The sequence below is a fragment of the Rhodococcus sp. NPDC059179 genome (assembly GCF_042754885.1).
GTDB lineage: Bacteria > Actinomycetota > Actinomycetes > Mycobacteriales > Mycobacteriaceae > Rhodococcus_G.
The window spans coordinates 55,119-111,114 of the sequence record NZ_JBHZBV010000013.1 but is presented as its reverse complement, the minus strand read 5'-3'; the positions used below and the strand labels follow the sequence as shown (position 1 = coordinate 111,114).

Sequence of the window (55,996 nt, the reverse complement as noted above, 5' to 3'; positions counted from 1 at the left end):
ACTTCTTGGAGACGTTGATCGGGATGTTGTTCTCTTCGGCGAACTTGATCGCCTTCTCGCGGGTCCACGCGTAGTCGCGGACCGGCGCGATGACCTCGAGGTCGGGTGCCAGGGCACCGAAGCCGACCTCGAAGCGGACCTGGTCGTTGCCCTTGCCGGTGCAGCCGTGCGAGACGACGGTGCCGCCGTGCGCGCGGGCCGCCTCGACGATGTGCTTGACGATCAGCGGCCGGCTGATCGCCGAGACGAGCGGGTAGCGATCCATGTACAGGGCGTTGGCCTGGATCGTGGGGAGGCAGTACTCGTCGGCGAACTCGTCGCGGGCGTCGACCACGACGGATTCGACGGCGCCGCAGTCGAGGGCGCGCTGACGCACGACCTCCATGTCCTCGCCACCCTGGCCGAGATCGATGGCGACGGCGACGACCTCCTTGCCCGTCTCCTTGCCGATCCAGCTGATGGCCACCGAGGTGTCCAGCCCGCCCGAGTAGGCGAGTACGACGCGTTCAGCCATGGTCTTTGTGCTCCTTCAAGTTGTAACTGTTCACAAGATCTTCAGTTGTCAGCCGACGGATCCGAGTCCGTCAGGCCAGTTTCTCGATCATCTCGGCCAGCTGCGCGCCGGTGAGCGGTTCGCGGGCGATCACAAGAATGGTGTCATCCCCGGCTATGGTTCCGACAACCTCGGGCAGCGAAGCCCGGTCGAGGGCGCTCGCGAGATAGTGCGCGGCGCCGGGCGGCGTCCGCAGCACCGCCAGGTTTCCGCTGGCATCGGTGGACACCAGCAGCTCGCCGAGCAACCGGGAGAGCCGATCCGTGCCGCCGGACACCCCGCGGACCGGGCTGCCGTCCTCGGGCACCACGTAGACGCCCGCTCCCCCGTCCGCGGCCCGCAGCTTCACGGCGCCGAGCTCCTCGAGGTCCCGCGACAGCGTGGCGTTGGAGACGTCGATGCCCTCGGCCGCGAGCAGCGCCGCGAGCTCCGGCTGACTGCGCACCTCGTGCACCGACAGCAAGGCGGTGATCCGGGCCTGCCGACCCGCACGGGTCGGCGCGACAGCGACCTTGGCCGAGGCGACGGCCAGCGGCTTGGCGGTGGTCACGGCCGGTTCCCCGGACCGCCGCGCTGCTCGAGCAGCCACACCAGCAGTGCCTTCTGCGCGTGCAGACGGTTCTCCGCCTCGTCCCACACCGCGCTCTGCGGCCCATCGATCACCTCGTCGGTGATCTCCTCGCCGCGGTGCGCGGGCAGGCAGTGCAGCACGGTCGCGTCGGGGGCCGCGTGCGCCAGCAACGCCGCGTTGATCTGGAACGGCCGGAACGGACCGACCCGGTCGAGGCCGTCGTTCTCCTGCCCCATCGACGTCCACGTGTCGGTGACCAGGGCGTCCGCTCCCGACACCGCCGCCACCGGGTCGTCGGTGAGGGTGATCCGCGCCCCGGTCTGCTGCGCGCGCGCCTCGGCCGCCTCGACGACATAGCCGAGCGGCGCGAAGCCGGCTGGCGCGGCGATCGTGACATCGATGCCCGCGGTGACGCCGCCGAGCAGCAGCGAGTGCGCCATGTTGTTGGCGCCGTCGCCGAGATAGGTCAGCTTGAGGCCCTTGAGCTCACCCTTGCGCTCCGCGAGGGTCTGCAGGTCCGCCAGCACCTGGCACGGATGGAACTCGTCGGAGAGCGCGTTGACGATCGGCACGGTCGCGCCAGCCGCCATCTGCTCGAGCCGCTTCTGCCCGAAGGTGCGCCAGACCACCGCGTCCACGTACCGCGAGAGCACGCGGCCGGTGTCCTGGAGCGTCTCCTCGCGGCCGAGCTGGGTGCTGCGGCCGTCGACGACGACCGCGTGCCCGCCGAGCTGCGCGATGCCCATCTCGAAGGAGAAGCGGGTCCGGGTGGAGTTCTTCTCGAAGATGACGCCGACGCCCCGCGGGCCCTCCAACGTCCGCTTCGCGAACGGGGACCGCTTCAGCTCCGCGGCGAGCGCGAGGACCTCGGCCTGCTGGGCCGGCGTGAGGTCGTCGTCCCGCAGGAAGTGTTTGAGAGTCGTGTTCATTGCTGTTCCTCCGCAACATCGAGGATCGCGGGTAGCGCCGCGACGAATCCGTTCGCCTGCTCCTCGGTGATGATCAGCGGCGGCGCCAGCCGGATCACGCCGGGCGCAGGCGCGTTGACCAGGAACCCGGCGTCGCGGGCCGCGGCCTCCACCGCGGGCGCCACATCACGGGTGAGCACCACGCCGAGCAGCAGTCCGGCCCCGCGGACGTGATCGATCAGCGGGTGACCCAGGTTCTCGATCCCATGGGTGATCGACTTGCCGAGAGCGTCGGCGTGGCTGATCAGGTCCTGATCGGCGACCGTCCGCAGCACCGCGAGCGCGGCGGCCGCACAGACCGGGTTACCGCCGAAGGTGGTGCCGTGCTTGCCCGGCCCGAACAGTTCGGCCGCGGCGCCGGTGGCGATGCAGGCGCCGATCGGCATGCCGCCGCCTAGCCCCTTCGCCAGCGTCATCACGTCCGGCACGATCCCGACCGCCTGGTGGGCGTAGAACCAGCCGGTGCGGCCGATCCCGGTCTGCACCTCGTCGAGGACCAGCAGCGCCCCGCGATCCGCGGTGATCTTCCGTGCCGCGGCCAGGTACCCGTCCGGCGGCACCACGACGCCGCTCTCCCCCATGATCGGTTCCAGGAACACGGCCGCGGTGTCGGCGTCGACCGCCCGGTCGAGGGCCTCGATGTCGCCGTGGGGCACGTGCGAGACGCCGGGCGGCATCGGCTCGAACGGCGCCCGCTTGGCGGGCTGTCCGGTGAGCGCGAGCGCCCCCATGGTGCGGCCGTGGAACGCGTTCTCGGCGGCGATGATGTTGGGCCTGCCGGTCGCCCTCGCCAGCTTGAACGCGGCCTCGTTGGCCTCGGTTCCCGAGTTGCACAGGAACACCCGGCCCGGTGCGCCGAGATGCGCGAGCAGCTGCTCGGCGAGCGCGATGCCCGGCTCGGTGGCGTACAGGTTGGAGGTGTGTCCGAGCGTGGACAGCTGCGCGGTGACCGCCTCGACGATCGCGGGGTGCGCGTGTCCGAGGATGTTGACCGCGATCCCGGCCAGCAGGTCGAGATACTGCTTGCCGTTGGCGTCGGTGACCACCGCGCCCTCGCCGCGGACCAGGGCGAGGCGAGGCACGCCGTAGGTGTCCATCAGCGCGTTCGACCAGCGCTGCTGAAGCGGCTCCGTCATGACTGCCCTCCCAATTCCGTTTCGGTGACTTGTGTTTCGGTGACTTTCGCGTGGGTGACCATGGTGCCGATGCCCTCGCCGGTGAGCAGTTCCAGGAGCACCGAATGCGCCACCCGGCCGTCGATCACGTGCGCGGACGACACCCCGCCGTGCACCGCCCGCAGGCAGGCCTCCATCTTCGGCACCATCCCGGCGTCGAGCGTCGGCAGCAGCAGTTCCAGTGCGGCCGAATCGATCTCGCTGGCCAGTGAGGAGCGGTCCGGCCAGTCGGTGTACAGGCCCTCGACGTCGGTCAGCATCACCAGCTTCTCCGCGCCGATCGCCTCGGCCAGCGCGGCGGCCGCAGTGTCGGCGTTGATGTTGTGCACGACCCCGTCCGCGTCCGGCGCGATGGTGGAGACCACCGGGATCCGGCCTGCCTCGATCAGGTCGAGCACCGCGTCGGCGTTGACCGTGGTGACGTCGCCGACGAGCCCGATGTCGGTGGCGACCCCGTCGACCTGGACCGTGCGCCTGGTCGCGGTGAACAGGTGCGCGTCCTCGCCGGAGATCCCGACCGCGTAGGGGCCGTGGCTGTTGATCAGGCCCACGAGCTCGCGCCCGACCTGACCGAACAGCACCATCCGGACCACGTCCATCACCTCGGGGGTGGTGACCCGGAACCCACCGCGGAACTCACCCTCCATGCCGAGGCGCGCCAGCATGGCGTTGATCTGCGGGCCGCCGCCGTGCACGACGACGGGATGGATCCCGACGGTGCGCAGGAAGGCCATGTCCGCGGCGAAGGCCCGCTTGAGGTCGTCGTCGACCATCGCGTTGCCGCCGTACTTGACCACGACGACCTTGCCGTGGAACCGCTCCAGCCAGGGCAGCGCCTCCGCGAGCACGTACGCCTTCTCGGTGGCGGTGATGTGCTCGATGCTGTCGATGTGCCCGGTCATGACGAGTACGCCGAATTCTCTTCCACGTACGCGTGCGAGAGGTCCGTGGTCCGGATCGAGACGACGGCGTCGCCGACACCGAGCTCGATGAGCAGTTCGATGTCGATCCCGGACAGGTCGACCTCCCTGGCGCCCGGCGCACCGACACCGTCGATGCACACCGGGTTCCCGTTGAAGGACACCGAGATCCGGTCGGGGTCGAGGCTGATCGGCGCGATGCCGATCGCGGCGAGCACGCGGCCCCAGTTCGGGTCGGACCCGAACAGCGCGGTCTTGACGAGGCTGTCCCGCGCGACGGTCCGCGCGCCGACGAGGGCGTCCTGCTCGGAAGCCGCCCCGCTGACGGTGACCCGGATCCGCTTGGTCGCGCCCTCCGCGTCGGCCATCAACTGGTCGGCCAGGTCGTCGCAGACCGCGAAGACGGCCGCGTTCAGCTCCTCCTGGCTGGGCGCGACCTCGCTGGCACCGGACGCCAGCAACAGCACGGTGTCGTTGGTGGAGGTGGCACCGTCGACGTCGAGCCGGTCGAAGGACCGCGCGGTCGCGGCCCGGAGCGCCTCGTCGAGCTGGGCAGGGGTCGCGATGGCGTCGGTGGTGACCACGCACAGCATGGTGGCCAGCGCGGGTGCGAGCATGCCCGCGCCCTTGGCCATCCCACCGACGTTCCACTTGTTCGCGTGATGCAGCGCGGCCTGCTTGGGCACGGTGTCGGTGGTCATGATCGCGTAGGCAGCGTCGGTGCCCCCGGAGATGCCGCCCGCGAGCTCGTGCACGATCTCGGTGACGCCCGCGAGGAGCTTGTCCATCGGCAGCCGGTCGCCGATCAGTCCGGTCGAGCACACGGCGACCTCGATCGCACCTGTCTCGGTTCCCCAGTCGCTCAGGGTCGCGGCGACGTGCTCGGCGGTCTGGTGGGTGTCCTGGAATCCGGGCGCACCTGTGCAGGCGTTGGCGCCGCCGGAGTTCAGCACGACCGCGCGCAACCGGCCGGTGCCGAGCACCTGCTGCGACCACAGCACCGGTGCGGCCTTCACCTTGTTCGTGGTGAACACGCCCGCGGCCGCGGTGTCCGGGCCCTCGTTGAAGACGAGCGCGAGGTCCGGGTTGCCGCTCGCCTTGATGCCCGCGGCGATGCCTGCGCCGCGGAAGCCTGCGGGCGCGGTGACGCCCTGGGTGCGCACGAGCTTGCCGCCCGCGACGGCGACCGAATCGGGAATGACGGGGGTGGTGTTCACGGGGCAACTCCCACTGTCGAGAGACCATCGGTCTCGGGCAGGCCAAGGGCAAGGTTCATCGACTGCACGGCGCCGCCCGCGGTCCCCTTGGTGAGGTTGTCGATGGCGGCGATGACGACGAGCAGGCCGGCGGCCTCGTCGACGGTGACGCCGATCTGCGCCGCGTTCGACCCGATCACCGCGCCGGTCTGCGGGAAGACGTGCTCGGGCAGCACGTGCACGAAAGGCTCGTCGGCGTAGGCCTTCTCGTACACCGCGCGTGCCTCGTCCTCGGTCACCGAGGTCGGTGCGGTGCAGGTGGCCAGGATGCCGCGCGGCATCGGCGCGAGCACCGGGGTGAAGGACACGGTGACCTCGGTGCCCGCGAGCGCCGAGAGGTTCTGGATGATCTCGGGGGTGTGCCGGTGCACTCCGCCGACCCCGTACGCCCGCGCCGAGCCCATCACCTCGGAGCCGAGCAGGTCGGCCTTGGGTGCGCGCCCGGCACCGGAGGTGCCGCTGACCGCGACGACGGTGACACGGGGCTCGACGATGCCCGCCGCGACGGCGGGCGCGAGGGCCAGGCTCGCCGCGGTCGGATAGCAGCCGGGGACCGCGATCCGGGTTGCGCCGGAGAGCTTTTCCCGGTGCCCGGGCAGCTCGGGCAGGCCGTAGGGCCACGTTCCGGCGTGCTCGCTCTTGTAGTACTTCTCCCAGTCGGCTGCGCTGGCCAGCCGGAAGTCGGCGCCACAGTCGATGATGACGGTGCTCTCCGGCAGCTGCTTGGCGATCTCCGCCGAATTTCCGTGCGGCAGACCGAGGAACACCACGTCGTGGCCGGCGAGCTGCTCGATGGTCGTCGGCTCGAGGACACGACCGGCCAGCGGCAGCAGGTGCGGGTGGTGCTCACCGAGGGTGCTGCCCGCGTTGCTTCCCGCGGTGAGCGCGCCGATGGTCAGCGACCCGTCGAGGTAGGCGGGGTGACCCAGCAGCAGGCGGAGGATCTCACCGCCCGCGTAGCCGCTCGCACCGGCGATGGCGACCCGGATCGGCGCGGACGCCGGGCCTGAGGAAGCTGCAGAAGTGACCATACGATTGATTATGCATCATCATGCAAGCTCATTCATAGCCGGAGTGCCCCGCCAACCACATCTACCCGGCGACTACAGCACCGAGTCCCGCAGCACGTGCTTGGTCAGCTTGCCCGACGGATTCCGCGGCAGCTCGTCGACCAGCACCAACTCCCGCGGGATCTTGTAGCGGGCCAGCTTGTCGGACAGGTAGGAGCGCAGCTCGTCGAGTTCGAGGTGCGCTCCCGGGGCGGTGGTGACCACCGCGACGACCGTCTCGCCCCACTCCGCGTGCGGCCGACCGATCACCGCGACGTCGAGCACGTCCGCGCGCGGCCGGATCGCCTCCTCGACCTCCTGCGAGTAGACATTCTCGCCGCCGGTGATGATGACGTCCTTGGTGCGATCGACGATGTAGATGTAGCCGTCCTCGTCGAGCCGCGCCACGTCGCCGCTGCGGTACCAGCGCCCCTCGAAGACCTCATCCGTCGCCTCGTCGTTGTCGAGGTAGCCGAGCATCCGGGTGTCACCGGCGAGCCAGATCTCGCCGGTCTCCCCCGGCTGCGCGTCGGCGCCGTTCGGACGCACGACCCGCAGGTCCACGCCCGGCATGCCGCCGCGCCCGATCGACCCCGCCTTGGCGATCTGTTCGTGCGGATACAGCGCGGTACCGGTCGGGCCCATCTCGCTCATGCCGTACACCTGATAGAAGTCCTCGGACCGGTACGCCTGCTGCAGCTGCCGGGCGACCTCGGCACCGATCGGGGCGCCGCCGTAGGTCCAGCGCCGCATCGTCGAGAAGTCGTAGGCGGCCAGGTCGATGCCTGCGGCCCGCGCCGCCTGCAGCGGCGCCAGGTAGGCGATCGGTGCACCAAAGAACGCGGTGACCTTCTCCGCTCCGATCATCTCGAGGAAGGGCAGCGGCGCGTACTCGCGCATCAGCACGACCGTCCCACCGAGGAACATCGTGGTGACGAACCAGACGTTGAGTGGGGCCGCGTGCCAGATCGGCATGGCGATCAGCACACGCTCGTCGCGGTCGAGCCCGAGCGTGGTCGCGATGTACGGCGCAACCGTCGAGATCGACCGATGGGTGTGCAGGCAGCCCTTCGGCGCACTTGTGGTACCGGACGTGTAGAGCACCTGGGCGATCTCGGAGTCATCGACGTCGATACCGTCCCACTCGTCGGCGACGTCGACGAGTGCGTCGAAGTCCCGATCGGCCTGCCCCGCAGCATCGGCACCCAGCTCCGTGAGCAGCCAGTCCACCTGTGGCGCACCGGCTTCCGCAGTCGACCAAAGATCCGCGGACACCACACCGACGGTCGCACCACAGTGCCCGAGCGTGTACCCGACCTCCGGCGGCGCCAGCTTGTGATTGACCGGCACCAGCGCGGCACCGGCCCGCCAGGCACCGAAGGCGGCGATCGCGAATCCGGGACTGTTGTAGGTCATCACGGCAACCCGGTCGCCGCGCCCGACCCCCCGACTGCGCAGCACCTCGGCGGCGCGCTTCGAAGCGGCGAGGAGTTCGGCGTAGGTGATCCGCTGATCCCCGTAGACCAGAGCGTCCTTGTCGGGAAACTTGCGCGCCGTGCTCTCGAGCATCGTGGTCAGGTTCATGGATGTGGCTCCTCGGATGGGGCGTTGCCGCCGCCCGTGATTCGTTCTACAGTTACCAAGGATTGAATCATGATTCATAGTTTCCTGAAAGGGTGCCTCTGTGATGGCGTACCGACCGACGGAGAAGACGCGTGCCGCGCAGGCCCAGCGCCGGGCCGCTCTGCTCCACGAGGCCACCGCGCTCGTCGCGAAGGGCGGGTTCGCCGCGGCGACGGTCAAAGCGATCGCGGAAAGGTGCGAGGTCAGCGTCGGTTCGGTGTACTCGCACTTCGACGGCAGCGGCGAGCTGCTCGCGGCCGTGTTCCGCATCGGTGCCGACCAGGAGCTTGCGGCGGTGCGCGACGCCGTCGACGCGGCTGCCGGGCCGGTGGACCGGCTGCGCGCGCTGGTCGAGACGTTCGCGGTGCGCGCCATCAAGGGCCGACAGCTCGCCTGGTCGCTGCTGTTCGAGCCGGTCGACCCGCGCATCGACGCCGAACGCCTCGACTACCGCGCGGCCTACCACGCCCTGACCACCGAGATCCTGCGCGAGGGCATGTCCACCGGTGTCTTCCCGCTGCAACACCTCGAGGTCACCGCGGCCGCGCTGATCGGCGCCATCAGCGAGTCGCTGACCGGCCGACTGTCCCCCGCCCATGCAGTCGCGCCGTCCGACTCGGACGACGCCCGCGCCGTCACGGTGTCCGACTCGGACGACGCCCGCACGGTCGAGGCCATCCTCCGTTTCTGTCTGCACGGCGTCGGCTACGAGCCGACCGCCCCCGACCGCCCCACTACCGAAGCACCACCGATCGAAGGAACGCGCCAATGACGACCACCGCCCCGTCCGGATTCCGTACCCACGAGGTGTTCAACCAGGCACCGCCTCGCGTGGACGTCAACGAGTACACCTCGAACGTTCCCCTCGTCGAGGGCGTGGCGCGATACGACGCCGACTGGGCGCAGCATGAGCTGACCGAGGTCGGCGCGCTGGTCGGCACCGAGTCGTTCCAGCACGACGCCGAACTGGCGAACACGATCACGCCGGAGTTCCACTCGCACGACAAGTGGGGCAACCGGATCGACGAGGTGGAGTTCCACCCCGCGTACCACCGGATCATCGGCGCCGCCGTCGAGCACGGCGCGCACACCTCCGCGTGGGCCGACCCGAAGCCCGGCGCGAACGTCGCCCGCGCGGCGTCGTTCATGATGTTCGCCCAGATCGAGCCAGGCCACTCCTGCCCGATCTCGATGACCCACTCCGTCGTGCCCGCGCTCGCGGAGTTCTCCCCCGAACTCTCCGAGCTGTGGTTGCCGCGGCTGTACGGCCGCGGCTACGACGGCCGGCTGATCGCGCCCGGCGACAAGCCCGGCGTGCTGTTCGGCATGGCGATGACCGAGAAGCAGGGCGGATCCGACGTGCGCGCGAACACCACCCGCGCCGCCCAGAACTCCGACGGCACCTGGTCGCTGACCGGGCACAAGTGGTTCTGCTCGGCGCCGATGTCGGACGGGTTCCTGATCCTGGCTCAGTCACCCGAGGGTATGTCCTGCTTCCTGGTCCCGCGGGTGCTCGAGGACGGCACCCGCAACGTCTTCCGCATCCAGCGCCTCAAGGACAAGCTCGGCAACAAGTCGAATGCGTCCTCCGAGATCGAACTCGACGGCACGATCGGCCACCTCGTCGGCGAGCCGGGCAGGGGCGTCCGCACCATCATCGAGATGGTCTCGCGCACCCGCCTGGACTGCGTATACGGCTCGACGGCGGGGATGCGGCAGTCGGTCGCCGAAGCCCTGTGGCACGTGCGCAACCGGGCGGCGTTCGGCGCGACCCTGATCGATCAGCCCGCGATGACTGCTGTCGCCGCGGACCTCGCGCTCGAATCGGAGGCCGCGACCGCGACCGCGCTTCGCCTGGCCCGCGCCCACGACGAGGACGCCGACGACAGCGAGAAGGCGTTCCGGCGGCTCGCCACCGCGGTCAGCAAGTACTGGATCTGCAAGCGCGGTCCGCACCACGCCTACGAGGCCCTCGAATGCCTCGGCGGCAACGGCTACACCGAGGCCTTCCCGCTGGCTCGCCGCTACCGCGAGCAGCCGGTGATGGCGGTGTGGGAGGGGTCCGGGAACGTGATCGCCCTCGACGTGCTGCGGGCGATGACCCGGGAACCGGAGTCCGTCGCGTCCTTCGACGCCGAGCTCGCGCTGGCGGCAGGCGCGTCGCGTTTGTTCGACGCGCACCTCGATCGGACGCGCGGTGCGCTGGCGGAGCTGGCGACCCTCGACCCCGCGCAGGCCCAGCTGCGCGCGCGTCCCGTCGCGGCGGCGATGGCACTGGGTCTGCAGGGTTCACTGCTGCTGCGCACCGCACCGACCGCGGTCGCCGAGGCGTTCCTGGCTGCGCGGCTCGGACCCGATCGCGACCTCGAGTACGGAACGCTCCCTGCGGGTACCGATTTCGCGGCGATCCTGGACCGCCAGTAGTCGGCATCCGGCCGGCTCGCAGGCGGTGTTGGACCGCACCGAGCCGGCCGTTCGCGGTCATTCCAGGCGAAGTGCTGCCGACCGGTGCCGACCGTCACCGGGCTCGTCGGGGAAACCGCGCGGCTTGCGCTGCCCGAAGTTCTCCCAGATCGACACGATGAAGAGCATCGCGACGCCGATGAGGACGACGGCGACCGTGATGATGACAACGGCGTAGCCGAACGCGACCCCGATTTCCGACCAGACCATGGCACTACCTCCACGTCGTGGTTATGAAGTTGCACAGTGGGACGGCTACACCGTACGCCGAGGGTTCTACGTGTCCATGGACTTTCGGATCTCGTCCAGCTTGCTCTTCGCCGCCTTCTGCCGCTCTTCCCACTGCTCCGCGACCGTGCGCCCCGCCGGAGACTCGGCATCGAGCTCGGTGGCGCCTTCCGCGGTCCCTGCCCTGGTCTCGATCTTCTCACGCACCGAGTCGAACGTCGGCACACCGGATTCGGTGTAGTCGGGTACGGGAACCGCAGTCGGCAGACCGGGTCCCGCCGTCGGCACCGCGGCGCCGGTCGTCACCGTCGGGTCAGGCGCACCGGGCAGGTCAGCCGGGAAGGGCACGTCGGCCGGGGGCGGCACATCCGGCGCGGCAGGCACGTCGCCGCGAATCGCGTTCACGGCGGCGGACACCGACGCGAGCGCCGGACGGCCCGCGGTCGCGACGGCGATCGCGCGCAACAGCTCCTGGTCGGTGAGCCGGCCCAGCCCGTCGGCAACACTCTGGGAATCGGTCATGACACCTCATTCCGTCGACTTGCCGCAAGGCTACGGCAGCCCGCGCCGAGAGTGCACCTGCCGGAGCATCGGCCGAGTCGGCCGAACGTTAGGTGCACTCTCGACGGACGGGGTCAGGCGCGCAGCTGGGCGCCCACGGCGGCGGTCGCGGCCGCGACCGCGGAATCGCGCGCCGCGGAGGCCTCGTCCTCGGTGAGCGTCCGGTCCCCGGCCCGGAATCGCAGCGCGAACGCCAGGGACTTGCGGCCCTCGCCGACCTGCGCGCCCTCGAACACGTCGAACAGCCGGATCTCCTCCAGCAGCTCGCCCGCTCCCGAGCGCAGCGCGGACTCGACGGACGCGGCGGGCACGGTGGTCTCGACCACCACCGCGACATCCTGGAGAACCGCCGGGAACGGCGAGACCCGCGGGGCCGGAAGCGATTCGGCGATCGGCAGCGCGGTCAGGTCGATCTCCACCGCGCAGGTGCGAGGCGGCAGCCCGCCGCGCTCGAGCACCGCTGGGTGCAGCTCGCCCGCGTGCCCGACCACGACCCCGTCGACCAGCAGCTCGGCGCCGCGGCCCGGATGCCAGGGCAGGTACTGGGCGGCCCGCGACTCGAGGGTCACCCCTGCCGCCCGCGCGATCGTCTGCGCGGCGGCGAAGGCGTCGGAGGCCTCGACAACCCGGCCCGCGCCCCACGGACCGCTCGGCTCCCGGAGCCCGGTCAGCACGGCGGCGACATGCGTCGGCTGGGCGGGCAGCGACTTCAGCAGATCGGCGATCTGGTCGTCGGTCGGTCGGCCGTCCACCGACAGGGCCTGCACCGGCTTGGTGTCGGGTCCGGGCTTGACCACCTGCGCGATTCCGAACAACGCCAGGTCGCGCTGGCCACGAGAGGTGTTGCGGGACAGGATCTCCAACAGGCCTGGCAGCAGGGTGGTGGCCAGCTCGGGACGATCCGACTCGAGCGGGTTGAGCACCTTCGAGGTGTTGCGGCGCGGATCGTCGGAGTCGAGACCCCAGGTGTCGAACACCCCGGTGGGCAGGAACACCGTCGGCAGCACCTCGACGTATCCGTCGAACGCGAGCGCCCGACCGACCGCGCGGCGGCGACGCTGCTGCAGGGTGAGCCCGCGGCCCGCGGGCGCGGCGGGGAGCACCGACGGAATCTGCTCGAGGCCCTCGAGCCTCAGCACCTCCTCCACGAGATCCGCCGGCTGTTCCAGGTCCGGGCGCCAGGTCGGCGGTGTGACCACCAGCTGGCCGTGACCGGCGTCGCTGACGCCCACGTCCACGCCGCAGCCGACCTGGGTCAGCCGCCGGGCCGCGGTCCCGTTCGGGTACGCGACGCCCGCCACCCGGTCGGGCAGGTCGATGTCCATGCGGATCGGCGCGGGCTCGTCGACGCCGCCGACGTCGGTGAGGACCGGCTCGATCCGGCCGCCAGCGATCTCCACCAGGAGCCCGGCCGCGCGGTCGAGCGCGGCGACGGGCAGCGCCTGGTCCACCACGCGCTCGTAGCGCTTGCTGGCCTCGCTGATCAGCTTGTGCCTGCGGGAGGTCCGGAACACCGCGAGCGGGTTCCAGATCGCGGCCTCCAGCAGCACGTCGGTGGTGCCGGTGCCGACCTCGGTGCTGGCGCCGCCCATGACACCGGCGAGGGAGACCGCGCCGGTGTCGTCGGCGATCACCACGTCCTCCGCGTCGAGGGTCCGCTCGACCCCGTCGAGGGTGGTCAGCTTCTCGTCCGCGGCGGCCCGGCGCACGACCAGACCACCGGTGAGCTTGTTCGCGTCGAACGCGTGCAGCGGCTGGCCCAGCTCGAGCAGCACGTAGTTGGTGACGTCGACCGCAGGGGAGATCGGACGCACCCCGGAGAGCAGCAGTCGACGCTGCATCCACCACGGGGTGACCGCGGCGGGGTCGATCCCGGTGACCCGACGCAGCGCGAAGCGAGGAGAACCGGACTCGGGCTGCACCGTCAGCGGCCAGGCCTCACCCTCGGAGCCGTGCGTGGGCAGCGAAGCCGGGTCGGCGAACTCGAGGTCGAACCCGCAGGCCAGTTCCCTGGTCAGACCGCGGACCGAGAAGCAGTATCCGCGGTCGGGCGTGATGTTCAGCTCGATGATCGTGTCGCCGAGGCCGAGCAGTTCGTTGGCGTCCACACCTGGCTCTGCCGTGCCGGGCTCGAGCACGAGGATGCCCGAATGATCCTTGCCGATGCCGAGTTCGGCGACCGAGCAGATCATTCCGTCCGACACCTGGCCGTAGGTCTTGCGCGCGGCGATCTTGAAGTCGCCTGGCAGCACGGCGCCGGGCAGGGCCGCGACGATCAGGTCGCCCTCGACGAAGTTCCGGGCGCCGCACACGATTCCGCGTGGCTCGGCCTCTCCGACGTCGACCTGGCACATCCGGATCGGCTTCTTGAACTCGGTGAGTTCGGTGATCGAGACGACCCGGCCGACCACCAGCGGCCCCGGCACCTTGTGCAGGACGTCGACCTCCTCGACCTCGAGGCCGACGCGGACGAAACCGGCGTCCAACTCCTCGGCGCTCACCTCCCAGCCGGGGGTCGCCCGCTGCAGGATCTCGGTCAGCCACGATTGCGCTACTCGCACGTTAACTCAGCTCTTTCGCTCTGTGTTCTGTCTCTGACCTAGGCCTGGACACCGAAGGGCAGCGTGAACCGCACGTCGCCCTCGACGATGTCGCGCATGTCCGGGATGCCGTTGCGGAACTGAAGGGTCCGCTCCAGCCCCATGCCGAACGCGAATCCGGAGTACTCGTCGGGGTCGATTCCGCTTGCCCGCAGCACCTTCGGGTTGACCATGCCGCAGCCGCCCCACTCGACCCAGCCCGCGCCGCCCTTCTTGCCGGGGAACCAGACGTCCACCTCGGCGGACGGCTCGGTGAACGGGAAGTAGTTGGGGCGCATCCGGGTCCGGGTGTCGGGGCCGAACAGCGCGCGCGCGAAGGCGTCGAGGGTGCCCCGCAGGTGTGCCATCGTCAGGCCCTTGTCCACCGCCAGACCCTCGATCTGGGAGAACACCGGGGTGTGGGTGGAGTCGAGTTCGTCGGTGCGGAAGGTGCGCCCCGGGCACACCACGTAGATCGGCACCTCCCGCGAGAGCATCGTCCGCACCTGCACCGGGGAGGTGTGCGTGCGCAGCACCTGCCGCGAACCCTCCGGCGCGATGTGGAAGGTGTCCTGCATCGTCCGCGCGGGATGGTCGGGCAGGAAGTTCAGCGCATCGAAGTTGAAGTGTTCGGTCTCGACCTCTGGCCCCTCGGCCACCTCCCAGCCCATCGCGACGAACACGTCGCTGACCTGCTCGGAGATGATGGTGATCGGGTGACGGGCGCCGACCGGACGTCGCTGGGCTGGCAGCGTCACGTCGATCGCCTCCGCGACGAGCACCGCGGCGTCGCGCTCGGCCAGCAACACCTCGCGTCGGGCATCGAACGCCGTGGTGGCCCTGGTGCGCGCGGCGTTGACCCGCTTGCCCGCGTCGGCCTTCTCCTTGCCGGGCAGCGCGCCGAGGGCACGCCGGACGAGGGACAGCGGCGCCTTGTCGCCCAGGTGGTCGACCTTGGCCTTGGCCAACGCGTCGAGGTCACCTGCGGCGGCGAACGCCGACTCGGCCTGCTCGGCCGCGGCACCGAGCGCGTCTTCGGTCAGCGCGTCGGTGTCGATCGGTCCTGAACTCTCGGCCTCGTTCTTTGCCACGGCTGGTCAAACTCCTCGTCGATGGTCGTCGCGCCGCGCGCACCCGGCGCACGGCAGAACAATCCTAGGTTGTCGGTCGGTCCTGCCGATGCTGCACCCGCGCGCTCGCGTACAGGCAGATGGCGGCGGCGGTCGCCAGGTTCAGGCTCTCCGCGCGGCCGTGGATGGGAATCCGCACCCGATGGTCGGCCCTGGCGGCGATCGCCGGGTCCAGCCCGTGTGCCTCGTTGCCGAACAGCCATGCGGTCGGCCTGGCCAGCAACTCGTCCGCGTCGTCGAGGTCGACCTCGCCGTCGGCTGCGGTCGCCAGGATCTGCACGCCCGCGGCGGTGATCTGCTCGAGCACGAGGGCCACATCCCGCTCCCGCGCGATCGGCAGGTGGAACACGCTGCCTGCGGAGGACCGGACGCACTTGCCGTTGTGCGGGTCGACGCTGTCGCCTGCCAGGATCGCCGCGTCGGCACCGACCGCGTCCGCCACCCTGATCACGGTGCCCGCGTTTCCGGGTTCGGACACCGAGACCGGGACGGCGAGCAGCCTGGGGCCCGGCGCGGAGCCAGCGGAGCGCCCCTGACGGGGTCCGGCCAACGCCTCGCCCAGCGGGACGTCCAGCAGTCCGCACACGGCGACCAGCCCCGGCGGGGTCACCGTGTCGCTGAGCGACTTGGCGGCCCGCTCGGTGATCGGCGAGACCCGCACCCCCGCGGCGGCCGCGCCTGCGATGAGCTCGTCGTGCCTGGAGCCCGCCTCCTCGGTGAAGAAGAGCTCCTCCACCCAGCCGGTGGCGAGGGCGGCGGTCACCGAGTTCGCACCCTCGGCAAGGAAGCGACCCGCCTTCTTGCGCTCGGCGCCGCGCAGCAGCTTGACAGCAGAAACGACCCGTGGAGTCCGCTCGGTGAACGGGTCCACGGGTCGCTCCTGGTTCAGCTTGCTCAGGCTGCTTCCCCGGCGGGGGCGTTCACGTCGGCAGGCAGTGCGGCCTTCGCGATGGCCACCAGGCCGGCAAACGCCTCGGCGTCGGAGACGGCCAGCTCGGCGAGGATCTTGCGGTCGACCTCGACACCCGCGGCGTTCAGGCCCTGGATGAAGCGGTTGTAGGTCATGTCGTTCGCGCGCGCGGCGGCGTTGATACGCGTGATCCACAGCTTGCGGAAGTCACCCTTGCGCGCGCGGCGGTCGCGGTACGCGTAGGTGAGCGAGTGGAGCTGCTGCTCCTTGGCCTTGGTGTACAGGCGCGAGCGCTGTCCACGGTAGCCCTTGGAGGCCTCAAGAATTGAACGACGCTTCTTCTGGGCGTTGACCGCCCTCTTTACGCGTGCCACTGGGAAATCCTGTCAATCTCGGGGCGCGACGCGCGCCCCTGGTTGGTCAAAAAGTGCTGGTCTTCGATCAGATGCCGAGCAGGCGCTTGATGCGCGGGGTGTCAGCCTTGCTGACAACGGCCTTGCCATCGAGGCGACGGGTCACCTTGGTGGGCTTGTGCTCGAGCAGGTGGCGACGGCCGGCCTTCTGGCGCAGGATCTTCCCGCTGCCGGACACCTTGAATCGCTTCGAGGTGCCGCTGTGGCTCTTCATCTTGGGCATGGAGTCCTCAGTTCTCTGTTTCTTCGGTACTGCATTTCGGTGGTGCTGGTCTGGCTAGCTGGTCGGCGCCTCGGGCGCGGCACCATCGGCCGGAGCCGGAGTGGCCGGCGCGGCGGGTGCCTCCGGTGCGGGCGCCGAGGCGGGCCTCGGGACCACGGGCACCGGCGCCTGCGCGCTCTCCTGTGCCTTGACGCGGGTCTTCGCACCCTTGTGCGGGGCGAGCACCATGGTCATGTTGCGGCCGTCCTGCTTTGCCGAGGTCTCGACGAAGCCGAGGTCGGCGACGTCGGCACCGAGGCGCTGCAGCAACCGGAAGCCCAGTTCGGGACGGGACTGCTCGCGACCGCGGAACATGATGGTCACCTTGACCTTGGACCCGGCTTCGAGGAAGCGGACAACGTTTCGCTTCTTGGTCTCGTAGTCGTGATCGTCGATCTTCGGGCGGAGCTTCTGCTCCTTGATCACGGTCAGCGTCTGGTTCTTGCGCGATTCGCGCGCCTTCTGCGCGGCCTCGTACTTGAACTTGCCGTAGTCCATGATCTTGCACACCGGCGGACGGGCGTCGGGCGCCACCTCGACCAGGTCGAGATCGGCCTCGAGGGCCAAGCGGAGTGCATCTTCAACACGCACGATCCCGACCTGCTCACCGCCAGGTCCGACGAGTCGAACCTCGGGTACGCGGATGCGATCGTTGATGCGGGTCTCAGTGCTGATGGGGCCTCCTAGGTTGAGCGGCGTGGTCGTCCTGACCGCCGGCAGCCCGCAGCCCGCTCTCTCCCAACAAAAGGACCCCGCTGGATTTTCACCATGCGGGGCCCGATGTCGACCGGTTCGATGTCCGCCGCGAACACACCGCAACGCACATCCCCTCAACGGAGAGGGAACCCGTCCCTGGCAGGATCTGCACACGGAAAACCGTGGCAAAACCAGCCCTCGGGGCGGGCGACCGGACCGCTGACCAGCGTGTTTGATGCGCCAGATAGCGGTGGGAGTCGGACTCCACTTGCTGCCCCCAACATCGTCGGGGGCGGTCGTGTATGGAAGTCTAGCAGGCATGACAGAGCAAACTCACACGGGCGATGTCCGCGAGCTGGCCGAGGTGCCCGCAGTGGAGGTCATCAGCCGCGCCGCAGTGATGCTGATGAGCTCGGCCGCCGAGAAGCTCGGGCTCTCCTCACCCGACCCCGACGAAAGCGATCACCTCGACCTGGACGAGGCCCGCCGGGTGATCACCGCCCTCGCCGGCCTGGTCACCGCGTCGGCGGAGTACCTCGGCCCACACGCAGGCCCCATCCGCGAGGGCCTGCAGGCACTTCAGCGCGCCTTCCGCGAGGCTTCGGCACACCCCGACGAGCCCGGCAACGGCCCGGGCGAGAAGTACACCGGCCCCGTCCACTGACCGCCCTCACCCACCGCCGTCGAGTGGCCCGTTCCCTCGATGGCGGTGGCCCCGAGCGGGGATACTGACGCCATGGCGAACAAGACCCAGCCGACCGGCGACAGCGTCGAGGAATTCCTCGGCGCGCTGACCGACGAGGTCACGCGAGCCGACTGCGGGCGCCTGGTCGACCTGATGCAGGCGGCCACCGGCGAGCCGGCCGCCCTGTGGGGTTCGGGCATCATCGGGTTCGGCAACCGCACCTACCGCTACGCCAGCGGACACCACGGGAACACCGCACTGATCGGTTTCGCCCCCAGGTCGACCGCGCTCACCCTCTATCTGAGCCTGAACCTGGACGACCACCGCGAGGCCCTGCAGCGCCTCGGCCGACACAGGAACGGCAAGGGCTGCCTCTACATCAAGCGCCTCGCCGACGTCGACGAGTCCGAGCTCCGCTCATTGATCGAGGCCTCGGTGAGCGCCGCCCGCGCGATGTCCATAGACTCCTGAGCGGGCCTAATCAGCGCGCTGAGCAGCACAGTTCTGGCGCCCGCGAACCTACCCAACCGGCTGTGACGGACGTCACAATCGTTCGCGGAAAGCGGCCCTCAGATTCCGTACGCACGTCCAGTCCGGTTCGTGTACAAAGATTCCGGATGCAGCGAGGACACCCACCCGGACAGCTCACGACGACTCGGCGAGTCGATCGATTCGGGCCGGTCTCGCTGCAATCGGGGGATCACATTCGTTCTGCCCGTCGCCATCCTTCACGTGGGGAGGCGGCACCAGCTCGATTCGTCTCCAGCCAACGAGAACGCTGGCTTTCAGCGCCTCGGTAATGAACACCGCACATCGCAATGAAGGAGCTCACATGCCCAACCCCGGTGACATCGACGGCCTGTTCGGATCGCTTGCCAACATCGTCAACTCCATGCTCGCGGGCGCGGGCGGCTCGGCCGGTGCCGGCACCGGTACCGGCACCACCCCGCCGGCCACCACCGTCTAGTTCGTCTGCACCGCACGTCCGGCAGGGCCGGGACCGATCAACCGGTCCCGGCCCTGCCGTCGTTCACACCTGCGCGGCGACCTTGCGCGGTGCACGCTTACGCTTCGGCGGCGCGGCCGGCGCGACGGGCGCGCTGTCGAGCACCTCCCGCAGGAACCTGCCGGTGTAGCTCTCCTGGACCGCCGCGATCGCTTCCGGCGTGCCCTCGGCGACGACGGTCCCGCCGCCCGAGCCGCCCTCGGGGCCCATGTCGACCACCCAGTCCGACGTCTTGATCACATCGAGGTTGTGCTCGATCACGATCACCGTGTTGCCCTTCTCCACCAGCCCGTTGACGACGCCCAGCAACTTGCGGATGTCCTCGAAGTGCAGGCCGGTGGTGGGCTCGTCGAGCACGTACACCGTTCGACCGGTGGAACGCTTCTGCAGTTCGGCGGCCAGCTTGACGCGCTGCGCCTCGCCGCCGGACAGGGTCGGTGCGGGCTGGCCCAACCGCACATAGCCGAGCCCGACCTCGACCAGCGTCTTGAGGTAGCGGTGGATCGAGGTGATCGCCTCGAAGAAGTCCGCTGCCTCCTCGATCGACATGTCGAGTACCTCGGCGATGGTCTTGCCCTTGTAGTGCACCTCCAGGGTCTCCCGGTTGTAACGGGCCCCGTGGCACACCTCACAGGGCACGTACACGTCCGGCAGGAAATTCATCTCGATCTTGAGGGTGCCGTCACCCGAGCACGCCTCGCACCGGCCGCCCTTGACGTTGAAGGAGAACCGTCCCGGCTGATAGCCGCGCACCTTCGCCTCCGTCGTGGCGGCGAACAGGGTGCGGATCTTGTCGAACACGCCGGTGTAGGTGGCCGCGTTCGAGCGCGGCGTCCGCCCGATCGGCGACTGGTCCACCTGCACCAGCTTGTCGAGCTGATCGAGCCCGTTGATCCGGGTGTGCCTGCCGGGAACCTGGCGCGCACCGTTGAGCTTGTTCGCCATCACCGTCGCGAGGATGTCGTTGACGAGGGTCGACTTGCCCGAGCCGGACACGCCCGTCACCGAGGTGAGGACGCCGAGCGGGAAGCTGACGTCGATGCCCTTGAGGTTGTGCTCCTTCGCGCCGATCACGGCGACCTGCCGCTTCTTGTCGACGGGCCTGCGGATCGCGGGCACGTCAATCCTCGACCGCCCGGAAAGGTATGCGCCGGTGAGGGATTCCTCGCAGGTCAGCAGTTCCTCGTAGGTACCGCTGTGCACGACCCTGCCGCCGTGCTCCCCCGCAAGCGGTCCGATGTCGACGACCCAGTCGGAGGTGCGGATGGTGTCCTCGTCGTGTTCGACCACGATCAGCGTGTTGCCGAGGTCCCGGAGCCGGGTCAGCGTCTCGATCAGCCGTCGGTTGTCGCGCTGGTGCAGGCCGATGGACGGCTCGTCGAGCACGTACAGCACGCCGACCAGGCCCGAACCGATCTGGGTTGCCAGCCGGATCCGCTGGGCCTCACCGCCGGAGAGGGTGCCGGCGGCACGGGAGAGCGACAGGTACTCGAGTCCGACGTCGAGCAGGAACCCGAGCCGTGCCTGCACCTCCTTGAGGACCTGCCCGGCGATCGCTTCCTCACGCGAGCCGAGGGTAAGACTGTTCAGGAAGTCAGCGCAGTCCGAGATCGACAGCTCGGCGACGTCGGCGATGGACTTCTTGCCGTGCTTGCCCGCCGAGATCGTGACCGAGAGGATCTCCGGCCGCAGCCGGGCTCCGGCACACGCCGGACACGGCACGTCGCGCATGTACCCGTCGTAGCGTTCCTTCATCTGCTCGGACTCGGTCTGCTCGAGCCGACGGTGCAGGAAGGGCATCACGCCCTCGAACTCGGCGTAATAGGACCGCGTCCGCCCGTACCTGTTCTTGTATTTGACGTGCACCTGGTCCGCGCTGCCCTCGAGCACGGCCTTGCGGGCCTTGGCAGGCAACTCGTTCCAGGGGGTCGACATCTCAAAGCCCATGATGTCGGCCAGCCCGGACAGCAGTCGGCCGAAGTACTCCGACGTCTGGCCCATCGACCACGGGGCGATCGCGCCGTCCTCGAGGCTCAGCTCGGGGTCCGGTACCACCAGCTCGGGGTCGACCTCCTTGCGGATGCCGAGGCCGGTGCACTCCGGGCAGGCGCCATAGGGCGAGTTGAACGAGAACGATCGCGGCTCGAGGTCGTCGATCGAGAGCGCGTGCCCGTTCGGGCAGGCGAGCGATTCGGAGAAGCGGCGCTCACGGTCGGCGGCGTCCTCGTCCCGGTCGACGAAGTCGAGCACGACGATGCCGTCGGCCAGGCGCAGCGCGGTCTCGACCGAGTCCGTGAGCCGCTGCTTCGAGCTCGCCTTCACCGTCAGGCGGTCGATGACCACCTCGATGTCGTGCTTCTCCTGCTTCTTCAGCTTCGGCGGGTCGGTCAGCTGGTGCACGACGCCGTCGACCCGCACGCGGGCGTAGCCCTGAGTGTTGAGCTGGTCGAAGAGGTCGACGAACTCGCCCTTGCGGGTGCGCACCACCGGCGCGAGCACCTGGAACCGGATGCCCTCCTCCATTGCGAGCACCTGATCGACGATCTGCTGTGGGCTCTGCTTGGAGATCTGCTCGCCGCAGGCCGGGCAGTGCGGGGTGCCCGCGCGGGCGTAGAGAAGACGCAGGTAGTCGTACACCTCGGTGATCGTGCCGACGGTGGAGCGCGGGTTGCGGTTTGTCGACTTCTGGTCGATCGACACCGCGGGCGAGAGCCCCTCGATGAAATCGACGTCGGGCTTGTCCATCTGACCGAGGAACTGCCGGGCATAGGCCGACAGCGACTCGACGTAGCGGCGCTGGCCCTCCGCGAAGATGGTGTCGAACGCGAGGGACGACTTTCCGGAGCCGGACAACCCGGTGAAGACGATGAGACTGTCCCGGGGCAGGTCGATATCGATGCCTCGCAGGTTGTGCTCACGCGCTCCTCGCACGATCAGGCGGTCCGCCACTCGATGTCCCTTCTCGTCGGCGCCGAGGCGATAGTCCTCACGCGCTGCACATGGTAGGCCGGGGCACCGACAAGTTCGGTGGACCGCCAACCAGACGGCCCCGTGGTCCGCCGCGGTCGATCGCGCGCCGCGGCCGACGCCCGCACCCATTCGACGGTAGCGTCCCCACCATGGACGGGCAGCAGATGACAATTGACGACCACTACACCGGAGAACTCACCGCCGGTGCCGACCCGCAGCGGCGTACCTTCGCGGGCGCCAGCATCACCAAGATCTCCGTCGGCCCCATGGACAACAACGCCTATCTCGTGGTCTGTTCCGAGACCGGCGAGGCCCTGCTCATCGACGCCGCGAACGACGCGGACCGGCTCGTGAGCCTGCTCGCGGCCGCGGCGCCGACACTGTCCTCGATCGTCACCACCCACCAGCACCCGGACCACTGGCTCGCGCTCGCGGAGGTGGTCGGCAAAACCGGCGTCCCCACCATCGCGCACGCCCTCGACGCCGACCCGCTCCCGGTGACACCGGCCCGCACCGTCACCGACGGCGACCTCGTGGAGGTGGGCAGGCTCGCACTCGAGGTCATCCACCTCGCCGGTCACACCCCGGGCTCGATCGCGCTGGCGCTGACGGATCCGGCGTCCGGCCAGGTGCACCTGTTCTCCGGTGACTCCCTGTTCCCCGGCGGCGTCGGCAAGACCGCCGACGAGGAAAAGTTCACCTCTCTCTACCGGGACGTGACCACCAAGCTCTTCGAGCGCTTCCCGGACGACACCGTCGTCTACCCCGGGCACGGCAAGGACACCACGATCGGTGCCGAGCGCCCGTTCCTCGCGGAGTGGCAGGAACGCGGTTGGTGACGCCCGTCCGTGGCTAATGTGGAGGGCACCCGATCACGAGGGAGGCCACTCCATGTTGGTCCGTCGAATCGCCCGCCCCCTGCTCGCTACGGTGTTCATCACCGGCGGCATCGATGCGCTCCGACATCCCGCCGGTAAGGCCGCGGTCGCCCAGCCGTTCATCGCGCGGGCCCACGGCGCCCTCCCCGATGGCGTCGCCGGGCTGGTTCCCACACGCCCCGAGAATCTGGTCCGGCTGAACGGGGCGATCCAGGTCGGCGCGGGCGCCCTGCTCGCCACCAGCACGGTGCCGCGCGTCGCGTCGCTGGTGTTGGCGGGCAGCCTGTTGCCGACGACGCTTGCCGGGCACGCTTTCTGGGCGGAGAGCGACCCCGCGCAGCGGGCCGCGCACCGGACCCAGTTCTTCAAGAACATGAGCCTGCTCGGTGGTCTGCTGATCGCGGGCGTCGACACCGAGGGCAGGCCGTCCCTCGGCTGGCGGGGTCGCCGGGCGGCCCGCCAGGCATCCGACGCTGTGCTGGCCGCGCTGCCCGCAGCACCCGACGGCGAGGTGCACGCGGCCGTCGGTGACCGACTGCAGTCCGCCTCCGAACGGGTGCGCGAGCTCGCGGCCGAGGCAGCCGAACGCGGGTCGGCGCTCGCGGAGGCGGCGCAGGAACGCGCCCCCGAACTCCTCGCATTGGCGCGCGAACACGGCGCCGAGTGGACCGACGCGGCGGCCGAGCGCGGCGTGCACCTGAGCCACACGGTGGGCGTCAGCACCGAACGTGCCGTGCGGCGGGCCAGGCGCGCCGTCGCCGATCTGGGCTCGTGAGTCCCGCGACCGACACTCGGATCGCCCGCGAGATCGAGGATCACCACGCGGTACTCGAACGATGGCTGGGGACGGTCGCCGACCCCGCGCTGCTGACCGAGTTCGTCGCCGCGCACGCCCCGGATTTCTCGCTCGTCACCACCGAGGGCCGCGTCGTGTCCGGCGAGGAACTGGCCAACTCCCTGCGCGGCGCCGCCAACGCCGATCCGGGCCTGCAGATCGCGATCACCGCGGTCGAGGTGCTGCTCGCGACCGCCGAGGTGTCCGTCGCCCGGTTCCACGAGACACACCACACCGGGGACGGGTCCGCCGTGCGGGTCGTCACCGCCGTCCTGGTCCCAGAAACCGGCGCCCGCAACGGGTTGCGGTGGCGCTCGGTGCACGAGACCCTCCTGACCGGCTGAGAACTGCGACGAGAGGACCCGCGAGATGACGGCAAACGACCCGGCGGCCGAACTCGACAGCCGCTACAGCGACCCCGACGCGAAGCCTGCGGAGTGGGTACGGGCCCGCACGGTGCTGATGGAGGCCCCGACGTACTGGCTGTCCACGGTGCGTCCCGACGCCCGCCCCCATGTGACGCCGCTGCTGGCGGTCTGGATGGACGACGCCCTGCACTTCTGCACCGGCCCCGACGAGCGGAAGGCACGGAACCTCGAGGTGAACACCGCCTGCGTGCTCACCACCGGATGCAACGGCTACGCCGAGGGGTTCGACGTGATCGTCGAGGGCGCTGCGGTCGCGGTCCTGGACTCCCCTACGCTGCGCCGCCTCGCCGACGCGTACGAAGTGAAGTACGGCAGCGATTGGCGGTTCGAGGTCGTGGAGAGTGGTTTTCGCCACGACGCCGGCACGGCGTTGGTGTTCCGGGTCGAACCGAGCACGGTGTTCGCTTTCGGCAAGGGCACCTTCAGCCAGACCCGCTGGCGGTTCTGAAGTTCCACAAGCTGACCAGGCACTTCTGCGTCCGTCTCGCCCGCCCACTAGACTCGCTTGGCACTTTTCACTCCCCTTTCGGTCCAAGGAGATCACTTGCCAGACGAGGCGCTGCAGCACGACGAACGTGAGCGCGAGCAGCAGTACGTGTCGATGCTGTACGACCGTCTGGACGCGCTGCGTGACTACGCCGCGACCCGCCTGCGCAAGGTGCTCCTGGAGACCGGCGGCACCCCGCAGGCCCGTAGCGAACGCGAGTCGTTCAGCCTGATGTACACCGAGGACATCGCCAAGTACGACGCCGCCGAGAACGGCCTGTGCTTCGGTCGCATCGACCTCGATGGACAGGAACCGGACGCCGAACGCGCCGACGACGACGGTCGCCGCTACATCGGCCGCGTGGGCATCCTCGATGACGACAACGACTACGAGACCCTGCTGCTGGACTGGCGGGCACCGATGGCCCGACCGTTCTACCTGGCCACCCCGGCCGCCCCCGAAGGCGTGACCCGGCGTAGGCACATCCGGACCCGTAGCCGAAAGGTCACCGGTCTCGGCGACGAATACCTGGACCTCGAGACCGCGCAGCGGGCAGGCGCCCTGGACGGCGCGGACGGCGTCGCGGGCGAGAGCGCCCTGCTCACCGCCCTGAACGCGGCCAGGACCGGCCACATGAACGACATCGTCGAGACCATTCAGTCCGAACAGGACGCGATCATCCGGTCCGAACACAAGTCGGTGATGGTGGTGCAGGGCGGACCGGGCACCGGTAAGACCGCGGTGGCGCTGCACCGTGCCGCATATCTGCTCTACACCTACCGCCAGCAGCTCGCGAAGAGCGGCGTGCTGATCGTCGGACCCAACGACACCTTCCTGGATTACATCGGCCAGGTGCTGCCGTCGCTGGGTGAGACCGGCGTACTGCTCTCCACCATCGGCGACCTCTATCCGGGAGTGCGTGCCACCCACCAGGATTCGCTCGAGTGCGGCGAGGTCAAGGGTTCACTCGCGATGGTGGAGGTGCTCAAGCAGGCCGTCCGGGACCGGCAGGAGACCCCGTCGGAACCGATCCGGCTGAGGTTCGACTCCTACCCCATCACCCTCGATCGCAAGGTCGTGGCCCGGGCGCGGGGGCGGGCCCGCTCGTCGCGGCGCCCGCACAACCTCGCCCGGCCGATCTTCGTCTCGGCGGTGATCGAGGCCCTCGCCGATCAGCATGCGGCCCGGATCGGGTCAAACGTGCTCGGCGGGGCGAATCTGCTCAGCCGCGACGACGTCGCCGATATCAGGGACGAGATGCGCGGCGACCAGGACGTGATGGCCGCGATCGACGGGCTGTGGCCGCAGCTGACGCCGCAGCGGGTGCTCGCCGACCTACTCAGTTCGCGGCAGCGCCTGGCGACGGCCGCGCGCCAACTCACCTCGGAGCAGCGTGAGTTGCTGCACCGCACCGGCGTCGCGGGGTTCAGCGCCGCCGACTCTCCCCTGCTCGACGAGCTCGCCGAACTGCTCGGCGTGGACGATGCGGCTGAACGCGAACGCGCGAACCGCGAGTGGCGGGCGCAGATCGCCGACGCTCAGGGTGCGCTGGACATCCTCACCGGTTCGGCCCCCCAGGATCTCGAGGACGACCTGGATCCCGAGATCCTGATGGCGTACGACCTGATCGACGCCAGCCAGCTCGCGCAACGCCAGGATCTACGCCAGTCGCAGACCGCCGCCGAGCGCGCCGCCGCCGACCGCACCTGGACCTACGGGCACGTCATCGTGGACGAGGCGCAGGAACTCTCGGAGATGGCCTGGCGAATGTTGATGCGGCGCATCCCCAATCGGTGGATGACCCTGGTCGGTGACACCGCTCAGACCGGCGACCCGGCCGGTAGCTCGTCCTGGCAGACGGTGCTCGAGCCGTACGTCGCCCGGCGCTGGAAGCTCACCGAGCTGACCGTGAACTACCGCACGCCGTCCGAGATCATGGAAGTGGCGCAGGACGTGCTCGCCCTGATCGACCCCGGTCAGACGGTTCCGCGTTCGGTGCGAGACTCGGGGACCCGGCCGTGGGCCAGCCGGGTGCCGCAAGGCGCGGTCGCCGAGCGGGTCCGGCGCCTGGTCGCGGCGGAGTCGGGTCCCGGCCTCACCGCGGTGCTGACCAGTGAGTCCGGCGTCGACGAGTTCCTCGACCTGGTCTCGGATTCGGTCAGCGTGCTCTCGGTCCGGCAGGCGAAGGGGCTCGAGTTCGACTCGGTCCTCATCGTGGAGCCCGGCCGGATCGTGGACGAGTCGCCGCGCGGCATGAACGACCTCTACGTCGCGCTCACCCGCGCCACGCAACGGCTCGGTGTGGTGCACGCGCACCCGTTGCCCGACGGACTGTCCAAACTGTCCGTGCTCGAATAGGTTTCAGGGCACAACGCAATCCGCCCCCGTCGGCGACACCGGCGGGGGCGGACAGTGCGTTGGCGCGACTAGCGGACCGTGTGCACGATCAGCACGTCGGACGTCGACTTGCGTGCAGCGTCCGAGGGGACCGATCCGAGCAGGCGTCCGGTCAGGGTGTTGAGGCCACGGTTTCCGATCACCAGCAGGTCGGCCTTCACCTCGTCGATGAGGGCGAGCAGTGAATCAACGGGGGCACCGACGACGGCGCGTTCGACGATGTTCTCCGCCCCAGCCGCGTGTGCCCGCTCACGGGCGGTCCGCAGGATCTCGAAGGTCGGCGCGGAACCGGTGATCTGGTACGCGTCCTCGCGGAGGGTGTCCTGCGCGGCCTCGATGTCCTTCGGGTCCGCCGGGTAGTAGGCGCAGGCGATGACCAGTGTCGCGCCGGCATCGGAAGCCAGCGACGCGGCCTTGTCCACTGCCTTCAGGGACGAATCCGAGCCATCGGTTCCGACGACGATGGTGCGGTAGGCGCTCATTCATTCCTCCAAAGGTGCTCAGGTCTCACCGGAGCGCCGCAGAATCACGGACAGCCCGGCCGCTGCGAATGACCCTAGCCGGATCACGATCGGGTTAGGGGGAATTGCGGCACAACGCACATCGGCGTCGCCTCGCTACATTAGATCTCATGCGAATCCCTCGGCCGCGCGGAATCAGGACCCGGATCGCCGTGGTCGCTGCCCTCGTCGCCGTCAGCGTCGGCGGCGTCGCCGTGACCAGGTCGATCACCGAGCCCGCGGCACCGGTCACTGAAGATGTCGCCGTGACGGTTCCCTCAGGCCCCGCGGAGTCGGATCAGGTCAAAATCGATGCCCGCCTGTATCTTCCACAGCACACCCCGGCCCCCGCAGTGCTCCTCGCGCACGGATTCGGCGGCAGCAAGGACTCCGTCGCCGGCCAGGCGCGTGCGCTCGCGGAGGACGGGTTCGTGGTGCTGGCGTACAGCGCCAGGGGATTTGGGCAGAGCACCGGGCTGATCTCACTGAACGACCCGGATCGCGAAGTGGCCGACGCGCGCGGCCTGGTCGACTGGCTCGCCGCGCGCGGCGACGTGCAACTGGACGGCCCCGGAGACCCGCGGATCGGGGTGGCGGGCGGATCGTACGGCGGCGCCCTGGCCTTGATGCTCGGCGGGCTCGACGGGCGGATCGATGCGATCGCGTCGGCGATCACATGGAATGACCTGGGCCACGCCCTGTTTCCGAATTTCGGTACGGCCGAGCCGTTGGCGCCGTCGACCCCCTCGGCCGCCGGGTACGGGGGTCCCGGTGTACTCAAGCGCGGCTGGGCGGGGATCTTCTTCGGCGCGGGCTCGTCCCCGACCGGCACCCGCACCGACGCCAACGAGGCCGATCCTGCGCCGCAACAGGATCCGTGTGGACGGTTCGCGGCCACCTTCTGCCGGGAGTACGCGGCGGCCGCGGTGACCGGCAAGCCGAGCCAGGAATTGCTCGCCCTGCTCCGCGCGCACTCCCCCGCCGCCGTCGCGGCCGACATCACCGCGCCGACGCTGCTGATCCAGGGCGAGCAGGACACGCTCTTCGGTCTGGACCAGTCCGATGCGACCGCCAGGCAGATCGCGGCGGCGGGCACACCGGTCCAGGTGCGGTGGTTTCCCGGAGGACACGACGCAGGCGGCGAGGGCACCCGTTTCAGCGAGTCCGCGACGGCGCGGTTCCTCTCCGCCCGACTGCGCGGGTCCACCGAGGTCTCTGACGAGTTCGTGTTCTCGCTGCCCGGCACGCCGACCGATCAGGGCCGACCCTCCTACCGGCGGATGACCGCGGCGGACTACCCCGGCCTGATCCCGGGTTCGCCGCCGACGCCGACGATCGACCTCCCGCTCGCCGGTCCGACGTCGCAGACCATCCTGCGCCCGCCCGGCGCCTCTCCTGCCGCGCTCTCCGCGGTCCCCGGACTCGGTGCGGCGCTGTCGAATCTCGCCACGGCGGGCGGACCGGCGGTGGAACTGGCGGCCGACCCGCCCGGCCAGTCCGCCTCGTTCGCCACCGCCCCTCTCGATCAACCGCTCACGATCACCGGCGCCGCCACGGTGCGGCTCACGATCACCGCCGCCTCCGCGCCGGGGGACGCCGTGCTGTTCGCCAAGTTGTACGACGTGAGCCCCGACGGCAGGCGGACCCTGCCCGGCGGCGCGGTCTCCGCGATCAGGCTGCCCGACGGGCAGTCGGGGCCGCTCCCGGTCTCCGTCACCCTCCCCGGTGTCGCGTTCCAGGTGCCGCAGGGGCACCACATCGAGGTGGTCGTCTCCACCACGGACCAGGCGTACGCGAACCCGCTGACCCCGGCCCAGTTCTCGGTCGCCCTCGCCGCCGACGCCGGCCTCCGCGTGCCGAGCGTCCCCGCGGCGACCTCGAGCCGTTCGCTGCCGCTCGCACCGCTGATCGGCATCGCCTGCATCCTCGGCGGGGCCGCGCTGCTCGCGGCGATCGGCGTGATCCGGCGTCGGCGCCGGGTGGCGGCAGAGGTCGACCCGACACTCGTCGACACTCCCCTGGTCATCACCGATCTCCGCAAGACCTACGACAACGGGTTCCGCGCGGTCGACGGCGTGAGCTTCACCGTCCGCCGGGGCCAGGTCCTCGGCCTGCTCGGCCCGAACGGTGCGGGCAAGACCACCACGCTGCGCATGCTGATGGGCCTGATCACGCCGAGTGAGGGCGAGATCCGCGTCTTCGGGCACAAGGTCACCCCCGGCGCGCCCGTGCTGTCCCGGCTCGGCTCCTTCGTCGAGGGATCCGGCCTGCTGCCGCACCTGAGCGGCATCGACAACCTGCGGCTCTACTGGGAGGCCACCGGGCGTCCGGCCGGGGAGGCCCGGATGGACGAGGCCCTGGAGATCGCGGATCTCGGCGACGCGATCGAACGGAAGGTCCGGTCCTACAGTCAGGGGATGCGGCAACGACTCGCGATTGCCCAGGCGATGCTGGGGCTGCCGGACCTGATGGTGCTCGACGAACCCACCAACGGTCTGGATCCGCCGCAGATCCGCACCATGCGGGAGGTGCTGATCAACTACGCGCGCACCGGCCGCACCGTCCTCGTCTCCAGCCACCTGCTGGCGGAGGTCGAGCAGACCTGCACCGACGTGGTGGTGATGAACCACGGCCGGGTGATCAGCTCCGGCACCGTCGAGGAACTCACCTCCACCGAGGGAGCGACCGAGCTGCGCGTCGACGACCCGACCCGGGCGGTGGCCGTTCTCGAGTCGGTCGACGGGCTCGGGCCGGTGCGCCTGATCGAGGGCGAGCACCCCCGGCTACGGGTCGATCTCGGCCGGACCGACCCGGCCGCGCTGGTGCGCACCCTGGTCGGTGCGGGCGTCGGCGTCCGGGGACTGTCGAAGACGACACGGCTCGAGGACGTCTTCCTCCGCCTGGTGGACGTCTCCGACCATCGCGAGCACCACCGGGAGGACACATGACCAGCACGTCCCACGCCGACGGCGGCGCCGTCACGTCCCACGCCGACGGCGGCGCCGTCACGTCCCATGCCGACGGCCGGGCCGCCGGTTACCGGGCGACGCACACCCTTCCGCTGCGCACCGAGCTCACGCGTCAGTTCAAGCGCAGGCGGACCCATCTGGCGCTCGGGTTCCTCGCGCTGCTCCCGGTGATCCTGGCGGTCGCCTTCGCCATCGGCGGGTCGAACTCCGAATCCGGCGCCGTCGACCTCATCGAGCTCGGCACCAGGGGCGGGGTGAACTTCACCGTGTTCTGCCTGTTCATGTCGGTCGGCTTCCTGCTGATCGTGGTGGTGGCGCTGTTCTTCGGCGATTCCGTCGCGAGCGAGGCGTCCTGGTCCTCGCTGCGGTACCTGCTGGCGATCCCGGTCCCCCGCGGCCGGCTGCTGCAGCAGAAGGCGATCGTGTCCGCGGCGCTGTCGGGGCTGGCGATCCTGATCCTGTTCGGGGTGGCCCTCGCGCTCGGCACCACCCTGTACGGGACGGGCCCGCTGGTGACCCCGTTCGGCGACTCGCTCGGGTACGGCGAGGCGGTCGGGCGGCTACTCCTCGCGCTCGCGTACATCGCGGTGAACCTGACCTGGGTGGCCGGCCTGGCGCTGCTGCTCTCGGTGCTCACCGACGCCCCGCTCGGCGCGGTGGGCGGCACCGTGATGGTGTCCATTCTCGTGCAGATCCTCGACCAGATCACCGCGCTCGGTCAGTGGCGGGACTACCTGCCGGGGCACTTCTCGTTCGCCTGGACCCGGCTGCTGGCCCCGACGGTGGACTGGCATGACATCGTCGTCGGGTCGTTCTCCGCGCTGGCCTACGCGGCGGTGTTCGGGCTGCTGGCCTGGCAGCGGTTCGCGGTCAAGGACATCACCAGCTGACTACGCCACCCATCCACGATCAACGCGGCACCGCGGGGCCGTACACGCCGTCCGGGAACACGCCCTGCGCCACCAGGATCTCGCGCAGATCGGTGCCGAGCTCGAGCAGCCGGGCCGTGCCGTCCTCGCCGAGCGCGGCCCACGGGGCCAGCGCCATCTCGTCGGTCAGTTCCTCGACGCACTCGCGCAACTCCCAGCCCTCCGCGGTGAGCTCCCGCCCGCCGCCGATCAGCCCGCGATCGGTGAGCGAGCCGACCGCGCCGTTCCACTGATCGTCGGACCAACCGCGCCGGGACTTGGCGAACTGCTCCTGGAATCCGGCGCCGGTCGCGGTGTGCGAAACGAGCGCCTCGATGCCGGAGAGCCCCGCGGTCTGCAGTGCGGCGACGTGACCGTCGCCGCGGTACTCACGGAGCAGGGTGAGCGCGTGCCACAGCACGAGATGCGGCTCGGACGGCCACGCGATCTCGGCGTGCCCCGCGTACAGCGGCCGTCCGGCCACGTCGGGGATGGCGCGCGCCGCGGTCGCGGCCAGCGTCGCTGCCTCGTCGAAGGTGGGCGAAGCGATCGCGTCGACGCCGAAGATCCGCCGCATCGCCGCGTCCACCCCACGGTAGCGGGCCGACACGACGTCCTCGGGCCGCGCCTGGGCCCAGGCGACCGGGATGACCGCGGAGATCTCCGCCGGGTTGAAGTTGTAGAAGGTCGCGGCGACGACGCCCGCGCCGACCGCACCCATCGCGGCGGACCGCCCGGCGAAGTAGCACATCCGGCCCGGGCTCAAGCCGGCCGCGACGAGGCTTTCCTTCACCTCGGGCGCGAAGTACGACATGCCGTGGATCAGATCGAGGGTCCGGGCGACGTGCCCTGCGGTCTTTGCGTCCATGCGCTCGACGGTAGCGGACGGCGCCGAAACCCCCTCGCCTACTTGAGGCCCGCGGCGTCCATCCCGCGAAGTTCCTTCTTGAGGTCCTGGATCTCGTCGCGCAACCGTCCGGCCAGCTCGAACTGCAGCTCGCGGGCCGCGTTCATCATCTGGTCGGTCAGTTCCTTGACCAGGTCCGCCAGCTCCGCCCGCGGCATCGACTTCACGTCGCGACCCTCGTACACGCCCGCACTGACCGCCCGGCCCGCCTCGCCCTGCGCCCGGCGACCGCGGCTGGCGTTGCGGCCCGAGCCGCCCACGTCCACGCCCGCGGCCGTGTCGTCGGCCTCCTCGTAGACCTGGTCGAGGATGTCGGCGATCTTCTTGCGCAGCGGCTGCGGGTCGACGCCCATCTCCTTGTTGTAGGCGATCTGCTTCTCGCGGCGCCGGTCGGTCTCCTCGATGGCGCGCGCCATCGAGTCGGTGATCTTGTCCGCGTACATGTGCACCTGGCCGGAGACATTGCGGGCCGCGCGACCGATGGTCTGGATGAGGCTGGTCGCGCTCCGCAGGAAGCCCTCCTTGTCGGCGTCCAGGATCGCGACCAGCGACACCTCCGGCAGGTCGAGCCCCTCGCGCAGCAGGTTGATGCCGACGAGGACGTCGTACTCCCCCAGCCGAAGCTGCCGCAGCAACTCCACGCGGCGCAGGGTGTCGATGTCCGAGTGCAGGTACCGCACCCGGATCCCGAGCTCGAGCAGGTAGTCGGTGAGGTCCTCGGCCATCTTCTTGGTCAGGGTGGTCACCAGGACCCGCTCGTCCTTCTCCGTGCGCTCCCGGATCTCGTGCACCAGGTCGTCGATCTGGCCCTTGGTGGGCTTGACCACCACCTCCGGGTCCACCAGTCCGGTGGGCCGGATGACCTGTTCGACGAACTCGCCGCCCGCCTGACCGAGCTCGTACTTGCCCGGCGTGGCCGACAGGTAGACGGTCTGGCCGATCCGCTGGGTGAACTCCTCCCAGGTGAGGGGACGGTTGTCGGTCGCCGAGGGCAGCCGGAACCCGAACTCGACGAGGTTGCGCTTACGCGACATGTCGCCCTCGTACATCGCGCCGATCTGCGGGACGGTGACGTGCGACTCGTCGATGACCAGCAGGAAATCCTCGGGGAAGTAGTCGATGAGCGTGGCGGGCGCGGTACCAGGACCGCGGCCGTCGATGTGACGCGAGTAGTTCTCGATGCCGGAGCAGAACCCGACCTGCTTGATCATCTCGATGTCGTAGTTGGTGCGCATCCGCAGCCGCTGCGCCTCGAGCAGCTTGCCCCGCCCCTCGAGGTCGGCCAGCCGCTCCTCGAGTTCGGCCTCGATGTCCTTGACTGCGCGTTCCATTCGCTCCGGCCCGGCGACGTAGTGGGTCGCCGGGAAGATCCGCAGCGAATCGACCTGACGAACCACGTCGCCCGTCAGCGGGTGCAGGTAGTACAGCGCCTCGATCTCGTCGCCGAAGAACTCGATGCGGACCGCGAGCTCCTCGTAGGACGGGATGATCTCCACCGTGTCCCCGCGCACCCGGAACGAGCCGCGGGTGAAGGCCAGGTCGTTCCGGTTGTACTGCACGTCGACCAGCAACCGCAGCAGCGCGTCCCTTGGCACCTCTACCCCGACCTCGAGCTCGATCGAGCGATCCAGGTAGGACTGCGGGGTGCCGAGACCGTAGATGCACGACACCGACGCCACCACCACCACGTCGCGGCGCGAGAGCAGGCTGGAGGTCGCCGAGTGCCGCAGCCGTTCGACGTCGTCGTTGATCGACGAGTCCTTCTCGATGTAGGTGTCCGTCTGCGCGATGTACGCCTCGGGCTGGTAGTAGTCGTAGTACGAGACGAAGTACTCGACCGCGTTGTTCGGCAACATCTCCCGGAGTTCGTTGGCCAACTGCGCGGCCAGCGTCTTGTTCGGCGCCATCAGCAGCGTCGGCCGTTGCAGCTTCTCGATCAGCCAGGCCGTCGTCGCCGACTTTCCGGTTCCTGTGGCGCCGAGCAGCACCACGTTCTTCTCGTCGGCCCTGATCCGCCGTTCCAGTTCCTCGATCGCCGCGGGCTGGTCGCCGGCAGGCTGGTGCGGGCTCACCACCTCGAACCGGGCCTCGGACCGCTCGATGTCGCCGACCGGCCGGAACTCGGAGTGCGCCACCACGGGATGCTCGGATGCGAAAGCCATGGACCCAGACTATGCCGGGACACCGACATGGTCCCGGCATCGTCGTCGGGGCCGGACCCGCCGGGTAAGTTCAGCATCCATGGACGGCGAAGTTCACGCCCCGAAGATCGAGTCCTTCTCCCTCACGGACAAGACCAACACCGACCCGAAGGGCTTCGTGCGGCCGGTGGACCACTACCGGCTGGAACCGTGGGGCCTGTACATGGCCAGGACCTCGGACCACGCGCACTTCCACTACCTGGAGTCGTGGCTGCTCCCGGACCTGGGGCTGCGCGCGTCGATCTTCCACTATCACCCGTATCACGCACGGGATCAGGACCACTACGTCGACATCGGCGAATTCACCGCGGCGCCAGGGGTCTGGCGATCCGAGGACCACTACCTGGACCTGGTGGTGCGGACCGGGCGCGACACCGAACTACTGGACGTGGACGAGCTGATCGCCGCGCACTCGGCCGGGCTGCTCGACGCGGCGACCACCGAGCAGGCGATCCACCGGGCCATGACCGCGGCCGACGGCATCGCCGCGCACGGTCACGACCTCGATGCCTGGCTCGCCGCGATGGGAATGCCGATCAGCTGGCGCTGACCGGGTGGGCATGCCGATCACCTGGCGCTGAGGCCACGCCCTCAGGCAGGCGACCAGCCGGTCCGCTCGGCCCACTCCATCGACCGGCCGTAAGCCGCGTCGAACCACGGGGTCTTCGCGTCCACGTAGGCGGCGATGGCCTCCTCGTAGTCGGCGGCGCCCGCCGCGTTCGCCTGCGCCTGCCGCTTCACCTCGAGGTACCCCGCACACGCCGCGGGGTCCGTTCGCAGCCAGTCCCGGAAGATCAGCGCGAACCGCTGACCCGGCCAGCCGTCGACCCTGAGGTGGATGTTCACCGGGCGACCGGGGTCGGCACCGCCGTGGATCCGCTTGTCCCACAGCGCCGGATCGGCCTCACCGCCGATGGCGTAATCCGGCTTCGGGTCGTCGCGGGTGACCGACTCGATCCGCGGGAACCCGGCCGCCGCCAGCGGGCCAGCCAGCGCGTCGGCCGCGGCCAGGCTGTCGACGGTGATCTGCACGTCGATCACGTCCTTGGCGTCCAAGCCGGGCACCGAGGTCGAGCCGATGTGGTCGATGCGCACGGCGGTCTGGCCGCACGCCAACCGCAGTCGCTCGACCAGCCGACGAGCCTGGTCCGGCCAGGACGGGTCGGCGGGCACCAGCACCGGCCGAACCCGGACCACCGACCCGGTCCGCAGGTTCTCCTCGAAGGGCACCAACCGCCGCTCCCACAGCGCCTTCACCTCGGCGTCGAGGCTGCCCTGCGGCCCGCTGTTGTCCAGCCAGACATCGGCCGTCGCCCGCCGCTGGTCGTCGCTGGCCTGCGCAGCCAGGCGAGCCCTGGCGTCGTCCTCCGGCATGCCCCGCAGCTCGACCAGGCGCCGCACCCGTTCCTCCGCGTCCACGTAGACGACCAGGACAAGGTTGAACAGCGGCCCCATCCGGCCCTCGACGAGGAGCGGAATGTCCTGCACCACCACGGCATCCGCGGGAGCGGACTCGACGAGTTCGGTTGTGCGCCTGCCGATCAGCGGATGGACCACCGCGTTCAGCCGGGCCCTCGCCGCGTCGTCTCCGAACACCGTGGCCGCCAGCGCGGGCCGATCCAGCTGTCCGTCGGGCTGCAGGATCGTCTCACCGAACTCCGCGACCAGCCCGGCCAGGCCTTCCGTGCCCGGTTCCACCACCTCGCGGGCCACCAGGTCACTGTCGACGACGACGGCACCGAGATCCGTCAGGATCTTCGACACCGTGGACTTACCCGCTCCGATACCTCCGGTGAGGCCGATTCTCAGCACGCCCACCAGTCTGACATCTGAACACGCCGAAGCACACCAGCCCCAAATGCACCAGGTTTACCGAAGAATCGGTATCCTACCGACAGACGCGCCAGGCCACCCATCTCGAGAAAAAGGGAACACCAATGCAAAGCCACTACATCCTGCAGGGCCGGCACCGTCTGGGCATTGTCGACGGGGTGCATTGCATCCTGATCCCCGAGGTCGCGTCCGCACTGGCCGAGCACCGCCGCAACTGGTTCACCCAGATGATCAGCCCCGCGCGCCACAGCTTCGCCACCATGCGCAAGCGCACCGCCGCCATGCAGAGCGCGTGGGCCCCGGCAGCCGTGAGCTGATCGGGCTCCCCCAACTCCCGCACCACCTCGAGTGACCCCGCCCGATTTTCGGGCGGGGTCGTTTCGTGTCCGATGCGCACGCAGATTCGAATGCGGCCGTCGCGGCCGCGTCCTACCGTTACTACATGACTGTCAAAGCCGACGATCTTCGACTGCTGTTGGACAGCCCCCTCTCGCAACCGACGCTGGTGCTGGAGGAGGGCTCGATCAAGGTTCTCTCGGGAGACGAGGTGGCCAAGCGTTCATCCTGGGTGATCGTCACCCTCGAGGACCTCGTCCGAGAACTACCGGATGGCGACAACCCCACCGACCACGACCTGGTGGAGAAGGCCGCCATGCTCGACGAACTCGCTTCCAGTCCGGGGGCCTGACCTGAAGAGACGAAAAAGCCCCGGTCCTGGACAGGACCGGGGCTTTTTGTGAGACCCGGCTAGCGGGTCATCGGATCACGCGTTGCCGGACAGCTTCTCGCGCAGTGCGGCGAGCTGAGCGTCGCTGGCGAGCGAGCCACCAGCGGACTCCGGTGCGGCACCGGCGGACTCGCCGGCCTCGACGGAACCGGTCTCCGAGGAGTAGCCGGCGGCAGCGTTGGCAGCCTCGGCGGCCTCGTCTGCAGCGGTCTTCTCCATCTGAGCGGTGTGCATCTTGTGGCGACGCTCGGCCTCGGCGTAACGGCCTTCCCACTCTTCACGGACCTTGTCCGAACCCTCGAGCCATTCGTTGGTCTCGGGATCGAAGCCCTCGGGGAAGATGTAGTTGCCCTGCTCGTCGTACGAGTCGGCCATGCCGTACTTGGACGGGTCGAACTCGGCGTTGTAGTCCTCGTTCGCCTGCTTCAGCGACAGCGAGATACGACGACGCTCGAGGTCGATGTCGATGACCTTGACGAGCGCATCGTCGCCGACGCCGACAACCTGGTCCGGAACCTCCACGTGGCGCTCGGCCAGCTCGGAGATGTGCACCAGGCCCTCGATGCCCTCTTCGACCCGCACGAAGGCACCGAACGGAACGAGCTTGGTGACCTTGCCGGGCACGATCTGGCCGATGGCGTGGGTGCGGGCGAACTGACGCCACGGGTCTTCCTGCGTCGCCTTGAGCGAGAGGGAGACGCGCTCGCGGTCCAGGTCGACGTCGAGGACCTCGACGGTGACCTCGTTGCCGACCTCGACAACCTCGGACGGGTGATCGATGTGCTTCCAGGACAGCTCGGAAACGTGCACCAGGCCGTCGACGCCACCCAGGTCCACGAAGGCACCGAAGTTGACGATGGAGGACACGACGCCCTTGCGGACCTGGCCCTTCTGGAGCTGGTGCAGGAACTCGCTGCGGACCTCGGACTGGGTCTGCTCGAGCCATGCGCGACGCGACAGGACCACGTTGTTGCGGTTCTTGTCGAGCTCGATGATCTTGGCCTCGATCTCCTTGCCGACGTACGGCTGCAGATCGCGGACACGACGCATCTCGACCAGCGACGCGGGCAGGAAGCCACGGAGGCCGATGTCGAGGATCAGGCCGCCCTTGACGACCTCGATGACGGTGCCCTTGACGGCCTCGTCCTTCTCCTTGAGCTCCTCGATGGTGCCCCAGGCGCGCTCGTACTGTGCGCGCTTCTTCGACAGGATCAGTCGACCTTCCTTGTCCTCCTTGGTGAGAACAAGAGCCTCGACGGCGTCGCCGACGGAAACGACCTCATTGGGGTCGACGTCGTGCTTGATCGAGAGCTCGCGGGAAGGGATGACGCCTTCGGTCTTGTAACCGATGTCGAGCAGAACCTCGTCACGGTCGACCTTGACGATGGTTCCTTCGACGATGTCGCCATCGTTGAAGTACTTGATCGTGGCATCGATGGCGGCGAGGAAATCCTCGGCGGAGCCAATGTCATTGATGGCTACCTGCGGCGAGGTGGTGGTTGTGGAGGGCATATGTTGAATTGCTCCGGACGGTTGGGTGGTCGGTTGATGGTGTTCTGTCGGACTCGCGAATCCCCGCAGCCGCACCGAATCCGGTACCGCACGGCAGACACTCGCGTGGATTAGGGTACGCGACCTGTGGCGAGCTGGGCAAACCCGGGTGCGCCGACGGCGACGGGAAACCCTACTGTGGAGCGCATGCCCGAGGCCACCGAATGACGCAGCAGACATGACCCAGCCGACCGATCCGGCCGACCGTCACGGCGAGGCGAACTCCATCCTCGGCACCGCGGGCGTGAGCCGCGACCGCCTCGACTCGGCCGACAGCGAGCGCGCCAGTCGCGCCTGGTGGGACGCCGACGCCGCCGACTACCACCGCACGCACGGCGAGTTCCTCGGCGTGGACTCCGCGGCGGGCGAGTTCGTGTGGTGCCCGGAGGGCCTGCACGAGGGCGATGTGCGCCTGCTCGGCGACGTGGCGGGTCGCGACGTCCTCGAGGTCGGCTGCGGTTCGGCGCCGTGCGCACGCTGGCTCGCAGGCCAGGGCGCGCGGGCAGTCGGGCTGGACCTGTCCATGGGCATGCTGACCCGCGGGCTGGACGCGATGGCCAAGGGCGGCCCGCGGGTGCCGCTGATCCAGGCGGGCGCGGAGTCGCTGCCGTTCGCGGACGAGAGCTTCGACATCGTCTGTTCCGCCTTCGGCGCGGTGCCGTTCGTCGCCGATTCGGCCCTGGTGATGCGCGAGGTGGCCCGGGTGCTGCGCCCCGGCGGGCTGTGGGTGTTCGCGGTGAACCACCCGATCCGCTGGATCTTTCCCGACGACCCCGGCCCGCAGGGCCTGACCGCGACGATGCCGTACTTCGACCGGACGGCGTACGTGGAGGTCGACGACGACGGCACGCCGACCTACGTGGAGCATCACCGCACGATCGGCGACCGGGTGCGCGAGCTCGTCGCGGCCGGCCTCGAGGTGCGCGACATCGTCGAGCCCGACTGGCCGGAGTGGCTGGACCGCGAATGGGGTCAGTGGAGCCCGCTGCGCGGCCAGATCTTCCCGGGCACCGCGATCTTCGTCAGCCGCAAGCCCGCCTGACGCCCGGGGCTGAGACGACTCCGGCAGATCCGGAGGACTACAGCAGCTTGGACAGGAACAGCTTGGTCCGGTCGTGCTGCGGGTTGGCCAGCATCTCTCTCGGGCTGCCGGACTCGACGACCACGCCACCGTCCATGAACACCAACTGGTCGGCGACCTCGCGGGCGAAACCCATCTCGTGGGTCACCACGACCATCGTCATGCCCTCCTTGGCGAGGTTCTTCATCACCCCGAGCACCTCCCCCACCAGCTCCGGGTCCAGCGCCGAGGTCGGCTCGTCGAACAGCATCAGCTTGGGGTCCATCGCCAGGGCCCGCGCGATCGCGACCCGCTGCTGCTGGCCACCGGATAGCTGCGCCGGGTAGGCGTCCGCCTTCTCGCTCAGCCCGACCTGGTCGAGCAGGTCGCGGGCCCGCTCGACGGCCTGCTTCTTGCGGACCTTCTTCACCTGGGTGGGCGCCTCGATGATGTTCTCGAGCGCGGTGCGGTGCGGGAACAGGTTGAAGTGCTGGAACACCATGCCGATGTCGCGGCGCTGCCGTGCGGCGGCCTTCGGGTGCAGCTCGTAGAGCTTGCCTCCGCGCTCGGTGTAGCCGACCAGGTCGCCGTCGACGTAGAGCCTGCCCGCGTTCACCTGCTCGAGGTGGTTGATGCACCGCAGGAAGGTCGACTTGCCGGACCCGGACGGCCCGACCAGGCACATGACCTGGCCACGCTCGATCTCCAGGGACACGCCGCGCAGCACCTTGAGGGCGCCGAAGTTCTTGCAGACCAGGTCCGCCTTCACCATCGGGGTCATCGTCGTTCGCCTCCTGGAACGTCGGGGAGCGTGTCGGGCGGCGGCATGATCACGGCCGGTTTGCCCTGGGCGTCGGCGAGCGCCTGCAGCTGGCGCGCGGTCAGCGTGCGCGAGAGGCCCCGCGAGTAGTACCGCTCCAGGTAGTACTGCCCGATCATCAGGATGCTGGTGATCGCCAGGTACCAGGTCGCGGCCACCAGCAGCAGCGGGATCGGTTGGAAGTTCACGGCCGAGATGTCCCGTTGGCGGCCGAACAGCTCTTCGCTGTAGGGCACCGCGATGACCAGCGAGGTGGTCTTGAGCATGCTGATCAGCTCGTTGCCGGTCGGCGGGATGATCACCCGCATCGCCTGCGGCAGCACCGTCCGGCGCATGGTCTGCGACCACGACATACCCAACGCTGTGGAGGCCTCGCTCTGGCCCTCGCTGACCGAACTGACGCCTGCCCGGACGATCTCCGCCATGTACGCGGCCTCGTTGAGCCCGAGCCCGATGATCGCGAACAGGAATGCCGCCTCGATGCCCTGCAGCTCGATGTGCACGAACTGGTGCACGAACGGTATCCCCAGGTCCAGCGTCTTGTAGATGGACGGGAACAGGCCCCAGAGCACCAACTGCACGTACACCGGGGTGCCCCGAAAGATCCACAGGTAGCCCCACGCCGACGTCCGCAGCACCGGGTTCGGCGACAGCCGCATCACCGCGAGCACGACGCCGAGCACCACCGCCAGCACCATCGACAGCACCGTCAGCTGGATGGTCACCCACGCCGCCGCGGAGATCCGTCGGTCGAACAGGTACTGGCCGTAGACATCCCAGGCGAACGCCGAATTGGTGGCGGCGCCGTACACGAAGAGCCCCAACAGGACCAGAACGATGATCGCGGCGATCCAGCGACCCGGCCTGCGCAGCGGAATCGCCTTGATCGCCTCCGGTTCGGCCGACCCCCCTGTCGCGGGGTCGGCGCCCTCACTCACTGCTGGCATCGGTGTCCACCTTCCCCGGCTCAGCCGGCCGCCCCGTTGATCTGCGACTGTGTGATCGTCCCCGATCCGACGCCCCAGTTGTCCGCGATCCGCTGGTACTGGCCGCCGTCGATGAGGTACTGCATGGCCCGCTGCAACGCGGGCGCCAGCGGCGACCCCTTCGCGAGCGGCCAGCCGTAGGGCGCCGAGTCGAACACCTCACCGGCCGCCTCCAGCCGTCCATCGCTGCGCTTGATGGCGTACGCGGTGACCGGCGAGTCGGCGGACAGGGCGTCCACCCGGCCGAGGATCAAGGCGTTCGCGGCGTCGTCCTGACTGTCGAACTTCACCTTCTTGATCGGCGGCCTGCCCGCGGCCACGCAGGTCTCGCTCTTCGCGGGCACCTCGTCGATGTCCTCGGTCGTCGTGGTCTGCACGCCGACCCGGAGCCCGCAGGCGTTGTTCGGGTCCACCGGCTCACCGGTCCGCTGCGCCCACTGGATGCCCGCGCGGTAGTAGGTGACGAAGTCGACCGTCTTCTCGCGCTCCTTCGTGTCGGTGAAGGAGGACATGCCCACGTTGTAGGTGCCCGCCTGCACTGCCGGGATGATCTTGTCGAAGTCCGCCTGCTTGTAGTCGACGGTCAGCCCGAGAACCTTGCCGACGGCGTTCATCAGGTCCACGTCGAAGCCGACGATGTTGCCGTCCTCGTCCTTGAACTCATTGGGCGCGTAGGGGACATTTGTCCCGACGATCAGCCGACCGGACGCGGCGACCTCAGGCGGCAGGCCCGCCGCGATCTCCTCGACCCGCTCGACGTGCACCACGTCCGTGACCGGGATCTGTCCCTCGTTGTTGGTCACGCACGCGGACGCGGTCAGCGCGAGGACCAGGCCCCCGATGGCCGCGCCAATGCGCTTCGCGCGCCTACGCGATCGGCGGCCCGCCATGGCGGGCGCCGCGGAGCTCGACTCGGATCGAGTTGCCACCAGGAAAGACTACTGGGCGGCGGCGTCCCCTGGCCCGATCATCGCCGAAGTACCCGGGCCGTCACCGTTTCGGCGAACTCCGCGGTCGACGCCAGCCCGCCGAGGTCCGCGGTCGCCACCCCCACCTCGAGGGTGTTCGCCACCGCCGACTGGATCCGCTCCGCGGCCCGACCGAGCATCGGGTCCCCGCCGCGCGCGCTCAACCACTCGAACAGCATCGCGGTCGAGAGGATCATCGCGGTCGGATTGGCCCGGTTTCGGCCTGCGATGTCGGGGGCTGCGCCGTGCGCCGCCTGCGCCATCGCCTTGGTCTCGGACGCGTTCAGGGACGGCGCGGTGCCGAGCGAACCGGCCAGCTCCCCCGCCAGATCCGAGAGGATGTCGCCGAACATGTTCTCGGTGACCACCACATCGAAGTCCCCGCCCCGCCGCACCAGGTGCGCGGCCATGGCGTCGACGTGCTCGTTTCGCACCTCGACGTCCGGGTACTGCTCCCCGATCTCGTGACACACGTCGCGAAACAGGCCGGTGGTCAGGGCGAGCACATTCGCCTTGTGTACCACCGTGACCCGACGCCGCCGCCTGGAGGCGAGTTCGAAGGCGGTGTGCGCGATCCGTTCGCAGGCCCGCCTGGTGACCACCCCGACAGCCATCGCCACGTCCGGCGTCGGCATGAATTCGCCGCTGCCGGTGAACATGTTGCGGTCCGCATAGAAGCCCTCGGTGTTCTCCCGGACGATCACCAGGTCCATGCCGGGTGACACCGCACGCACCCCGGCGAACGCCCGCGACGGCCTGATGTTGGCGAACAGGTCGAATCGCTTGCGGATGGCGCCACCGGGGGTCAGCTGCCCACGGAACGGTTCCGGGTAGGAAGCGCTGTCGTGCGGGCCGAGCACCCAACCGTCGAGGTCGGCGAGCGCCACCAGGGTCGACTCCGGCATCGGCGTCCCGTGTGCCCCGATGGCATCGAGCCCCACGTCGAGCGGCACCCACTGCACCGGGGTGCCGCCAACGGCGGAGACGGCGGCGTCCGCGATCCGCTGCGCCGCGGGCACGATCTCGTGCCCGATCCCGTCCCCCACCAGCAAGCCCAGCCTGGTCGGCTCCGGTGTTGCCTGTGGTTCCGGCTCCGGTTTCGTTGCGCTCGTCGGGGTCACCCGACAATCATTACTCACCATGGTGCAGTCCGTGGAGTTGTTACTCGACGACCGCCTCGACGCCGCCGTCCGTCGCGAATGGCGGCAGGTCTCCGGCTCCGGGGTCCGCGGACAGGACGCGGTCCGGCAGGCCTCGAACCGCCCGCACATCACCCTCGCGGTCGCCCAGCACATCGCCCCCGAGGTCGAACTGGAACTCCAGCGGGGACTGCTCGCCCCCACCCTCCAGATCACGCTCGGCGGGCTGGTGATCTTCGGTGGCCATCGAAAGACGCTGGCGCACCTGGTGGTTCCCACGTCAGGACTACTGTCGCTGCAACGGACTGTCCATCGTCTGATGCACACCAGCGAGGGGATCCCCACCCACACCCACCCCGGCGACTGGACGCCGCACGTCACGCTGGCCAGGCGGGTGCTCCCCGAACAGATCGGGGCCGCGGTCTGTGCCGTCTCAGCCACTCACCTGACCGGGCATGCGGTCTCGATCAGGCGGTGGGACGGCGAGGCCAAGCGGGAATGGCTGATCACCTGAGGGGGGTCCTCCCACACCGCCACGCCTGCGGCGGGAAGAATCGGACGCACCGGCGCGTTGAACCCGGTCGACAAGCCATGACGAGAGGATTCGGATGCCTACGCAGACCCTGACCCAGCAGAACTTCGACGACGTGATCGGCGGGAACGACGTCGTCCTCGTCGATTTCTGGGCGTCCTGGTGTGGACCGTGCCGCAGCTTCGCCCCGACCTTCGAGGCGTCCTCCGAGCAGCATCCTGACGTGGTGCACGCGAAGATCGACACCGAGGCCGAGCAGGGACTCGCCGCCGCGGCAGGCATCCAGTCGATCCCGACCATCATGGCGTTCCGTGAGGGCATCCTGGTCTTCTCCCAGCCGGGCGCGCTCCCGCCCGCCGCCCTCGACGACCTCGTCACCCAGGTCAAGGCGCTGGACATGGACAAGGTGCGCGAGCAGGTCGCGGCCCAGGAGAGCTAGCTCCGGCAGTCGGTCAGAGGGGCAGCGCCGTCTCCGCGAGGCCTGCAGGCGCGCCCCGGCGCCGGAACCACTCCTGCCCGAACGCGGCCCGGAGCTGCTCCTCGGGCATCTGCAGGAACGGCCCGAAATCGCCGACCTGCGTCGCGTGCGCGTGCATCGCGGCGCGCTTGGCGCCCATCGCCGCACTCACGTCCACGACCGTGGTGATGTCCTCGTCCGGCAGGCCGAAGGTGTCCAGGTCCGGGGGCTGGGCATCCTCGGACCACTCCGGGTTCGCCGCCATCAGCCGGCGGATGTGATCGCGGCTGACGGCAGCCTCGTAGACGTGCGGCACCCCGGCGATCTCCGCGGCGCGCACCCCGACGTGGTGCACCTGCACGTGATCGGGGTGGCCGTAGCCGCCGTTCGGGTCGTACACGGTGAGCACGTCGGCGGACTCCTCGACGAGGACCGCGGCCAGTCTCGCCGCGGCCTCCTCGACGTCGGCGTTGCAGAACGCCGCCGGGTTCGCGTTCTCCGGGGTGCCCGCCATCCCCGAATCGGCGTAGTGCAGCAGCACCACCCGATGCGCGCCGAGCACGCTGGTGGACTCCTCCAGCTCACGGCGCCTGCGATCGGCCAGCAGCTCGCCCTCCGCCAGCAGCCCCTCGGGTACCTCGCCGAGCGCGCCGTCGGTCGCGGTGACGACCACGACGCGGTGGCCGGCATCGGCCGCCTGACGCATGACTCCGCCGGTGACGAACACCTCGTCGTCGGGGTGGGCGTGGAAACAGACCAATACGCTCATACGTTCATCCTCATAGTCAGTGCGCCGCGGCATCCCAGCTGCGACCGGTTCCGACCGAAACCTCAAGCGGGACAGAGAGTTCGATGGCACCGGCCATCTTCTCCCGGACCAGCGCCTCGACCTGCACGCGCTCGGACTCGACCACCTCGAGCACCAGTTCGTCGTGGACCTGGAGCAGCATCCGCGACCGCAGCCCCGATTCGGCGAGCGAGCTCTGCACGTCGATCATCGCAACCTTGATGATGTCCGCGGCGGTGCCCTGGATCGGGGCGTTGAGCGCGGCCCGCTCGGCCACCTCGCGACGCTGCCGGTTGTCGCTGTTCAGGTCCGGCAGGTAGCGGCGCCTGCCGAACAGGGTGGAGGTGTAGCCGTCCTTGCGGGCCTGGTCGACCACCTCGCGGAGGTAGTCGCGGACCCCGCCGAAGCGGGCGAAATAGGCGTCCATCTGCCCCTTCGCCTCCTCCGTGGAGATCTTCAGCTGCGCGGCGAGGCCGAAGGCGCTCAGACCGTAGGCCAGGCCGTACGACATCGCCTTCACCCGGCGACGCAGCTCCGCGGTGACCTCCTCGATCGGCACCCCGAACGCGCGCGAGCCGACGAAGCTGTGCAGGTCCTCGCCGGTGTTGAACGCCTCGATCAGGCCCTCGTCCCCGGACAGGTGGGCCATGATCCGCATCTCGATCTGGCTGTAGTCGGCGGTCAGCAGGAAGTCGTAGCCCTCGCCGACGACGAAGCCGTCCCGGATCTCCCGACCGGCATCGGTGCGTACCGGGATGTTCTGCAGGTTCGGCTCCGTGGACGAGAGCCTGCCGGTGGCCGCCACCGTCTGGTTGAAGGTGGTGTGGATCCGGCCGTCCTCCGCGACGGACTTGAGCAGCCCGTCGACCGTCACCTTGAGCCGGGTCGCGTCGCGGTGCGCGAGCAGGTGCTCGAGGAAGGGATGCTCGGTCTTCTCGAACAGCGCCTCGAGCGCGGCCGCGTCGGTGGTGTACCCGGTCTTGGTCTTCTTCGTCTTCGGCATGTCGAGGTCCTCGAACAGCACGACCTGCAGCTGCTTCGGCGAGCCCAGGTTGATCTGCTTGCCGATCACCTCGTACGCCGCGTCTGCGGCCAGGCTGATCGCCTCGGCGAATCGGCTCTGCAGGTCGTGCAGGTGCGCGGTGTCGACGGCGATGCCGGTGTGCTCGATGTCCGCGAGCACGCCGAGCAGCGGCAGTTCCATCTCCGTGAGCAGCCCGGCCGCCTCGATGGCAGCGAGCTCGCCATCCAGCGCGGCGGCCAGGTCGACCACCGCCCTGGCCCGCAGGATCTCCCCCTCGGCGACGTCCGCGTCGGCCTGGTCTTCGGCGTCGAGCAGCGAGAGCTGCGCCTCGCCCGACTCCTCGACCCGCAGCTCGCGCTTGAGGTACCGCAGCGACAGGTCGTCGAGGTTGAAGCTGCGCTGCCCCGGCCGCACCAGGTACGCCGCGAGCGCGGTGTCGCTGGTCAGCCCGGCGAGCACCCAGCCCCGCCCGCGCAGGGCGTGCATCGCCACCTTGGCCTCGTGCAGGGCCTTCGGCTCGCGCGCGTCGGAAAGCCAAGCGCCGAGCGCCTTCTCGTCCTCGGGGCTCGCGGTCGCGGTGACGATGTACGCACCCTCGCCGTCGGAGGCCGCGATCGCGACCGCGCTCGCGTCGCCGCCGTACGGGTGCTTCGAGCCGACCACCGACAGCCCGTGCCGCTGCCCGGTGCGGGCGTGCTCGGCCAGCCAGTCGGCCACCTCGCCCGGCGCCAGCGCGCCGCCGCGCACCTCGAAGCCCTCCTCGGCCTCGGGTTCGGCGGAGGAGAGGGTGTCGAACAACCGGTCGCGCAGGACGCGAAACTCGAGGTCGTCGAAGAGCATGTGGATCCGGTCCCGGTCCCACGGCGCCAGCATCAGCTGGTCCGGCGTGTACGGCAGCGGCACGTCGCGGACCATCTCGGTCAGCCGGCGGTTGAGGATCACGCTGCCCAGGTTCTCGCGCAGCGAGTCGCCCACCTTGCCTTTGACCTTGTCCACGTGCAGCACCAGCTCGTCGAACGAGCCGTACTCACGGATCCACTTCGCCGCGGTCTTCTCGCCGACGCCGGGGATGCCGGGCAGGTTGTCGCTCGGATCGCCGCGCAGGGCGGCGTAGTCCGGGTACTGGCTCGGGGTCAGGCCGTACTTGGCCTCGACCTCCTCCGGGGTGAACCGGGTCAGCTCGGAGACGCCCTTCTTCGGGTAGAGGACGGTGACGTCCGGGGTGACCAGCTGCAGCGCGTCCCGGTCGCCGGTACACACCAGCACCCGATAGCCCAGCTCGGTGGCCTGGGTGGTGAGGGTGGCGATGATGTCGTCGGCCTCGAACCCTGCCTCGGCCATCACGGGGATGCCCAGCGCACCGAGCACGTCCTTGGTGATCTCCACCTGCCCCTTGAACTCGTCAGGGGTCTTGCTGCGGTTCGCCTTGTACTCCGGGAACGCCTCCGCACGGAAGGTCTGCCGGGAGACGTCGAATGCGGCCGCCACGTGCGTCGGCTGTTCGTCGCGCAGCAGGTTGATCAGCATCGAGGTGAACCCGTACACCGCGTTCGTGGTCTGACCGCTGTGCGTCTTGAAGTTCTCCGCTGGCAGCGCGAAGAACGCCCGGTAGGCCAGGGAATGGCCGTCGAGCAGCAACAGCGTCGGCTTGTCGGCGGTTGCGGCGCCGTCGGGACGGGCGGAGGACCGTTGATCGGTTGCTGGGCTCACCGCAGTGAGTCTAGGGACGTGGACCGACACCCGAGAACCACCCCGACCACCGCGCTACCCGACGCCGAGGTAGGCATGCTTGATCACGGGGTCGGCGAGCAGCGCCGCGCCGGTCCCGGTCTTGGTCACCTCTCCGGTCTCCAGGATGTAGGCCCGATCGGTGCGGGTGAGTGCCTGCTGCGCGTTCTGCTCGACCATCAGGATCGTGGTGCCCTGCGCGTTGATCTCCGCGATGATCCGGAAGATCTGCTGGATCACCATGGGCGCCAACCCCATCGACGGCTCGTCGAGCATCAGCAGGCGCGGCCGTGACATGAGCGACCGGCCGATGGCCAGCATCTGCTGCTCGCCGCCGGACATGGTGCCGCCTACCTGGGTGCGGCGCTCCTCGAGGCGAGGGAACAGTTCGAACACCCACTCCAGCCGCTCGGCGTAGGCCGCCTTGGTCTCGAATTTGCGTGCATAGCAACCCATGTCGAGGTTCTCCTGCACGGTCATGCCGGGGAACACCCCGCGCCCCTCCGGCGCCTGCACCATGCCCAGCTTCACCCGCTCGTGCGCCTTCACGTGGGTGATGTCCTGGCCGTCGAACACGATTCGGCCGCGGGTCAGCGGCAGCAGCCCGGACAGCGCCCGCATGGTGGTGGACTTACCTGCCCCGTTCGCGCCGAGGAGGGTCACCAGCTCACCGCGTTCGACGCGCAGCGAGACCCCGTGCAGCGCCTGGATGCGCCCGTAGTTCACCGCGACATCGGTCACCTCGAGCAGCGGCCCGGTCGTCTCGTCAGGCGATGGCATCGTCGGGCACCCCCAGGTAGGCAGCGATCACGGCCGGGTTCTCGCGGATCGCGGCGGGCAGGTCGTCGGCGATCTTCTTGCCGAACTCGAGCACCACGATGCGGTCGGTCACGCCCATCACCAGGCGCATGTCGTGCTCGATCAGCAGCACCGTGAAGCCGTCGTCGCGGATCTTTCGGATCAGGTCCATCAGCGCAGACTTCTCGCTCGGGTTGAACCCGGCGGCCGGCTCGTCGAGGCACAGCAACTTGGGTTCGGTGGCCAGCGCCCGCGCGATCTCCAGGCGCCGCTGGTCGCCGTAGGAGAGATTCTTCGCCTTCTCGACCGCGCGCGGCGCGATCCCGACGAACTCCAGCAGCGCCATCCCACGTTCCACGGCGTCGCGCTCCTCGCGGCGGTGCCGCGCGGTCCGGAAGATCGCACCCGGCACCGAGGTCCGGTGCCGCGCGTCGGTCCCGACCACCACGTTCTCGAGGGCGGTCATCTCGCCGAAGAGCCGGATGTTCTGGAAGGTGCGCGCGATGCCGAGCCGGGTGATCTCGTTGCGCTTGGTCTTGGCCAGCGGCTTGCCGTCGAACATCACCCGGCCCGCCGATGGCTTGTAGACGCCGGTGATGGCGTTGAAGCAGGTGGTCTTGCCCGCGCCGTTGGGCCCGATCAGGCCGAGGATCTCGCCGCGCCGGATCTCGAACGTGACGTCGTCGAGCGCGACCAGGCCGCCGAACCGCACGGTCAGCCCCTGCGTCTGCAGCAGCGCCTCCCCCTCGGCGGTCTCGATCTCGCGCTGCGGGGCCACCGCCTCGGCCACCGCCTCGGGGTCGCCGAGGGCCGGGTCGATGGCCGCGACGTCCACCTCGCCCGCGGTCGGCACGTCTACCTCGGGCGCGAGGTTCGCCGCCATGTCCTCGTTGTCGAACAGCGCGTCGCCTGCTCCCGGTCCCGCCGTCATCTGCCGACCTCCGTCGTCGCTGCGGTCGCCTCGCTTGGTCTACGTACAGCCTGGTAGATCTGCCTGCCATAGGCCAGAAGTTTCTGCCGCGCCGGGAACAGTCCCTGCGGCCGGAAGATCATCAGCACCACCAGCGCGAGGCCGAAGAACAGGTACTTGTAGTCGCCGAGCGACTGGCCACCGACCTCGATCGACATCGCCCGGTTCGGCAGGTACACGATGATGAACGCGCCGACGATGACGCCGAGCTTGTTGCCCTGACCACCGATGACCACCGCGCACAGGAACAGCATCGAGTTGATGACGTTGAACCCGGTCGGGTTGATGAACTGCACCTGGCCCGCGTAGAGGGCACCGGACAGACCGCCGATCGAGGCGCCGATCGTGAACGCCCAGAGCTTGAACTTGAAGGTCGGCACGCCCATGATCTCGGCCGCGTCCTCGTCCTCGCGGATCGCGACCCAGGCGCGCCCGACCCGGCTGCGCTCGAGGTTGCCGACCAGCAGCAGCGCGATGATCACCATCACCATGCCGACCCAGAACCACCACACGCCGGAGTTCAGGTTGCCGCCGGTGTTGCCCGCCGAGAAGACGCCATACGGCCTGTCCTCCGACTCGCCGAGGTGCGGGTACGCGATCTGCGAGAGACCCTGGCCGCCCCGGGTGACGTCCGTGAGGTTGTCGGCCAGCAGCCGGACGATCTCACCGAAGCCGAGGGTGACGATGGCCAGGTAGTCGCCCCGCAGCCGCAGCGTCGGGGTGCCCAGGATCAGCCCGGCGAACGCGGTGATCGCGACCGCGATCGGCAGGCAGGACAGCCACGCCCAGTCCTCGGAGAAGAAGCCGCCTGCGGTCATCTTGTTCCACGGACTGTTCGGACTGGTGAGCAGCGCGACCGTGTACGCACCGACCGCGTAGAAGCCGACATAGCCGAGATCGAGCAGCCCCGCCTGCCCGACGACCACGTTGAGTCCGATCGCGATCAGGGCGTACATCGCGAACTGGGCCATCACCCCGCCGAAGTCGGTGCCCGGCGTGTCCAGGAACGGTGGCCGCCAGACCGGAAGGATCGCAATCAGGGCGATCAGCGGGACCCCGACGAGCCACTGCATCGGCCGGGCCAGGCCGTTCCACCAGCTCCGAATGGCGTCGCCGACACCGTGCTTGTCGGGTTGGGGCCGCTTGAGCAGGTCGGTCGGGTCCGGCTGCCCCGCGGCGGAATTCTCGGTACTCATACCCGCGCCCTTCCCAGGCTCTCACCGAGGATCCCGGTGGGCCTGAACATCAGCACGACGATCAACAGCACGAACGCGACCACGTCACGCCATTCGCTGCCGAACACCACCTGCCCGTAGTTCTCCATCACGCCGAGCAGCAGACCGCCGAGCAGCGCCCCGCGCAGGTTGCCGATGCCGCCGAGCACGGCCGCGGAAAACGCCTTGATCCCGAGGATGAACCCTCCGTTGAAGATGATCCCGGACGGGATCTTGAGGGTGTACAGCAGCGCCGCGGCGCCCGCCAGGATGCCGCCGAGCAGGAAGGTCAGCATGATCACGCGTTCGCGTGAGATGCCCATCAGGGTCGCGGTGTCGGGGTCCTGCGCCACCGCGCGGATGCCCCGGCCGAACTTGGTTCGGTTGATGACGATGTCGGTGAGCAGGGTGAGCAGCAGCGCGGCCACGATGATCACGATCGTCACGTTGCTCACCGAGGCGCCGAAGATGCCGAACACCTCGACCGGCTGGACCAGCTTGATGGGCTGCTGCGCATTGGTGCCGCCGAGCCCGGGCCAGATCTTGGGCAGCACATAGTGCACGAATTCCTGCAGCACGAACGACATTCCGATCGCGGTGATGAGGAAGACGAGCGGTTTGGCCCCGCGTTTGCGCAGCGGCCGGTACGCCACCCGTTCCAGCCCGACGGCAGCGCCGCCGGAGACCGCCATGCCGAACAGCATCGCCAGGCCGAGGAACACGACGGTCATCACGACGCCCTCGTTGTAGGCGTTGCCGCTCGGCGTGAAGCCCAGCAATTGCAGCGCCACGTACTGGCCGAACATGCCGAGCATGAAGATCTCTGAGTGCGCGAAGTTGATCAGCCGCAGCACGCCGTAGACGAGGGTGTAGCCGATCGCCACCAGCGCGTAGATGGCGCCGTAGCTCAGTCCGTCGATGGTCAGCTGCCAGAAGCTCCTGGTGAGCCCCTCGATGTTGAAGTCGATGTTGCCCGCGTAGAGGGTTGCCGAGGCTGCGAGGGAGGTCGCGATCATCCGGTCACTTTCGAAGGTCGGGAGGTACTACCGGCGCCCGGACGGCGCAGCCGGGGCCTGCACTCGAGCAGGCACCCGGCTGCGGGATCCGTTCGGTCAGTTGACCTTGTAGATCTGGATCAGGGCGTTGGACAGCTCGCCCTTGTCGTTCCACTGGTACTTCTTGCCGACGCCCTGCCCGTCGTACTCCTTGACGAACGCCAGCATTCCCGCGCGGTCCTTCACCCCGGAGTCGATGGCCTTGAGCATGATCGTGGTCAGGTCGTAGCCCTCGACCGAGTAGACGCCGGGCGCCTGGCCGTTGAGCTCCTCGTACTGCTCGGCCAGCGCCGTCGGCGCCGGGACGCACGGGCAGGTGAGGATGGCGCCGTTGGCCGATTCGCCTGCCTGCTTGACGAACTCGGGATCGTTGACGCCGTCGCCGGAGGTGAAGGTCGCGGTCACGCCGCCCTCGCGGAGCTGGGTCACGAACGGGGCCGCCTCGGCGTAGTAGCCGGAGTACCAGATCGCGTCGGGCGACTCGCCCTTGATCTGGGACACGGTGGCCGAGAAGTCCTTCTGGCCGGTCTTGACGCTGGCCGAGCAGGCGGGATCAGCTGCGGCGCCGAGGGTTTCGGTCACGACCCGGGCCAGGCCGACGCCGTAGTCGGAGTCGTCCTGCACGACGCACACCTTCTTCGCGCCGAGCGTGCCGGTGAGGTACTTGGCGACGACGGAGCCCTGGCTGTTGTCGTTGCCGAGGCCCCGGAAGAAGTTGGTCCAGCCGTTCTCGGTCAGCGTGGGGTTGGTGGCCGACGCCGTGAGGAAGGGCAGCCCGCTCTGGTTGAAGATCGGGCCGGTGGCCTTGGTCTCGCCCGAGAAGGCGGGCCCCAGCAGGCCGAGGATGGACTGGTTGCTGACGATGTTCGGCGCCACCTGGGTCGCCTTCTGCGGGTCGCCCTCGGTGTCGAAGGTCTCCATCTCGACCTGGCAGTTCGGGTTCGCCTTGTTGTGCTTGTCGAGGGCGAGCTTGGCCCCGTACAGGATGTTCTGTCCGAGGGCCGCGTTGGCGCCGGTCAGCGCGCCCGCCATCGCGAGGGTGACCCCTGAGCAGGTGGCGTTGCCGTCGCCGGCGGGATCGGCCGCGTCGGTGACGTCAGCGCTCGCGACCTCCGCACCCCCCGAATCGAGCAGCACCTGGGGCTGAATGCTCAGCGCGGTCGAGTCCCCGGTTCCGCCGGTGTCCGACGATCCGCCGTCGGTGGTCTTGCTGCTACAGCCCGCGACGGCTAGCGCTGCGGCGACTCCAACGATCAACGCGCCTCTCGCTGTACGACGGTGCACGTCCCACCTCCGAAATCTGTGCTCCCCGGACAATTCCCGGAGGGGCCGACCGCCAGCCCGGACCAAAACATAACCGCGTGACAATGCCTGTGCATCGCATTGAAGTAGTTCGCCACGCGGGCGTAATTTAGAAACACAAACTAGACGGTCGTCCAGAAATTGCGAGATCGCTCGAAACACGCAGGTAGAAGCCGAATCGATGAATCTTGACCTATTTATTCACCGAGTGCAGAATTGGCCGAGCGTCGATCCGAAACACTTAGTTAGCACAATGGTTACGGCGCGCCGCGGCCTATTTCGAGTCGAGAGTTTCGATGACGACCTGGGCGACGGCCTTCATCGAGGTCCGCGCGTCCATCGCCGCGCGCTGTATCCAGTTGAACGCCTCGGGCTCGGTCAACGACTGCGAGCTCATCAACACACCCTTGGCCCGCTCGACGAGCTTGCGCGACTCGAGCCGGTCGGCCAGCGTCGCGACCTCCCGCTCGAGCGCCGAGATCTCGGCGAACCGGCTCGCGGCCAACTCGACGGCTGGCACCAGATCCGCCTTCGAGAACGGCTTGACCAGATACGCCATCGCGCCGGCATCGCGGGCCCGCTCGACCAGCTCCCGCTGACTGAAGGCGGTCAGGATCACCACCGGCGCAATACGCTTGGCGGCGATCTCCGAGGCCGCATCGATCCCGTCGCGGCGCGGCATCTTGACGTCCATGATCACCAGGTCCGGCTTGAGCTCCTCGGCCAGTTCGACCGCGCGCTGGCCGTCGCCTGCCTCCCCGACCACGTCGTAGCCCTCTTCGCGGAGCATCTCGACCAGGTCGAGCCGGATCAGGGTCTCGTCCTCGGCGACCACCACCCGGCGGGCCACGGCGCCGTCACCCTGCGCGGCAGGAGCGTTCATCACACCAATCCCCCTCGGTCGTCAGCCTCGCCCGAGTCAGGCGCCGCACCACTGAAGGGTACCGGTGCTTGACGCGTGGAGACGATCTTCTACAGTGGACAACCGCCAGCCCTCGTATCCCAATTGGCAGAGGAAACGGATTCAAAACCCGTGCAGTGTGAGTTCGAGTCTCACCGAGGGCACCACGAAGATCAGGTGAAACCTGGTTTCGACCCAGAGTCGTCCCGTGCCAGAGGCAACAGCAGACTCCCCGGTTCCGCATCGTCGCCGGTCGCGATATCGGCTGGAACTGACATCGATTGGCTACCACCGTGTTTCGCGGCGGCGCCAACTGACCCTCGCAATAGGCCCACATGAGGCGCACGATAAATGGAGGGCTCGGTCCACCAACAGCGCATCGCGACCGCAACCGTGCTCTCGCGCGGGGCCCGAGCCTGCCGCTCTAGGAGGACGTCATGAACACCATCACACTGCGCACCGCGACGGCGGCGGCCGTGATCGCCCCCGTACTCGCGCTCGGAGTCGGGGCCGCGGTGGCCGGGGCCTCGACACCAGAGCCTCCTGCCAGCCCCGTATCCCCCGAACTGATCACCCCGGCCGTGATGCTGCCAGGGCAGACGACGTGGCAGGGCGCGCTAGGCGCGGTCCTCGCCTGCTCACCCTGGGGACTCATCCCGCTCATCGGGCCCAACGTCGCGTTCCCGATCTGCCTCGCCTGACGACACCCGCAACGCGCCCTCATCCACAAACCTGGTTGCCATCGGCATCCGGAGGGCGCAATGTTGATCACAGCGCAAATTGCACGTGAGCGGCGCATGTCAGCGCAGAGCACGCCGACCCAGGCGGCCGAGCGCTGGCGTCAACGTCTGCCCAGGTCGGGATGGGCTACACGATCACAATCGAACACGTAGTTTGAGGGACCGCCATGAACAAGAACGTACTTCGCGTGGCACTGGCAGCAACGGCTGGCGCATCCATGATCGTCCTCGGACCCGGAATCGCGGCCGCGGGCCCGGCGGTGACACCCGGCCCCGATCTCATCCAGCCCGTTGTCCGCCTCGGCCAGACCGATCCACTCGCCGCGTTCCTCGAATGCGCGCCGACCGGGCTCATCCCGGTGTTCGGGCCGAGCATCGTCTTTCCCATCTGCCTGGCCTGACCAACCGTCCCCAATTCGGTTGCGGCACCGCCACGCCGATACGGTTGCATCATGACGACCGCCGGCCTCGCCGACCGCGCCTGCCTGCCGATGGGCGACGGCGACCGCATCCGCCTGCTTCTCGACATCGTCGAACTCGCGCAGACCCGCGTCGGCCCCGACGAGGTCACCGACCTCGCAGGTCCCGCGCTGTCGCTGCACGGAGTCACGCTCACTCAGGACGTGGCGAAGGGCTGGAATCTTGCCCTCGAGATCCTCACCAGGACCCTCGAGGCCCGACTTCCGGAGTGACTACACTGCGAACACGCAGCAGCGTACGGGCACCCGGCGCGGTCCGGTGCCTTTCGAGCAGAGCTGGACAACCCCCGACGAAGGGCACCGACCTTGCCGAACAACGAGATTCAGCTCACCCAGCACGTGGCCGCGACGCCTGCGAAGGTATGGGCGGTGCTCACCGACCTCGATGCCGCCGCGA

56 protein-coding genes and 1 tRNA gene (2 of these 57 only partly in view) are annotated in these 55,996 nt (G+C 69.2%); 23 read left to right on the top strand and 34 right to left on the bottom strand.

From position 1 onward, the window contains the following. From ACFXMV_RS20320 to ACFXMV_RS20285, 8 genes are all read right to left on the bottom strand, one after another. Positions 1-514: the 5' end (the start) of an argininosuccinate synthase gene (locus ACFXMV_RS20320; RefSeq protein ID WP_378499331.1), read on the bottom strand. Its footprint begins 686 nt before the window's first position; only the first 514 of its 1,200 coding nucleotides appear in the window; the start codon lies at positions 512-514; its stop codon lies beyond the left edge, outside the window. A gap of 70 nt (positions 515-584) precedes the next feature. Next, the gene (locus tag ACFXMV_RS20315; RefSeq protein ID WP_378503492.1) at positions 585-1,103 is read right to left on the bottom strand and encodes an arginine repressor; all 519 of its coding nucleotides are present in this window, start codon (positions 1,101-1,103) and stop codon (positions 585-587) included. After that, the gene (argF, locus tag ACFXMV_RS20310; protein WP_378499332.1) at positions 1,100-2,053 is read right to left on the bottom strand and encodes an ornithine carbamoyltransferase; all 954 of its coding nucleotides are present in this window, start codon (positions 2,051-2,053) and stop codon (positions 1,100-1,102) included. The genes ACFXMV_RS20315 and argF overlap by 4 nt, the downstream gene beginning before the upstream one ends. Then, on the bottom strand, positions 2,050-3,228 hold the full coding sequence (locus ACFXMV_RS20305; RefSeq protein ID WP_378499333.1) for an acetylornithine transaminase: 1,179 nt from the start codon (positions 3,226-3,228) through the stop codon (positions 2,050-2,052). The genes argF and ACFXMV_RS20305 overlap by 4 nt, the downstream gene beginning before the upstream one ends. After that, a complete protein-coding gene (gene argB / locus ACFXMV_RS20300; RefSeq protein ID WP_378499334.1) occupies positions 3,225-4,169 on the bottom strand; it encodes an acetylglutamate kinase in 945 nt (314 codons plus the stop codon). Before argB ends, ACFXMV_RS20305 begins: the two co-directional genes overlap by 4 nt. After that, positions 4,166-5,404: a bifunctional glutamate N-acetyltransferase/amino-acid acetyltransferase ArgJ gene (gene argJ / locus ACFXMV_RS20295; protein WP_378499335.1), complete on the bottom strand. Its 1,239-nt coding sequence runs from the start codon at positions 5,402-5,404 to the stop codon at positions 4,166-4,168. The genes argB and argJ overlap by 4 nt, the downstream gene beginning before the upstream one ends. Next, the gene (gene argC, locus ACFXMV_RS20290) at positions 5,401-6,474 is read right to left on the bottom strand and encodes an N-acetyl-gamma-glutamyl-phosphate reductase (RefSeq protein ID WP_378499336.1); all 1,074 of its coding nucleotides are present in this window, start codon (positions 6,472-6,474) and stop codon (positions 5,401-5,403) included. The genes argJ and argC overlap by 4 nt, the downstream gene beginning before the upstream one ends. 72 nt (positions 6,475-6,546) lie before the next feature. After that, a complete protein-coding gene (locus ACFXMV_RS20285; RefSeq protein WP_378499337.1) occupies positions 6,547-8,076 on the bottom strand; it encodes a class I adenylate-forming enzyme family protein in 1,530 nt (509 codons plus the stop codon). Between the two features lie 103 nt (positions 8,077-8,179). Between ACFXMV_RS20285 and ACFXMV_RS20280 the strand changes: the two genes are divergently transcribed. Both ACFXMV_RS20280 and ACFXMV_RS20275 read left to right on the top strand, forming a co-directional pair. Then, entirely contained in the window at positions 8,180-8,887 is a 708-nt protein-coding gene (locus ACFXMV_RS20280; protein WP_378499338.1) for a TetR/AcrR family transcriptional regulator, read from the top strand. Continuing rightward, positions 8,884-10,539: an acyl-CoA dehydrogenase family protein gene (locus ACFXMV_RS20275; RefSeq protein WP_378503491.1), complete on the top strand. Its 1,656-nt coding sequence runs from the start codon at positions 8,884-8,886 to the stop codon at positions 10,537-10,539. Before ACFXMV_RS20280 ends, ACFXMV_RS20275 begins: the two co-directional genes overlap by 4 nt. A gap of 57 nt (positions 10,540-10,596) precedes the next feature. Here ACFXMV_RS20275 and ACFXMV_RS20270 read toward each other — a convergent pair whose 3' ends face one another. The 8 genes from ACFXMV_RS20270 to infC form a co-directional block, all read right to left on the bottom strand. Next, positions 10,597-10,788 (bottom strand): hypothetical protein, encoded by a 192-nt coding sequence (locus ACFXMV_RS20270; protein ID WP_378502341.1) that lies wholly within the window; start codon positions 10,786-10,788, stop codon positions 10,597-10,599. A gap of 66 nt (positions 10,789-10,854) precedes the next feature. After that, a complete protein-coding gene (locus tag ACFXMV_RS20265; RefSeq protein WP_378502342.1) occupies positions 10,855-11,328 on the bottom strand; it encodes a hypothetical protein in 474 nt (157 codons plus the stop codon). Between the two features lie 113 nt (positions 11,329-11,441). Continuing rightward, positions 11,442-13,928: a phenylalanine--tRNA ligase subunit beta gene (pheT, locus tag ACFXMV_RS20260; RefSeq protein WP_378503490.1), complete on the bottom strand. Its 2,487-nt coding sequence runs from the start codon at positions 13,926-13,928 to the stop codon at positions 11,442-11,444. Positions 13,929-13,966: 38 nt separating this feature from the next. Continuing rightward, positions 13,967-15,037, bottom strand: a complete 1,071-nt coding sequence (gene pheS / locus ACFXMV_RS20255; protein WP_378501920.1) for a phenylalanine--tRNA ligase subunit alpha — start codon at positions 15,035-15,037, stop codon at positions 13,967-13,969. 64 nt (positions 15,038-15,101) lie between these two features. Continuing rightward, positions 15,102-15,947, bottom strand: coding sequence for a TrmH family RNA methyltransferase (locus tag ACFXMV_RS20250; RefSeq protein WP_378503489.1), 846 nt, complete (start codon positions 15,945-15,947; stop codon positions 15,102-15,104). A gap of 23 nt (positions 15,948-15,970) precedes the next feature. Continuing rightward, positions 15,971-16,360, bottom strand: a complete 390-nt coding sequence (gene rplT / locus ACFXMV_RS20245; protein WP_027503191.1) for a 50S ribosomal protein L20 — start codon at positions 16,358-16,360, stop codon at positions 15,971-15,973. Positions 16,361-16,427: 67 nt separating this feature from the next. Then, a complete protein-coding gene (gene rpmI, locus ACFXMV_RS20240; protein WP_027503190.1) occupies positions 16,428-16,622 on the bottom strand; it encodes a 50S ribosomal protein L35 in 195 nt (64 codons plus the stop codon). 54 nt (positions 16,623-16,676) lie between these two features. Next, entirely contained in the window at positions 16,677-17,381 is a 705-nt protein-coding gene (gene infC / locus ACFXMV_RS20235; RefSeq protein ID WP_378500424.1) for a translation initiation factor IF-3, read from the bottom strand. 295 nt (positions 17,382-17,676) lie between these two features. On the opposite strand from infC, the gene ACFXMV_RS20230 reads away from it, so the two are divergent. The 3 genes from ACFXMV_RS20230 (at position 17,677) to ACFXMV_RS20220 (ending at position 19,009) form a co-directional block, all read left to right on the top strand. Further along, positions 17,677-18,021: a DUF1844 domain-containing protein gene (locus tag ACFXMV_RS20230; RefSeq protein WP_378500419.1), complete on the top strand. Its 345-nt coding sequence runs from the start codon at positions 17,677-17,679 to the stop codon at positions 18,019-18,021. A gap of 72 nt (positions 18,022-18,093) precedes the next feature. Beyond that, positions 18,094-18,513 carry a DUF1801 domain-containing protein gene (locus ACFXMV_RS20225; RefSeq protein WP_378500420.1) on the top strand — a complete coding sequence of 140 codons (420 nt, stop codon included), beginning with the start codon at positions 18,094-18,096 and terminating at the stop codon, positions 18,511-18,513. 361 nt (positions 18,514-18,874) lie between these two features. Further along, positions 18,875-19,009, top strand: coding sequence for a hypothetical protein (locus tag ACFXMV_RS20220; protein WP_378503488.1), 135 nt, complete (start codon positions 18,875-18,877; stop codon positions 19,007-19,009). A gap of 63 nt (positions 19,010-19,072) precedes the next feature. Here ACFXMV_RS20220 and uvrA read toward each other — a convergent pair whose 3' ends face one another. Further along, complete coding sequence (gene uvrA / locus ACFXMV_RS20215) at positions 19,073-21,997, bottom strand: excinuclease ABC subunit UvrA (RefSeq protein ID WP_378503487.1); 2,925 nt, start codon at positions 21,995-21,997, stop codon at positions 19,073-19,075. A gap of 170 nt (positions 21,998-22,167) precedes the next feature. On the opposite strand from uvrA, the gene ACFXMV_RS20210 reads away from it, so the two are divergent. From ACFXMV_RS20210 to ACFXMV_RS20190, 5 genes are all read left to right on the top strand, one after another. Next, positions 22,168-22,857, top strand: a complete 690-nt coding sequence (locus ACFXMV_RS20210) for an MBL fold metallo-hydrolase (RefSeq protein ID WP_378500133.1) — start codon at positions 22,168-22,170, stop codon at positions 22,855-22,857. Between the two features lie 52 nt (positions 22,858-22,909). After that, positions 22,910-23,671 (top strand): DoxX family protein, encoded by a 762-nt coding sequence (locus ACFXMV_RS20205; protein ID WP_378500134.1) that lies wholly within the window; start codon positions 22,910-22,912, stop codon positions 23,669-23,671. Next, positions 23,668-24,075, top strand: coding sequence for a hypothetical protein (locus ACFXMV_RS20200; protein ID WP_378500135.1), 408 nt, complete (start codon positions 23,668-23,670; stop codon positions 24,073-24,075). Before ACFXMV_RS20205 ends, ACFXMV_RS20200 begins: the two co-directional genes overlap by 4 nt. A gap of 25 nt (positions 24,076-24,100) precedes the next feature. Beyond that, positions 24,101-24,607, top strand: coding sequence for a pyridoxamine 5'-phosphate oxidase family protein (locus ACFXMV_RS20195; protein ID WP_378500136.1), 507 nt, complete (start codon positions 24,101-24,103; stop codon positions 24,605-24,607). Positions 24,608-24,703: 96 nt separating this feature from the next. Further along, complete coding sequence (locus ACFXMV_RS20190) at positions 24,704-27,004, top strand: HelD family protein (protein WP_378500137.1); 2,301 nt, start codon at positions 24,704-24,706, stop codon at positions 27,002-27,004. A gap of 68 nt (positions 27,005-27,072) precedes the next feature. Here ACFXMV_RS20190 and ACFXMV_RS20185 read toward each other — a convergent pair whose 3' ends face one another. Further along, entirely contained in the window at positions 27,073-27,525 is a 453-nt protein-coding gene (locus ACFXMV_RS20185; RefSeq protein WP_378500138.1) for a universal stress protein, read from the bottom strand. A 149-nt stretch (positions 27,526-27,674) separates the two neighbouring features. Here ACFXMV_RS20185 and ACFXMV_RS20180 point away from each other — a divergent pair, with 149 nt between their 5' ends. Both ACFXMV_RS20180 and ACFXMV_RS20175 read left to right on the top strand, forming a co-directional pair. After that, entirely contained in the window at positions 27,675-30,491 is a 2,817-nt protein-coding gene (locus tag ACFXMV_RS20180; protein ID WP_378503486.1) for an alpha/beta fold hydrolase, read from the top strand. Beyond that, complete coding sequence (locus ACFXMV_RS20175) at positions 30,488-31,402, top strand: ABC transporter permease (protein ID WP_378501679.1); 915 nt, start codon at positions 30,488-30,490, stop codon at positions 31,400-31,402. The genes ACFXMV_RS20180 and ACFXMV_RS20175 overlap by 4 nt, the downstream gene beginning before the upstream one ends. Positions 31,403-31,421: 19 nt before the next feature. On the opposite strand, the gene ACFXMV_RS20170 is transcribed toward ACFXMV_RS20175, so the two are convergent. Together ACFXMV_RS20170 and uvrB are read right to left on the bottom strand one after the other, a co-directional pair. Beyond that, the gene (locus ACFXMV_RS20170) at positions 31,422-32,288 is read right to left on the bottom strand and encodes a hypothetical protein (RefSeq protein WP_378503485.1); all 867 of its coding nucleotides are present in this window, start codon (positions 32,286-32,288) and stop codon (positions 31,422-31,424) included. Positions 32,289-32,326: 38 nt separating this feature from the next. Next, entirely contained in the window at positions 32,327-34,489 is a 2,163-nt protein-coding gene (gene uvrB / locus ACFXMV_RS20165) for an excinuclease ABC subunit UvrB (protein WP_378503484.1), read from the bottom strand. A gap of 79 nt (positions 34,490-34,568) precedes the next feature. On the opposite strand from uvrB, the gene ACFXMV_RS20160 reads away from it, so the two are divergent. Beyond that, positions 34,569-35,078 carry a DUF402 domain-containing protein gene (locus ACFXMV_RS20160; protein WP_378503483.1) on the top strand — a complete coding sequence of 170 codons (510 nt, stop codon included), beginning with the start codon at positions 34,569-34,571 and terminating at the stop codon, positions 35,076-35,078. A gap of 41 nt (positions 35,079-35,119) precedes the next feature. Here the strand turns inward: ACFXMV_RS20160 and coaE are convergent, their stop codons facing one another. Beyond that, complete coding sequence (gene coaE, locus ACFXMV_RS20155; RefSeq protein WP_378503482.1) at positions 35,120-36,340, bottom strand: dephospho-CoA kinase; 1,221 nt, start codon at positions 36,338-36,340, stop codon at positions 35,120-35,122. A 125-nt stretch (positions 36,341-36,465) separates the two neighbouring features. On the opposite strand from coaE, the gene ACFXMV_RS20150 reads away from it, so the two are divergent. Both ACFXMV_RS20150 and ACFXMV_RS20145 read left to right on the top strand, forming a co-directional pair. Beyond that, positions 36,466-36,678: a hypothetical protein gene (locus ACFXMV_RS20150; protein ID WP_378503481.1), complete on the top strand. Its 213-nt coding sequence runs from the start codon at positions 36,466-36,468 to the stop codon at positions 36,676-36,678. A 125-nt stretch (positions 36,679-36,803) separates the two neighbouring features. Beyond that, positions 36,804-37,049, top strand: coding sequence for a hypothetical protein (locus ACFXMV_RS20145; RefSeq protein ID WP_378503480.1), 246 nt, complete (start codon positions 36,804-36,806; stop codon positions 37,047-37,049). Between the two features lie 75 nt (positions 37,050-37,124). On the opposite strand, the gene rpsA is transcribed toward ACFXMV_RS20145, so the two are convergent. Then, a complete protein-coding gene (rpsA, locus tag ACFXMV_RS20140; RefSeq protein WP_378502272.1) occupies positions 37,125-38,600 on the bottom strand; it encodes a 30S ribosomal protein S1 in 1,476 nt (491 codons plus the stop codon). Positions 38,601-38,817: 217 nt separating this feature from the next. Here rpsA and ACFXMV_RS20135 point away from each other — a divergent pair, with 217 nt between their 5' ends. Beyond that, entirely contained in the window at positions 38,818-39,681 is an 864-nt protein-coding gene (locus ACFXMV_RS20135) for a class I SAM-dependent methyltransferase (RefSeq protein WP_378503479.1), read from the top strand. Positions 39,682-39,718: 37 nt separating this feature from the next. On the opposite strand, the gene ACFXMV_RS20130 is transcribed toward ACFXMV_RS20135, so the two are convergent. The 4 genes from ACFXMV_RS20130 to ACFXMV_RS20115 form a co-directional block, all read right to left on the bottom strand. Continuing rightward, on the bottom strand, positions 39,719-40,480 hold the full coding sequence (locus tag ACFXMV_RS20130) for an amino acid ABC transporter ATP-binding protein (RefSeq protein ID WP_378503478.1): 762 nt from the start codon (positions 40,478-40,480) through the stop codon (positions 39,719-39,721). Next, on the bottom strand, positions 40,477-41,466 hold the full coding sequence (locus ACFXMV_RS20125) for an amino acid ABC transporter permease (RefSeq protein ID WP_378503477.1): 990 nt from the start codon (positions 41,464-41,466) through the stop codon (positions 40,477-40,479). Before ACFXMV_RS20125 ends, ACFXMV_RS20130 begins: the two co-directional genes overlap by 4 nt. A 20-nt stretch (positions 41,467-41,486) precedes the next feature. Beyond that, on the bottom strand, positions 41,487-42,395 hold the full coding sequence (locus ACFXMV_RS20120) for an ABC transporter substrate-binding protein (protein WP_378501805.1): 909 nt from the start codon (positions 42,393-42,395) through the stop codon (positions 41,487-41,489). A gap of 77 nt (positions 42,396-42,472) precedes the next feature. Next, complete coding sequence (locus ACFXMV_RS20115; RefSeq protein WP_378503476.1) at positions 42,473-43,594, bottom strand: isocitrate/isopropylmalate dehydrogenase family protein; 1,122 nt, start codon at positions 43,592-43,594, stop codon at positions 42,473-42,475. Between the two features lie 19 nt (positions 43,595-43,613). On the opposite strand from ACFXMV_RS20115, the gene ACFXMV_RS20110 reads away from it, so the two are divergent. Both ACFXMV_RS20110 and trxA read left to right on the top strand, forming a co-directional pair. After that, entirely contained in the window at positions 43,614-44,126 is a 513-nt protein-coding gene (locus tag ACFXMV_RS20110; protein WP_378503475.1) for a 2'-5' RNA ligase family protein, read from the top strand. Between the two features lie 94 nt (positions 44,127-44,220). Next, positions 44,221-44,583 carry a thioredoxin gene (gene trxA, locus ACFXMV_RS20105; RefSeq protein WP_378501186.1) on the top strand — a complete coding sequence of 121 codons (363 nt, stop codon included), beginning with the start codon at positions 44,221-44,223 and terminating at the stop codon, positions 44,581-44,583. A 13-nt stretch (positions 44,584-44,596) separates the two neighbouring features. On the opposite strand, the gene ACFXMV_RS20100 is transcribed toward trxA, so the two are convergent. From ACFXMV_RS20100 to ACFXMV_RS20065, 8 genes are all read right to left on the bottom strand, one after another. Next, a complete protein-coding gene (locus tag ACFXMV_RS20100; RefSeq protein WP_378501187.1) occupies positions 44,597-45,370 on the bottom strand; it encodes a PIG-L family deacetylase in 774 nt (257 codons plus the stop codon). 16 nt (positions 45,371-45,386) lie between these two features. Beyond that, positions 45,387-48,122 carry a DNA polymerase I gene (gene polA / locus ACFXMV_RS20095; RefSeq protein ID WP_378501188.1) on the bottom strand — a complete coding sequence of 912 codons (2,736 nt, stop codon included), beginning with the start codon at positions 48,120-48,122 and terminating at the stop codon, positions 45,387-45,389. A gap of 54 nt (positions 48,123-48,176) precedes the next feature. Next, positions 48,177-48,920, bottom strand: a complete 744-nt coding sequence (locus ACFXMV_RS20090; RefSeq protein ID WP_378503474.1) for an ABC transporter ATP-binding protein — start codon at positions 48,918-48,920, stop codon at positions 48,177-48,179. Continuing rightward, positions 48,907-49,869 carry an ABC transporter ATP-binding protein gene (locus ACFXMV_RS20085; RefSeq protein WP_378503473.1) on the bottom strand — a complete coding sequence of 321 codons (963 nt, stop codon included), beginning with the start codon at positions 49,867-49,869 and terminating at the stop codon, positions 48,907-48,909. The genes ACFXMV_RS20090 and ACFXMV_RS20085 overlap by 14 nt, the downstream gene beginning before the upstream one ends. After that, entirely contained in the window at positions 49,866-51,104 is a 1,239-nt protein-coding gene (locus ACFXMV_RS20080) for a branched-chain amino acid ABC transporter permease (protein WP_378502118.1), read from the bottom strand. Before ACFXMV_RS20080 ends, ACFXMV_RS20085 begins: the two co-directional genes overlap by 4 nt. Further along, positions 51,101-52,138, bottom strand: coding sequence for a branched-chain amino acid ABC transporter permease (locus tag ACFXMV_RS20075; protein ID WP_378502117.1), 1,038 nt, complete (start codon positions 52,136-52,138; stop codon positions 51,101-51,103). Before ACFXMV_RS20075 ends, ACFXMV_RS20080 begins: the two co-directional genes overlap by 4 nt. A 96-nt stretch (positions 52,139-52,234) precedes the next feature. Then, positions 52,235-53,434 (bottom strand): branched-chain amino acid ABC transporter substrate-binding protein, encoded by a 1,200-nt coding sequence (locus ACFXMV_RS20070; protein ID WP_378503472.1) that lies wholly within the window; start codon positions 53,432-53,434, stop codon positions 52,235-52,237. 319 nt (positions 53,435-53,753) lie between these two features. Continuing rightward, complete coding sequence (locus ACFXMV_RS20065) at positions 53,754-54,362, bottom strand: ANTAR domain-containing response regulator (protein ID WP_378503471.1); 609 nt, start codon at positions 54,360-54,362, stop codon at positions 53,754-53,756. Between the two features lie 108 nt (positions 54,363-54,470). On the opposite strand from ACFXMV_RS20065, the gene ACFXMV_RS20060 reads away from it, so the two are divergent. From ACFXMV_RS20060 to ACFXMV_RS20040, 5 genes are all read left to right on the top strand, one after another. After that, a tRNA-Leu gene (locus ACFXMV_RS20060) sits at positions 54,471-54,547 on the top strand. A 270-nt stretch (positions 54,548-54,817) separates the two neighbouring features. Then, complete coding sequence (locus tag ACFXMV_RS20055; RefSeq protein WP_378501754.1) at positions 54,818-55,081, top strand: hypothetical protein; 264 nt, start codon at positions 54,818-54,820, stop codon at positions 55,079-55,081. Between the two features lie 227 nt (positions 55,082-55,308). Beyond that, the gene (locus tag ACFXMV_RS20050) at positions 55,309-55,521 is read left to right on the top strand and encodes a hypothetical protein (RefSeq protein WP_378501753.1); all 213 of its coding nucleotides are present in this window, start codon (positions 55,309-55,311) and stop codon (positions 55,519-55,521) included. A gap of 51 nt (positions 55,522-55,572) precedes the next feature. After that, positions 55,573-55,812 (top strand): hypothetical protein, encoded by a 240-nt coding sequence (locus ACFXMV_RS20045; RefSeq protein WP_378501752.1) that lies wholly within the window; start codon positions 55,573-55,575, stop codon positions 55,810-55,812. A 93-nt stretch (positions 55,813-55,905) separates the two neighbouring features. Then, positions 55,906-55,996, top strand: partial view of an SRPBCC family protein gene (locus ACFXMV_RS20040; protein ID WP_378503470.1) — the 5' portion only. It continues 371 nt past the right edge of the window; the window shows 91 of its 462 coding nt (coding positions 1-91); its start codon is at positions 55,906-55,908; its stop codon lies off the right edge, out of view.

What these genes read in the sequence shown, in the direction of transcription:
- ACFXMV_RS20080 (WP_378502118.1), bottom strand. Translation starts at nt 51,104, where the DNA reads ATGAGTACCGAGAATTCCGCCGCGGGGCAGCCGGACCCGACCGACCTG.
- ACFXMV_RS20180 (WP_378503486.1), top strand. Translation starts at nt 27,675, where the DNA reads ATGCGAATCCCTCGGCCGCGCGGAATCAGGACCCGGATCGCCGTGGTC.
- ACFXMV_RS20100 (WP_378501187.1), bottom strand. Translation starts at nt 45,370, where the DNA reads ATGAGCGTATTGGTCTGTTTCCACGCCCACCCCGACGACGAGGTGTTC.
- ACFXMV_RS20085 (WP_378503473.1), bottom strand. Translation starts at nt 49,869, where the DNA reads ATGACGGCGGGACCGGGAGCAGGCGACGCGCTGTTCGACAACGAGGAC.
- ACFXMV_RS20220 (WP_378503488.1), top strand. Translation starts at nt 18,875, where the DNA reads ATGCCCAACCCCGGTGACATCGACGGCCTGTTCGGATCGCTTGCCAAC.
- ACFXMV_RS20130 (WP_378503478.1), bottom strand. Translation starts at nt 40,480, where the DNA reads ATGACCCCGATGGTGAAGGCGGACCTGGTCTGCAAGAACTTCGGCGCC.
- ACFXMV_RS20045 (WP_378501752.1), top strand. Translation starts at nt 55,573, where the DNA reads ATGACGACCGCCGGCCTCGCCGACCGCGCCTGCCTGCCGATGGGCGAC.
- ACFXMV_RS20065 (WP_378503471.1), bottom strand. Translation starts at nt 54,362, where the DNA reads ATGAACGCTCCTGCCGCGCAGGGTGACGGCGCCGTGGCCCGCCGGGTG.
- ACFXMV_RS20225 (WP_378500420.1), top strand. Translation starts at nt 18,094, where the DNA reads ATGGCGAACAAGACCCAGCCGACCGGCGACAGCGTCGAGGAATTCCTC.
- rpsA (WP_378502272.1), bottom strand. Translation starts at nt 38,600, where the DNA reads ATGCCCTCCACAACCACCACCTCGCCGCAGGTAGCCATCAATGACATT.
- ACFXMV_RS20055 (WP_378501754.1), top strand. Translation starts at nt 54,818, where the DNA reads ATGAACACCATCACACTGCGCACCGCGACGGCGGCGGCCGTGATCGCC.
- ACFXMV_RS20270 (WP_378502341.1), bottom strand. Translation starts at nt 10,788, where the DNA reads ATGGTCTGGTCGGAAATCGGGGTCGCGTTCGGCTACGCCGTTGTCATC.
- trxA (WP_378501186.1), top strand. Translation starts at nt 44,221, where the DNA reads ATGCCTACGCAGACCCTGACCCAGCAGAACTTCGACGACGTGATCGGC.
- ACFXMV_RS20305 (WP_378499333.1), bottom strand. Translation starts at nt 3,228, where the DNA reads ATGACGGAGCCGCTTCAGCAGCGCTGGTCGAACGCGCTGATGGACACC.
- uvrB (WP_378503484.1), bottom strand. Translation starts at nt 34,489, where the DNA reads ATGGCTTTCGCATCCGAGCATCCCGTGGTGGCGCACTCCGAGTTCCGG.
- ACFXMV_RS20075 (WP_378502117.1), bottom strand. Translation starts at nt 52,138, where the DNA reads ATGATCGCGACCTCCCTCGCAGCCTCGGCAACCCTCTACGCGGGCAAC.
- ACFXMV_RS20160 (WP_378503483.1), top strand. Translation starts at nt 34,569, where the DNA reads ATGGACGGCGAAGTTCACGCCCCGAAGATCGAGTCCTTCTCCCTCACG.
- ACFXMV_RS20090 (WP_378503474.1), bottom strand. Translation starts at nt 48,920, where the DNA reads ATGCCATCGCCTGACGAGACGACCGGGCCGCTGCTCGAGGTGACCGAT.
- rpmI (WP_027503190.1), bottom strand. Translation starts at nt 16,622, where the DNA reads ATGCCCAAGATGAAGAGCCACAGCGGCACCTCGAAGCGATTCAAGGTG.
- ACFXMV_RS20265 (WP_378502342.1), bottom strand. Translation starts at nt 11,328, where the DNA reads ATGACCGATTCCCAGAGTGTTGCCGACGGGCTGGGCCGGCTCACCGAC.
- argB (WP_378499334.1), bottom strand. Translation starts at nt 4,169, where the DNA reads ATGACCGGGCACATCGACAGCATCGAGCACATCACCGCCACCGAGAAG.
- ACFXMV_RS20135 (WP_378503479.1), top strand. Translation starts at nt 38,818, where the DNA reads ATGACCCAGCCGACCGATCCGGCCGACCGTCACGGCGAGGCGAACTCC.
- ACFXMV_RS20120 (WP_378501805.1), bottom strand. Translation starts at nt 42,395, where the DNA reads ATGGCGGGCCGCCGATCGCGTAGGCGCGCGAAGCGCATTGGCGCGGCC.
- ACFXMV_RS20195 (WP_378500136.1), top strand. Translation starts at nt 24,101, where the DNA reads ATGACGGCAAACGACCCGGCGGCCGAACTCGACAGCCGCTACAGCGAC.
- ACFXMV_RS20205 (WP_378500134.1), top strand. Translation starts at nt 22,910, where the DNA reads ATGTTGGTCCGTCGAATCGCCCGCCCCCTGCTCGCTACGGTGTTCATC.
- ACFXMV_RS20275 (WP_378503491.1), top strand. Translation starts at nt 8,884, where the DNA reads ATGACGACCACCGCCCCGTCCGGATTCCGTACCCACGAGGTGTTCAAC.
- ACFXMV_RS20170 (WP_378503485.1), bottom strand. Translation starts at nt 32,288, where the DNA reads ATGGACGCAAAGACCGCAGGGCACGTCGCCCGGACCCTCGATCTGATC.
- argC (WP_378499336.1), bottom strand. Translation starts at nt 6,474, where the DNA reads ATGGTCACTTCTGCAGCTTCCTCAGGCCCGGCGTCCGCGCCGATCCGG.
- ACFXMV_RS20125 (WP_378503477.1), bottom strand. Translation starts at nt 41,466, where the DNA reads ATGCCAGCAGTGAGTGAGGGCGCCGACCCCGCGACAGGGGGGTCGGCC.
- ACFXMV_RS20145 (WP_378503480.1), top strand. Translation starts at nt 36,804, where the DNA reads ATGACTGTCAAAGCCGACGATCTTCGACTGCTGTTGGACAGCCCCCTC.
- ACFXMV_RS20110 (WP_378503475.1), top strand. Translation starts at nt 43,614, where the DNA reads ATGGTGCAGTCCGTGGAGTTGTTACTCGACGACCGCCTCGACGCCGCC.
- ACFXMV_RS20230 (WP_378500419.1), top strand. Translation starts at nt 17,677, where the DNA reads ATGACAGAGCAAACTCACACGGGCGATGTCCGCGAGCTGGCCGAGGTG.
- ACFXMV_RS20210 (WP_378500133.1), top strand. Translation starts at nt 22,168, where the DNA reads ATGGACGGGCAGCAGATGACAATTGACGACCACTACACCGGAGAACTC.
- ACFXMV_RS20280 (WP_378499338.1), top strand. Translation starts at nt 8,180, where the DNA reads ATGGCGTACCGACCGACGGAGAAGACGCGTGCCGCGCAGGCCCAGCGC.
- ACFXMV_RS20175 (WP_378501679.1), top strand. Translation starts at nt 30,488, where the DNA reads ATGACCAGCACGTCCCACGCCGACGGCGGCGCCGTCACGTCCCACGCC.
- ACFXMV_RS20150 (WP_378503481.1), top strand. Translation starts at nt 36,466, where the DNA reads ATGCAAAGCCACTACATCCTGCAGGGCCGGCACCGTCTGGGCATTGTC.
- ACFXMV_RS20285 (WP_378499337.1), bottom strand. Translation starts at nt 8,076, where the DNA reads ATGAACCTGACCACGATGCTCGAGAGCACGGCGCGCAAGTTTCCCGAC.
- argF (WP_378499332.1), bottom strand. Translation starts at nt 2,053, where the DNA reads ATGAACACGACTCTCAAACACTTCCTGCGGGACGACGACCTCACGCCG.
- ACFXMV_RS20185 (WP_378500138.1), bottom strand. Translation starts at nt 27,525, where the DNA reads ATGAGCGCCTACCGCACCATCGTCGTCGGAACCGATGGCTCGGATTCG.